Here is a 57,671-nt window from a genome sequence, read left to right on the forward strand (position 1 = left end):
CATTTCGATATTTTTAAAACTTTATTTTCAAACCCACAACCCAACCACTCAAGCCAAGTTACTGTTTTTCAACAAGTTTCTATCTGCATCACCGCCGATGGATGTGCATTCTACACTATTTCTCACCCCTTGCAAGCTTGTTTTTATAAAAAAATAAACAAATGTTTACTTATTAACCCATTTGCTTCAATATTTTAAATGAGCAGCTATTTTTTATTCGAATTTTTCGATAAAATAGACAAAATTCACATTTTTAAAGATAATCATGAAATGTATCACAAAGTGATATCAAGGTTCTTTTTACTTACACTTCTATGCTTATCAATGGAAGTGTCTTTTGCTTCGCCTGTTCAAAATTTCTATACATTAACTTTATCAATTATGAGTTATAGCAAACTCTCCACAGGAAGCAATACCACACTGTGCGTAATTGATAACCCAGCAGCAGCGGGAATTTTCCAGACACAGATTAAACAATCTACTTATGGATACAAAGTTCAATCTATTCCTGCAGCTAGTTTTGTTAAGACCCAATGTCAGGCCGTTTATTTTTCAAGTCAAACACCTGCGCAGCAAGAAGCATTAATCAATAGCTATCCATCTCACTCATTACTGTCTTTTAGTGCCAATAATATTGATTGTGAAATTGGAAGTATTTTTTGTTTATATCAGCAAAAAGGGAAATCTACTTTTAAAGTTAATTTAGATACGCTCAGTCGCTCTCAAATTCGTATAGATCCCCGCGTTTTACTTTTAGCCAAAAATGCGGAGTAAGTTATGATTTCTCGGCTGTATAAGTCCAATTCATTGCATAGCGTATTCCGCAGATCTCAAGCAACGATTTTTGCGATTACCTTAATTATCTGTTGTTTTACCTTTGTATCAATTTCTACCTTTACAATGGAAACATATACCAAACAGAATTTAAATATTTTGAGTCTAGCTGTCAGTGAGCGTATACAACCTGCGGTGGTTTTTCGGGATCAACAAACAATTTCGCAAATTTTAAATGAATATACCTCACAGCACTCTATCCGAAGCATTGAGGTTTTCGACAATCAAAATATTCAATTAGCCAATAGCACCAAGAGCAAAGCTTACTATTCCAGATTACAAGTTTTACTTGATCATGTTTTTCTAAAAGACCCAGTAAAACTTAAAATTTTTCATAATAACCAGCAAGTCGGACAACTGATCATCTACGGAAGTTCAGAGCGTATTTTACAATTTATTGTTACTATTTTAATTGGATTGGCAGTGGTCATGTTATTTATGATTATTGCATTGTGGTGGTCAACCAACTCCACCTATCGCTATATCATGCAATCAATGCAACCACTGACTCAAACCGCACAAATTGTTAGCGATCAAAAGGCATACAACCTTCGCTTTCCAAAAAATAATATTAAAGAATTTCAAGATCTAAATGATGTGTTTAATCAACTTTTACATGAGATTCAAACTTGGCACACACATCTTCAAGATGAAAATCATCAATTGTCTTTTGAAGCCAAGCATGATCATCTTACCGCATTGCCGAATCGCAGTTATTTTTATAGTCAACTGTTACATTTGTTTGAGCAACCGAGCTTACGCTCAAATTCGGCTTTAATTTTTATCGATAATAATCAGTTTAAGCGAATTAACGATCAATACGGTCATCCGGCAGGCGATGCAGTTTTAATCGAAATGGCCCAGCGTTTAAAATCACGTATTCGTCAGCATGATTTTATTGCGCGTTTGGGTGGTGATGAATTCGCCATACTTTTAGAATCTGTGCATCAACGTGATCATCTGATTACGATTGCCGAACACTTATTAGAAAGCTGCAAAAAACCGCTCAGTTTTAATGAGCATCAGATTTATTTCAGTTTCAGTATTGGTATTGCTTTTTCCCAGTTTGCCTCGACTCCTGAGGAACTGATCACACAAGCCGATCAGGCCATGTATAAAGCAAAACATCTCCATCATCATTGGTGTATCCACACCCCCTAACCGATAGGCCCCTTATTATGTTTAGTCATCCGTTTAAGATATCGATTTTAGCTGCCATTTGTCTTGTACTTTCCGGTTGTCTAAGCTTCGGGCCGCTAAAGTACAAGCAAGTTCAACTTTTGAAAAAGGAAGGTTTTGTACAAACTGAGGAAGGCTGGACACTTGGCCTACCTGAACGTTTACTCTTTGATTTTGACAAGTCTGAAGTCAATCCGAACCATCGAAATGAATTGGTGCGATTGAGCAATCAACTCAATAAGTATGGGTTACACAAACTTAAAGTGGTGGGATACACAGATAATATTGGCAATCCAGACTATAACATCAAGCTCTCGCAAGCACGTGCTCAGAGCGTAGCCACTATTTTTGTTGAGCAAGGTTTTGTGCGTAGCAATATTCAAACTATTGGTCGTGGTGCTTCTCAACCGTTATTACCTAACACCACCGAAGCAAATCGTGCAGCCAATCGACGCGTAGCGATTATTATTGTGCCGTAATCGAATTGTTCATAAGTTAATACAAAGTTAAATACCGCTTTGTATTAACTTTATAAAATGATAAAAACAACAGACGTAAAAAAACCGCAATAAAGCGGATTTTTTATTTACATCTTTAATTTTTTAAAGATGGTCGGAGCAGTAGGATTCGAACCTACGACCCCCTGGTCCCAAACCAGGTGCACTACCAGGCTGTGCTATGCTCCGAAATTGGGGTGAATGACGGGATTCGAACCCGCGACAACTGGAATCACAATCCAGGGCTCTACCAACTGAGCTACATCCACCACTACTGTGGGTTCTACATTACCAAGCTAATCTACCAAATGGCGCGCCTGACAGGATTCGAACCTGTGACCATCCGCTTAGAAGGCGGATGCTCTATCCAACTGAGCTACAGGCGCATGACCGATGATAAAAAATATCATGCGATACTTCCGCCGATTAATTGGTCGGAGCAGTAGGATTCGAACCTACGACCCCCTGGTCCCAAACCAGGTGCACTACCAGGCTGTGCTATGCTCCGTCTTCTCAGCTTTTACTGTATCGCACATCGTGCGGTACGGTGTGCATTCTAGGCGGGACGCTCAACCACGTCAACACCTAGAATTAAAAAAAGTTAAAAAACGTTATCAAATGTATATTTAACAAGCATTTTAGCGTTTTAGTGATGCACTAAAGCTCAACATTCGATCTAAAGGAAGTTTGGCACGTTCGGCAAGTTGTGAATCGACGTGAATTTCTTGATCAGCATGTTGTAAAACATGCAAAATCCCATCTAGCTCGTTCATTGCCATCCATGGGCAATGTGCACATGAACGACAGGTTGCTCCCTCACCCGCAGTCGGTGCTTCCACCAGAATTTTATCTGGTACAGCTTGCTGCATCTTGTAAAAAATTCCGCGATCCGTCGCCACAATCAAACGTTGATTAGGTAAAGTCTGCGCCGCCTTAATCAATTGAGATGTACTGCCTACTGCATCGGCAATATCAACCACTGACTCGGGTGATTCAGGATGTACAAGCACCGCAGCATCTGGATAGAGCGCTTTCATATTGGCGATGCCACGGGCACGAAATTCTTCATGCACAATGCAAGCGCCATCCCAAAGCAACATATCGGCACCCGTTTTTTTCTGGATATAACGACCAAGATGCTGATCGGGTGCCCAAATAATTTTTTCACCTAGACTGTCGAGATGCTCAATGATTTCAACAGCACAACTCGATGTTACCACCCAGTCTGCACGAGCTTTCACCGCGGCTGACGTATTGGCATAGACCACTACGGTATGATCTGGATGCTGGTCACAAAACGCAGTAAATTCATCGACAGGACAGCCTAGATCCAACGAACAGGTGGCTTCAAGCGTCGGCATCAGAATAGTTTTTTCAGGCGACAGAATCTTGGCGGTTTCTCCCATAAACTTGACACCTGCCACGACCAAAGTTGTGGCTTCGTGGTCACGGCCAAAACGCGCCATTTCAAGTGAATCTGACACGCACCCGCCTGTAGCCTCTGCCAATTCCTGAACATCTGGATCGCAATAATAGTGTGCCACCAGAACAGCATTGCGTTTTTTGAGTTCTTCCTTGATTTGAGCGAACTTAGCCTGTTTAACTTCTGGACTTAAGTGGTGATCCTTTGGCTCACCTAAACGATCTAAATGCGCTTGCACGATTACTTTTGCATCATTTGCAATTAAAGTCGCATCATTCATAAAACGTCTTCTCTATTCTCTGGCTAGCATTTTGCGAGCGCTAAACGTTAAGGTAACTCAGTATTGAGGCAGATGAGCTACTCAAAAAATTGATGTAAAAAAACCTCACGAATGAGGTTCTTTTATCGATCTGAATTAAGATCGATAATCCGCATTAATCTTGACGTAATCATACGATAGATCGCAGGTATATACAGTATCTTTTGCAGTGCCACGACCCAAATCTACGCGAATGGTCATTTCAGCTTGCGCCATGACGCGCGCGCCCTGCTCCTCGGTATAATCTGCCGCAGCACCTCCGTCACGACAAATCTGAACATCATCCAGCCAGACTTGTACTTTGCTAGAATCGAGTGCCGGAACACCCGCCTTACCAATGGCCATTACTATTCGTCCCCAGTTTGGATCGGATGCAAACATGGCCGTTTTGATTAATGGTGAATGCGCAATACTGTAGGCGACATCGCAGCATTCCTGAGTATTTTGTCCACCCTCAACGGCAACAGTAATGAATTTGGTTGCCCCTTCGCCATCACGCACAATTAATTGTGCCAAACGGTTCATAACGCGCTGCAATACCTCAAGAAGCGTAGCATAACGAGGATCATGTTCGTTGCTAATTGTTTCACCCCCGGCTTGTGCAGTTGCTACAAAGATACATGAATCGTTAGTTGATGTGTCACCATCGATGGTAATTCGGTTAAATGACTGCTCGACCGTGGTTTTGAGCAACTGTTCCGTCATGGCTTGACTGATTGGCGCATCTGTTGCAACAAAGCCCAACATGGTCGCCATATTCGGACGAATCATTCCCGCCCCTTTGCTGATACCAGTCATGGTGTATAACACGCCATCTAGTTCGAATTGCTCGGAGGCACCTTTTGGCGTGGTGTCTGTGGTCATGATCCCGTAAGCAGCATCAGTCCATGCATGATCGTTTAAGTCAGTCAGTGCCGGTTGAATACCTGCGAGCAAACGCTCGATTGGGAGTTGCTCACCAATCACGCCAGTTGAAAAGGGTAAAATCTGATTCGGTTGTACGTGTGCAAGCTCTGCCAGTTTTTCACAGGTTTTTTGTGCGTTTAACAAACCTATGTCACCCGTAGCGGCATTGGCATTGCCCGTATTGATAATTAAGTAACGTGTCGCATTTTCTGTTAAATGTTGTTTTGATACTTGTACGGGCGCTGCGGCAAATGCACTTTGGGTAAATACGCCTGCAACACTTGAACCCTCTACAAATTCAAAAATGACCAAGTCTCGTCGATTTGGATAACGCACATATGCCTCAGTTGAACCAATTTTCACCCCTTTCACCACATGCATGTGCGGCATTGTTACGTCACCAACAGCCATTTTGAAATCCCACTGTGTTTGTTATCGGAAAAAGAAAAGCTTAGAGCAATTAATCAGAAAAATCGAGCATTGTGCGATTTGATTTTTTAGATGACTGGATATTAAAAAAGCCAGCATGCAGGCTGGCTTTTTTTCATAAAATACTTAGTTGGTTGCTGGCTGTGTATTGGTTGCCAACAACGCTTGTTTGGCTTTTTCTTGACTGGTAACAGACAATGCAGGGTTTGATGCCACAATACGGTTTGCATTGGCAGAATTGACTGCTGCAATGGCCGCAGTTTTAAGCACAATCGGACGATTCCCGGTGTTGCCTAAAGTATAACGAATACCCGTACGCGGACTGATCACTGTGGTGCTGTCATTTTGCACCATCACTTGTGCAGTTGTTGGGCCTTGTGCAGCCTGTACTTTATCGACTGTTGTTGTTTGTGTATTCGATTGAGCAATCGCAAAGCCTGGAACTGCCAATGCGACAAGTGCAATTTTTTGTATTAGCTTTTTCATTGTCTAACCAAGTTTTAAGTCAAGATGTGCAAGTAAATACCATTTAATCTCTGAAACTGCAAATGATATTCACACCTTGCAACAACTCGTAAAAAAAGCAGAACATTTCTGTTCTGCTTTTAATTTAATAAGCATTCATCACAATTTAAAGACGACCGTGGCACTGCTTATACTTCAAGCCAGAACCGCATGGACACGGTGCATTTCGACTGGCTGGCGGCACAACATTTTGCTCAGCAGGAGCTTGCTCTTCAATTTCATGCGGTGTAACAGTTCCTGTCAGACCATCGACTTCGTCGTGTTCAAACGACAAACGCATTGCATCGGCCTGTTGCTGTTGCTGCGCTTCAAGCTCTGCCAACTCTTCAGGTGTCGGAATATGAACACGAGATAGATCAGTCACTACATCCGACTTGATTATACCAAGCATGTTTACAAACAGATTAAACGCTTCTTTTTTGTATTCCTGCTCAGGATTTTTCTGGGCATAGCCACGCAAGTGAATACCTTGACGTAGATAATCCATTGCTGCCAGATGATCTTTCCAGTGACGATCAAGTGAATTCAGCATAAAGTGACGCTCAAGCATTGCTGCGGATTCATCACCCATTTGCTCGCGACGTGCTCTGTAACGCGCCAGTACTTCGTCGGTAATACGCTGCACCAGTGCCTCTTCATCGAGTCGGCGATCTTCGTCTAACCACTGTTGAACAGGAAGCTCGATCCCCAGATCGACGCGCAAGGCATTTTCCAGACCTTCAATATCCCATTGATCATGGATCGACTCTGGTGGAATGAAGTTTCCAATCAGACCCGCCATCACATCATGATGCATGAGTTCAATCGCATCCTGAAGTGTATGCTCTGCCAAAACGTCATCACGTTGCGAGTAAATGATTTTACGTTGCTCGTTATTGACATCATCGTATTTCAGCAAGTTTTTACGAATATCGAAGTTACGTGCTTCTACTTTACGCTGTGCATTTTCGATAGAACGGCTCACCATTTTATGTTCAATGGCTTCGTCTTCTTTCAGACCCATCGCACGCATCATGCCAACCACGCGATCGCCTGCGAAAATCCGCATCAAGTCATCTTCAAGTGAAAGATAGAAGCGCGATACACCTGGGTCACCCTGACGACCAGCACGGCCACGCAACTGGTTATCAATACGACGTGATTCATGTCGCTCTGAACCCACAATGTGTAAGCCGCCGGCATTAAGTACGATTTCGTGGTCACGTTCCCATTCTGCTTTCAAACGAGCTTCGTCTTCTGCAGTCGGATTTTCGATTTTAGCCAGTTTTGCTTTCCAGTTACCGCCCAAGATAATATCGGTACCACGGCCTGCCATGTTGGTAGCAATCGTAACAGAGTCAGGACTTCCGGCCTGTGCAATAATATCGGCTTCACGTTCGTGCTGTTTCGCGTTCAAAACCTCGTGACGAATACCTGCTTGAGTAAGCTTGTGCGACAGCACTTCACTGGCCTCAATGGTTGCAGTACCCACCAGAATAGGTGCACGCGTTTCCTGAATGGCTCTGATTTCATTCACAATCGCATCGTATTTACCGTTACGATTCAAATAAATCAGGTCATTCATGTCTTTACGAACCATCGGACGATGCGTTGGAATAATCACGACATCTAATCCGTAAATTTCTTTCATTTCGGCGGCTTCGGTATCCGCTGTACCGGTCATACCTGAAAGCTTTTTGTATAAACGGAAGTAGTTCTGGAAAGTTGTGGTGGCAAGCGTTTGGTTTTCTGGTTGAATTTCCAAACCTTCTTTGGCTTCAACCGCCTGATGTAAACCTTCAGACCAGCGACGACCCGGCATGGTACGTCCGGTATGCTCATCGACAATAATCACTTCACCATTATGAATGATGTAATGTACATCGCGGTGATAAAGAAAATGCGCACGAATTGCAGCGGTTACATGATGAACCAGATTAAGATTGGTCGCAGAATACAAACTTTCGCCTTCGGCGAGTAGCCCCATCTGAATCAATTCTTGCTCAACAGTTTCAAAACCCACTTCGGTCATTTCAACCGAACGTTGCTTTTCATCAATCCAGAAGTGTCCACCATCGGCCACTTTCTCTTCTTTTTGTGGCTGTAATTTAGGTGGAATATGATTGATTGCCGCATACAACTGTGAAGAATCTTCACTTTGACCTGAAATAATCAACGGTGTTCGTGCTTCGTCAATCAAGATCGAGTCGACTTCATCGATAATGGCATAGTTCAAACCGCGCTGCTTTTTCTCTTGCAGCGAGAACACCATATTGTCTCGTAAGTAGTCGAAGCCGAACTCGTTGTTGGTCCCGTAAGTGATATCGGCGTGATACGCTTCTGCTTTCTCGGTTGGAGACTGCATTGAGTAAATGGTGCCAATACTGAGGCCTAAAAACTCAAATAATGGACGGTTCAACTCAGCGTCACGCTGCGCCAAATAATCATTGACGGTAATGACATGTACGCCCTGACCACTTAACGCGTTTAAATAACACGCCAAGGTGCCCATGAGCGTTTTACCTTCACCGGTACGCATTTCGGCGATTTTACCTTCATGTAAGGTAATCCCCCCGATGAGCTGAACATCGTAGTGGCGCATTCCCATCACGCGTTTTGCAGCTTCGCGACATACGGCAAAGGCTTCGGGTAAAAGTTTATCTAAACTCTCACCGTTTTGATAACGTTGTTTGAATTCTGGAGTTTTTGCAGATAAGTCTGCATCGCTTAAAGCGGATATCGTCGGCTCGAGCGCATTGATTTGATCGACAATTTTACGCATGCGTTTGAGTTCGCGCTCATTTTTTGTACCGAAGATACCTCCGATCAGACTTACCAACATGAATGAAACTCTCTAAAAACTTGCTTATCAGATGAATAAATTTTTTCTCACTCGTTATTATGGAGCCAGAAATTTGAAGTACAAGGGGTTTAAACAAATCCTCTTAAAAAAAACTCCAGCACAACAGGACGTTGAAAAATCAGACAGTTGCATCAACCCCCAAAATTTGAATTTTTAGCTGGCCAAGAATTTTTAGATATTTTATTTATTTCAAATACTTAATTTTTAATATATACAAAATATTTATAAGAACATACAAAAACCTTCTTTTTATTTGCAAAAGATTTAGCGCATATTAAAAACCTGCAACGCAATAACAACATATAAACGAGGTTGACTAAAATGACGTTACGTCTAGGCGATACAGCCCCTAATTTTGAACAGGAATCGAGCGAAGGTCAGATTAACTTTTATGACTACTTGGGTGATCACTGGGGTATTTTATTTTCGCATCCGGCCGATTACACCCCTGTTTGTACCACCGAACTGGGATACACCGCCAAACTCAAAGATGAATTTGAAAAACGCAACGTAAAAGCGATTGCCTTGTCGGTCGATGATGTTGAGTCACATCATGGTTGGATTAAAGACATCAATGAAACCCAAAACACAACGGTTAACTTTCCGATTATTGCAGATAAAGACCGCCAGGTATCGGAGTTGTATGGTTTTATTCATCCAAATGCCAGCGAAACTGCAACTGTACGTTCATTGGTGATTATTGATCCAAATAAAAAAGTTCGACTGATCATTACCTATCCGGCATCGACCGGACGCAACTTTCATGAAGTGTTGCGTGTCATCGATTCCTTGCAACTGACCGACAACTATAAAGTGGCCACGCCTGCAAACTGGCAACAAGGCGAAGATGTGGTGATTGTGCCGTCAATCAAAGATGAAGCTGAACTCAAAGAGCGCTTTCCGAAAGGTTATAAAGCCGTTAAACCGTACCTGCGCCTCACTCCACAGCCCGACAAAGACTAATCTTTCGCGTTAAAATGCCCGTTGAAATCACGGGCATTTTTTATTTTGATTCAAGATATTCTCTCTTGGATTGCCTCATATTTTGCGGTATAAAAGTTCAAGGTTCTCTTGATTTATTTCGCCATGATCTATCAGATTCATCACTTGCACTGTGGCACGATGTGTCCGGTTTGCGCACCTCTTGTCGGTCAATCGGGATGGCGAGCACATATCATTTGTCATTGCTTGTTGCTCGAAACAGATCAGGGATTAGTACTTATCGATACCGGTTTAGGCATTCAGGATTATCTTCATCCCAAGCAGCGGATTGGGTCTTTCTTGTTAGATATTGGTCAAATCGAACTCAATTTTGAATACAGTGCCATTCAGCAAATCCAAAAATTGGGATTTAGTGCAAAAGACGTCCGACATATTTTTGTTACGCATTTAGATTTTGATCATGCGGGAGGAATATCAGATTTTCCTGAAGCAACTGTGCATGTACTGGCGTCTGAATTTAACGCCACACAGTCATTTAATTTAAAAAACCGTCTACGATACAAAACCGCTCAGTTTAAAAAGCATCGTTACTGGAACTTTGTAGAACATACGCAGGGTGAACCTTGGTTTAATTTTGAGAAGGTTCAGGCTGCCCCACAGTTTAACGACGAGATTTTAATGATTCCTCTTCTGGGACACTCCGCTGGTCATTGTGGGATTGCCATTAAACACTATCAGCGCGGCTGGACACTTTTTTGTGGTGATGCCTATTTTTCTCATCAACAGCTTAAACCAGACTATAAACAAAAAGGACTGGCGCTTTTTGAGCGTGTACTGGCATATGACAACAAGAATCGATTACATAATTTGGCGCGTTTACAGCATATGGCACAGCATGAGCCTGAGATCGAGCTCATTTGTGCACATGATGTGGTGGAGTTTGAACGTTACAGAGCCTTAGATAAATAAATATCTAATCATACACACCCAGCTTCAATATTATTTTTAGAGCATTAACGTTGATCTAAAGGAACCCAGTCGATCACCCAAGCAGATTTCATGTTCAAACTTGGATCTGTCACAATTTTCTTGCGCGCTGCATCGGCCGCATCACGATCTTTCGATGGTCCGACCATAATCCGAATCCCTTTAGATGTTGGGCTCGTCGTGACTTTATAACCTTTTGCACGCAGCTTTGACACCACTGCATCTGCATTGGCCTGATTGGCTGCAAGTGCTACCTGCACCATCCAGTTTTTATCTCCATGCTCCAGCAATTCACGTGCTTTCTCTGCTTCGGCTTTTTTCTTGGCATCTTCTTTCTTGGCGTCGTCTTCTTTACGCTTTTTATCTTCCTGTGCTTTTTTCTCAGCTTCGGCTTTGCGTTTAGCCTCTGATACTTTTTTCTCAGCATCAAGCTGACGCTGTTTTTCGTCCGCGGCTTTTTTATCGGCATCGGCTTTACGCTTGGCTTCTTGCTCTTTCTTGAGCTGATCGGCTTTTTTTTGCGCGTCAGCTGCTAAACGTTGCTGCTCAAGTGTTTTTTTTTCTGCCTCACGCTTTTGCGTGTCTACACTGGCTGTAGATTTAGTGCTTTGAGCGGTATTTTTCTTTTCTTCGACTACTTCAGGCGGAATATTGTCAGAACTTTGCTGAGCAGCTTGGCGACGTGCATTGATGGCAGCATATTCCTCTGCGGCCTTACGCGCGGCATCTGCCTCGGCCTGTTGCTGCATGGCTAAAAATTCAGCTGCACGTGCTTCTTGCTCGGCAACTGATTTCTCCCGCGCACGACGTTGCTGTTCAAGTAATTTCTTCTCTGTTTCAACATCAACTGTCATGGACTGCAATTGTACGGGCGCAGTTGAATTGGCATCTTTTGTGGTTTGTTCCACTTTTTGCTGTTGTTCTTCAACGTGTGTCTGATGTATTTCTTCTTTGCCTTTGAGTAGCAACGCAGCCAACAATACCCCACCACCCAATAAAACAACGCCACCCATCCAACGCTGTTTGCTGTTCATTGACATTCTTCCAAATACTCCCAAACCGCTTCTAATGTATGAAACGATCCACAAACCAAAATCAACTGATGCGGTTTAACCTTCGCAATTGCAGTGCTAAATGCGTCTTGAATGCTGTCAAATGTTTGAGTTGTTTGATCTTTCAATGCATGCATGAGGTGTTCGAGCGATGCAGCACGCGGGTTATTCAGCGGCGCTACATGCCAACTCGTAATGGCAGGTTTAAGCAAATCAACCACGGTTGAGATGTCTTTATCTGCCAGCATCGAAAAGACAGCAATCACTTCTGTGTATTGTTTATTGTATTCTAAGAAATTTCGCAATTGCTTTAACAAAAAATCAACACCATGCCCATTATGGCCAGCATCAAAAATAACGGTCTTTTGCTCAATATTTCGTAGTTCAAAGCGGCCTGAGAGTTTAGCGTTTTGAATACCTTGGCAAATTGCATCCTGCGAGACTGTAACGTCACTCATCAAGATTGCTGCAACTGCGGTGGCTATATTTTCAACTGCCAACGAACCTGTAGGAAGTTGTAGCGTCACTCCCGCACTGGCAAATTGCCAAGTGTTGGGTGTCTCTGCAAGCTGATAGAAATAATCACGCTGTGCAACTTGCAAGTTGGCACGGCATTCTGCGGCTTTGCTTGCAATTGCATCGGGAAGCGTTTGTAGCCCGCCAAACACAACCGGAATGTCAGGACGGATAATTCCTGCTTTTTCAAAGGCAATTTTTTCGATGGTTTCGCCGAGCCAATCGGTATGATCGAGTCCGATATTGGTAATGACCGCGACATCAGGGTCAATCACATTGACCACATCAAGACGTCCACCCAAGCCAACTTCAAGCACCCAAATATCGCAGGCTTGTTTCTGAAAGATCAAAAATGCCGCCAATGTGGTGGCTTCAAAAAATGACAGGCTTAAACCACATTCACGGCGCGCCTGATCCACTTGAACAAATGCTTCAATAAGTTCCTGATCGGTTGCTTCTTGACCTGCCAGCTTAACGCGCTCGTTAAAGCGGTAAATATGCGGAGATTGATATAACCCCACCTTGTAGCCTTGTGCCTGTAGTATAGACGCCAAAACAGTGGTGGTTGAGCCTTTGCCATTGGTACCGGCAACGGTAAATATCTTGGCTGAGGGCTGTGTTACCCCCAGTTTTTGGGCCACAGGGAGGACGCGCTCTAGGCCCAAATCAATCCCTGTAACATGAACATGGCCCCAGTACGTGAGCCATGTCATTAAATCATCATTTATACGTGGAGCGTCAAGTTTCAAGGCAAGTTCATCAGCTTAGATACAATGCGAGATACAGTATCACGTAATGCATGACGATGAACAATTTGATCGACCACACCATGATCAAGCAAGTATTCAGCGCGCTGGAACGGCTCTTCTAATGTTTCACGTACGGTTTGCTCAATCACTCGCTTACCAGCAAAGCCGATCATGGCTTTAGGCTCGGCAATGTGCACATCGCCCAGCATCGCCAAAGATGCAGTTACACCGCCGTAAACTGGATGAGTCAATACCACGATATACGGCAATCCTGCATCTTTCATACGCTGAATTGCAGCAGATGTACGCGCCATTTGCATGAGCGACAACATACCTTCTTGCATACGTGCGCCGCCTGATGCAGCAAAACAGATCAAGGCTTGTTTTTGCTCAATTGCACGTTCGGCTGCTTGAACAAAACGATCCCCTACAACCGTACCCATTGAGCCACCCATAAAGTCAAACTCAAATGCACAGGCAATCATTGGAACATTATTAAGTGTACCCTGCATCACCACCAAAGCTTCAGTTTCACCTGTTTTGGTTTGCGCTTCACGCATACGCTCTGGATAAGGTTTGCTGTCGATGAATTTAAGAGGATCTTTGGCTGCAAATTCCTGACCCAACTCGGTGGTCACCTGATCAAAGAACCATGTCAAACGATCACGAGCTTTCATGCGCAAGTGTTCATCGCATGACGGACACACATAGGCATTGAATGCAATGGCAGTACGAGTAACCAGTGCATGACATTCAGGACATTCAATTGTCGGTTCAGTCGAAGTGGCTTTAAGGGCTTGCTGCTCATTGGCAACCTTGATTCCCGGCACTTGACGTTGTGTCCATGGCGTCGATGGGTTTAGGATTTTACCTGGTTTCACTTCTTGATTCATACTAACTCATCGAGCGCAGCTCGAAGCTCCTTGACTTTATTGACCGTTTGTTCAACCGCTTGGTCGATTGCTAACGTAGCAAAAGGTTTAACAAAAGCACTTCCCACAATCACGGCGTCTGCAACTTCACCCATTGCTTTGGCTGAGGCTGCATCACTAATTCCAAATCCGACACCCACCGGAATCGAGGTTTTGGTTTTAATTTTTGCAATGCGCGCTGCAGCTTCTGCAACATCGAGCGTCGCCGCACCCGTCACACCTTTGAGCGATACGTAGTAGATAAAACCACTGGCCTGATTGACCACATGCTGAATACGCTCATCGGTCGAGGTTGGCGCCAGCAAGAAAATCTGATCCATATCGTGCTGTTTCAGCACAACATCAAACTCTTTGGCTTCTTCTGGGGGTAAATCCACAAGCAATACACCATCGACACCGCATTCTTTAGCGTATGCAGCAAACTTTTCGTAACCGATGACTTCAACTGGATTGAGATAGCCCATCAAGACCACAGGCGTTTCCTGATCTTTCTCACGAAACGCTTTGATCATATTCAAGGCATCCATCGTACTGGTTCCACCTGCCAATGCACGTTCGGCAGCCAATGCAATCACTGGACCATCCGCCATTGGATCGGAAAAAGGTAAACCAAGCTCGATGACATCAACACCAGCTTCGACCATCTGATGCAACAATGGCACAGTAACCTGTGGCTGTGGATCACCTGCCATCACATATGAAACCAGTGCTTTACGTTGTTTGGATTTAAGCTGTTCAAAACGGGTGGCGAGACGTGACATAGGGTTGTGCTTTCCTTGATTATTTAAAACTGAGGAGTTGTTTGTAGAAATACAAGACACCGCATTTTAACGCTATTTTTTGTTCATTGAACAGTATCGACATTGTGCGATGCATTTATCTTTAGTATTTCATACAACCCATGGCGTACATTTATCAATATTTTGACTTATTTCTCAATGATCAAAGCTTCCTATTTTTTAAAATACTATTGTGTACATTCGATGCAGCTTTGTTCAGAAATAATTAAAAAAACAAACTAAAATATAGAGTTATATGATTAGGTAAAATTTTAAAGTCACCATTTTGATTGTTCAAAATAGCTTTTTTGATTTTCTTGATGATTATGGACAGTTGAATGACAAGAAAAACTGTCTGAGAACTGGTCTATTTTGAAGTATGAGTTGCTGAATTAACACGGTGACGATCGCGAAATTGTTTCGGTGTTTCCCCCGTCCAGCGTTTAAAGGCACGGCCAAAGGCGCTCTGGTCGGCATAGCCTAATAATTCAGCAATTTCTGAAAGCCGGCGCGATTGTTTCAAATATAATTGGCTTTGCTGTAACCGAAATTCATCGACGATTTCCTGAAAATTGAGTGCATGCTGCTTGAGATGGCGCTGTAAGGTTCGTTCGGAGATATGCATTTGCTGTGCAACGTAAGCTTGCAAAATCTCGTTTTTCTCTCGAAAAGCCTGTGCGATGAGGCCCCAGATGCGCTGCTTGAGCTGTTGCTGACGATATTCTAGAGAATCTGATGCACGCAAACTTTGCTGTGCCTGATTGGACAAGATTTGATTGAGTTGCTGATCTGCACCAAAACTGCGTGCTTTTAAGACGCGTTCTGAAAAATAAATACGATAGTCACCAGAGACGACTGCTGCGGCGCAGTGATAGAAACGTGAATAATGCATGAGCGGCAAAGTAGGTAAAAAGCCGAGCTGAACCTGTGTTGGAGGAACCAGAGGCTCCTGTACAATGATTTGTGCAATTTTAAAAATAAGTGCCTGATTCAGTTCGTACACCTCCCGATAGTCAATCCAGAGTGCTCCCCAACTGACCTGTATTTCTTGATCATGTTCGATAATTTTAAGCTGCTCAACATTGGTTTGCTTAAAAATGAGGGAATAATATTGTTCAAGCAGTAACAGCGCCTGCTGAAGATTTAAGCTGGTTGATGCGAGATAACCCATCAGCCCCACATCTTGAAGTGTGGCATGTTCGGCTAAAATTAAACTGACGGGTCTTGCAAGCACGGTTTGCATTTGCCTGAGCAGACGCACATAGGTGTCTATGTCAAATCCTTGCTCATCATTTCCATCGAGTGCTTTAGAGAAGCTCTGCCAGTCCACTGCGCGTTCTGTACACTCAGCCAGATGCTCAAGCTGATAATGCCGTCGAACCCGTTCGAGTAAACGAAGATAACCAATAATGATTTTTAATGACATGATGCGCGCTCTGATGTCCCTGTCGCTATTTGTATAAAAATTGGCAATAACTGTCAAAACAAACCAGACGATTGTCGCCATACTGAACTGAATCAGTCGATGAGAATTAAAACAATGAACGCACATGTCCAGTATCAGGTCGATCCGGTGGTTCGTATGCATTTGGATTTTAAACTCGAAGATGTTCCGCGCTTCTGGTTTGCTGGCGATCCTTTTCGAACCAGGATCTTCGATGCCTTGAGTCTGACTTTTCCAGAAGGCGAACGCTATTTCATTGAATGTGTTCGTATGTTTCGAGACAAGCTTCAAGATGAAGACTTACAAGCTCGCGTTGCCGATTTTATTAAACAAGAAGCTCAGCATGGCATTGCGCACGATAAAATGAATCAACTGATGAAGTTACAGGGAATGCCTGTCGATCAGTTTACAGCAACCCTTAAAAAGATCTTCCGTTTCGAGCTCACGCGACGCTCCAAGCAATACAATATCGCCATGACGGCGGCCGCCGAACATTTAACAGCGTTAATGGCCGACACTTTTTATCGTAAAAAAGCGACTCTGGAGAATGTTCATCCATATGTACGTGCGTTGTTGGCTTGGCATGCCATTGAAGAGATGGAACACCGTGATGTGGCGTTTGATGTGATGAAACAGGTGGGTGAAGTCCCTGAAGCAACACGTAAACTGGCGTTGGTGATCACAACACTGCTGATGTCTGGTTTTACCATGTACCGCGCCAATGTGATGCTGCGCTGTGATGGTTTTACTGCGCGTGAACGCTTGCAGTTATTTCGACGTGGCTTGCCTTGGTTTATTGGCCCAAATGGCATTTTAACTGCCATGAAACAACCTTATAAAGATTGGTTTAAAGCCGATTTTCATCCGAGTCAGCATGCGGTGATTCATCAATATGAGGTCTGGGTAAAAACCTTTGAAGCAACCCGCGATCCAATTGTAGCCGGTCAGGCATTTTGGGAAGCAGGCCACTAGGCCTGCCTCGTTTTCGCTTTTACCATTTGGCATAATGCTGTTCGAGCAAACCAAACTCCTGCTCGAACTCAAGACGGTCTTGACCTTCTATGTCGATAGTGCCACTGATTCTGGCTTGCCACTGACTAAAACGGCTGCCTACCATTCGTAGATTCAGATTTTCATAGCGTCGCCAGCCTGTGGTGACCTTCAAGTTGAGTTTGCGATCAAGAGAATGTATCTGCCAGTGATGTGCATCCAGTTGTTCAAATAAAACATCTGCTACAGGATAAAGTACACCGTTGACCCAGATACAGTTTTCGTTACCAAAACTTTCATTTACGCCCGATGCCAGATTAATTCCAATTTTTTGATCTTGTGAATGCCAGAAATTACAAGATAACCAGAACCATGCTGTCTCTGGACGCAAGAATCCGCAGGTATCATCAAGTGATGCCATGCTCTTCTGATCAAATTCAATTAATTGTCCCTGTTTATTGGTAAAACATCCTTCAACCGTCAGTGCAGTTTTTTTATGCGTATAGGTCCAGCCGTTGATCCCATTGGGAGAACACAAACTCAAAGCTTGGGTGCCTGCACAAAAAATACGTGCACTGAGAAGAATTTCACCATAGCGGGTGACACGGATATAACGAACGCCATTTGCATGCTGCATATCTAGCTCAAATGCTGATGCATAAAAAAAGCTATGGTTAAACAGCGGTTGCTCATCGACTTGTGTTTTACGGGCAAAGGGTTGTAGCGCGTTCCATTCAAGCACTTCTTGGGTGGCATGATTATACAAATAAAAAAAACCGTGTCCGGCCCAACCAATGTCTGCAATCGCGACACCTAAGGTATAGTGCTGATGCTGAATACTACAAAACTTAAACTTTTTATATTTTATTTTTTTACGCCATCCCCGCTCTACCTTGCCATAAGGTGATTTATAGATGTAGCGTTCGGTACTAATAGCAGACGGTTGCTGGGAAAAACGTCCAAATCGCGGCTGACCGTTGTCCTGAATTAAATCCATGTATTCGGCTCCATGACGAAGCACACTCCTTTCAAATCGCTGATTTATTCTTGGGCTTATCAATATATGATTTATTATTACAACTTTAGTCTAAGAGAACTCACTCTAAAATTAAATAAGTATTTTCCCAAACGGTCGAAATAAACGTGCCCTCACTCAAATGCAGATATCGCCCAGCCACGTGGTCGACTGGAATACAATCATCGATATCCAAAATACGATCGGTGTGGCCTTTTTGCCAAAATGTCGGCAGTAAAGTCTTGGCTTGCTGTTTGGCTTCTGAAGCGCTCTGTGCCACCACAAATTTATAACGATGAAGCTCACCAAATTCATCTGGACAATAACCGCCTAAATTGATTAAAAAAAGTTTGAGATCGTCGTGACGCGGCTGATGCTGTGCAAATTCAATTTTGTAACTATGCGCATGTTGTTTCACGCCATTTAATTTTGCCCACGCGTCGATATGCAGGCCTTTTTGCTCACCAAACCATGCAGCCTTTAACTGCGGATAAATATCTTTAAGATCATCGCCGATTGCAAATACGACATCATGCACTTCGGTATTTGCACGCGCATGGCGTCCGCCGAGCATCACCATATATAAACTGGGCATCATTTTTCCTCTCAAAAAAAATGGGCCACCTCAGTCGCCCATTTTGATTTTATAACCGGGGGATCATTACATTTCGACCATCTCGACCCCATCAATGCGCGCAACCGTCATCAGGTCTTTGTCACCACGACCTGAAAGATTGGCGATAATGATCTGGTCTTTATCCATAGTTGGTGCCAGCTTGGTGACGTATGCCATTGCATGTGCACTTTCAATTGCCGGAATAATCCCTTCAATACGGGTCAGATCACGGAAGCCTTGTAAGGCTTCATCATCATCGATTGGAACATATTGCACACGCTGCATGTCTTTTAAGAAGCTATGCTCAGGACCAACGCCCGGATAATCCAAGCCTGCCGAGATACTGTGTGTCTCGATGATTTGACCCTGTGAGTCACTCATCAAATAGGTACGGTTACCATGCAATACACCGACATGCCCTGCATTGAGTGGTGCAGAATGCTTACCGGTCTCAATGCCATGCCCTGCTGCTTCAACGCCATACATTTTCACATCTGGATCGTTCAGGAACGGATGGAACAAACCAATCGCGTTAGAACCACCGCCTACACAGGCCACCAGTGCATCCGGTAGGCGTCCGGCTTGCTCTTGAATCTGGCGACGTGCTTCACGTCCAATCACAGACTGGAAATCACGTACTAATTGTGGGTAAGGATGAGGCCCTGCAACTGTACCAATCACGTAATAAGTATCATCTACATTGGTTACCCAGTCACGCATGGCTTCATTCATGGCATCTTTTAGTGTTTTTGAACCGCTTTGCACCGGAACAACAGTTGCTCCCAGCAAACGCATACGGTACACGTTCATGGCTTGACGCTTCACGTCTTCTGCACCCATGAATACCACACACTCAAGACCAAGACGCGCCGCGATGGTTGCCGTTGCAACCCCATGCTGACCCGCACCTGTTTCTGCAATAATTCGCTTCTTACCCGACAATTTGGCCAGTAATGCCTGACCAATCGTGTTGTTCACTTTATGTGAACCTGTATGGTTAAGATCTTCACGTTTTAAATAGATTTGCGCACCACCAAGCTTCTTCGACCATCGCTCAGCATAATAAAGTGGACTCGGGCGGCCTACATAATAGGCAAGATCGCGGTCAAATTCTGCCAGAAACTGTTCATCATTTTTCATACGGCTATAAAGATTTTCTAAATCTTGCAGTGCCGCCATGAGTGTTTCTGATACAAAACGTCCGCCATGAATACCAAAATGCCCACGGGCATCTGGATATTGCGTGTAGTCAATCACGTTATTTTGCTGATCCACATTGGACTCCTTGCATAAATCGTTCGATGAGTTGTTGGTCTTTAATACCTTTTGCGGATTCTACGCCCCCGCTGACATCAACAGCATAAGGCTGTGTGGTGTGGATTGCGTCCGCAATATTGTCGGGCGTTAAACCGCCTGCCAATATCAGTGGAATGTCCAATTTTGGAAATTTTGACCAATCAAATTGATGGCCGGTTCCGCCTTTCAGTTCGGGATGCCATGCATCGAGAAGCATTGCACTTGCACCAGCGGCTTGATAGCGCTGAATTTCCTGAACAATATCAAGTTCAGGTTTGACTTGAATAGCCTTATACCATCGACGCTTGCACTGCTCACCAATGAACTGGCACTGAGCAGGTGTTTCATCACCATGTAGTTGTAATACATCCAAGGCAACAGAATCAAGTACTGATTTAATTTCATTGGCGGTTGCATTGACAAATAGCCCAACCACTTGCACGTAAGCCGGAATCTTTTTGACCAATTCTGCCGCTTGTTCGGCTGTGACATTACGTGGGCTAGGCGGATAAAACACCAATCCGATTGCATCTGCACCTGAATCGACAACTGCTTGGATGTCTTGAGAACGGGTGATACCGCAAATTTTTGCGCGCGTTCGCATATACAAAGGCTCATTAAATTGCCTGACCATAGCCGATCTATCGGTCAGTAAACCACTATTGTAATGCAAATTTTAGACTTTGCATCAAAGTTGAACACGATTGAAGGTATTCAGATTGTTTAATCTTCGCACAAACCTTATACTTTGCTCAATTCGCAATAAGTTAAAGCATTCGCTTTAGGGAAACTGGTGTAAATCCAGTACTGCCCCCGCAACGGTAAAAATGTAAACCATATTTAATAAGCCTTTTGGGCTTACACCACTGCACTTGAGGTGTGGGAAGGTGAATATGCTTGTATCCAAAAGATACACCATTTGAGTCCGGAGACCTGCTTATTGCTTCTATCCACTCAATCATTCACGTGGGGTGAATGTATGGAGCATAAAACATGTCTATTTCATTTCAGCCTACCCGTTTGGTGGGGGCAATCGCAATTGCGATGGGGTTTTCTTCAACAACTGTTTTTGCTGATGATTCAACAGATGCAACTCAACTTGATCCAATTGTAGTGACTGCATCAAAATCTGAAGAAAAAGCCAGTGCAGTGCCTGCGCGAATTACAATTATTCAGCCTCAAATACTTGAACAGTCCCCAATTGCATCACTGCCCGATCTATTGATGACCGAAGCTGCAATTAATATGGTTCAAAGTGGCGGCTATGGACAAAGTGCATCGATTTTTCTGCGTGGTGCAGAATCAGATCAAACTTTGATTTTGAGGGATGGTGTACGTCTAAACTCAAATAGTAGTGGCGCAGCTGCTTTACCATTTATCGATACAACCGACATCAAACAAATTGAAATATTAAAAGGCCCTGCTTCTGTTCTATATGGAACTGATGCTATTGGTGGTGTCGTTCAACTCGTTACAAGAGTACCAACCAAAAGTTCAGTTTTTACCACCAATGAAGTCGGAGAAAACAAAACCTATAAATCATTAGTTGGTGCAGACATAGCAGAAAACGGTTTCTACGCTCAAATCCGTGGCCAACGCCTTGAGACAGATGGTACACCTGTAAAAGAAACAGTAGACGCACCAAATGCTTCATTTGATCAAAAAGGTTTTAGTACTAAATTTGGAGTTGAAAAAGAAAACTTTGCTGCGTCTATTGATTACAGTAAAAATAAAGGAAATAGCGCTTACGACAATTCTGGTAATTTGACAAATCAAGACTTTCAAAATGAGGTAATCAATCTAAAAGGTAAATTTAATTTCACAGATCAAATTGAGTTAAATACACGTCTTTCACAATTTAAAGATGATACTGAACAAAAAGATGCAAACTATCTGGGTACTTACGATTTTGTTCATAGCAAAACTCAAGAAGCAGAAATTTATAATAAATGGAATTTTACCAACAATCAAAATTTAATGATTGGTATTACACATAGAAAAAATGAAGGTGATGTTGTTTCTTTTGGCTCACCTTATAAAGAAGATGTAAATTCAACGGGTTACTTTATCCAGCATCAATACAATCAGTCAGGCTTAAATACTCAAGTAGGTGTTCGTCTTGAAGATAACGAAAAATTTGGCACACATACAGTCGCTCAAGGCGCCATTCGATATCAATTACTACCACTTACAAGTGTTTATGCAAATATTGGCTCTGCCTTTAAAGCGCCAACATTGAATGATTTATATGGTTTTGGGGGTAATCAAGACTTAAAACCAGAAGAGAGCCTTTCCTATGAAATTGGGTTCGATCAACAACTTGCCTATAATATTCGTACAGGATTATCACTTTACACCACAAAAGTAGATAATTTAATTAACTACGGTATTTCTCAGATGGAGAATGTGGATAAGGCGAAGTTTGAAGGTGCTGAAGCATACATAAAATGGCAAGGTGAAAATCTTTATACCAACTTAGGATTCAATTACGTACGTTCGAAAGATGAAAATACTGGCGAAGACTTAAGCAGAAGACCACGTCAAAATATCTCTTTGACCACAGGATGGCAAGATGAAAAGTATGCACTATCGGCAACTGTTGTCGCCAACAGTAAGTATGACAATACAGCATACGACACTGTAAGTGTACCGGGCCATTTACGTATTGATATGCATGGACAATATACAATTAACGAGCACTTGCAGGTGTTTAGTAATATTCAAAATATAGGTGACGTTAAATATCGTACTGCATATAGTAGTGGTAGTTACTATATCAACGGCGGTCGCCTTGCCTCTGTCGGTGTAACACTAAAATACTAATGTAGACTACTATTTAATCAGGATAATGTCTCACGATATTATCCTGATTTTATTTAACCCTCTTACACATCTTTAGGAAATCTTATGGGACATCGTTTAAGTAAAATTTATACCCGCACAGGTGACTCAGGTACAACTGGTCTGGGGGATGGTTCACGTGTCGCAAAAGATGATTTAAGAATTGCTGCACTGGGCGATGTCGATGAACTCAATGCGATTTTGGGCGTTCTGCGTGCACAGATTGAAAGTTCTATGCTTGAAAACAAATCGACATGGAATAAACATTTAAGCTTGATTCAGCACTGGCTCTTTGACTTAGGCGGTGAGGTTTGTATTCCAAACTATAACTTACTGCAACCGCTAAGTATCGAGTTTCTAGAACGTGATATCGATCAAATGAACGAACACTTACCAAACCTTAAAGAGTTTATTTTGCCATCAGGCACTTTAGTTTGCAGTTATGCGCATCAAGCACGTGCGGTATGTCGTCGGGCTGAGCGAAGCCTGATTGCGGTACAGCAACGTGATCAGAATATCCAGAACACTTCCATTCAGTTACTCAACCGTCTTTCAGACTGGCTGTTTGTGGCTTCACGAGCATTGCAACGCGAGGCTGGTGGCAGTGAAGTGCTGTGGCAAAAAAATATTAATGACACCATTTAAGCGCTAAAATAGTTTTTCTGTTCTGAGCGTAGGACATTTATGCGTATTATTGGCCATCGCGGTGCGCGCGGCGAAGCACCGGAAAACACACTGGGTGGATTTGAATATCTCAAACAGCTCGGTGTTCGTGCTGTCGAGTTTGATGTTCGGCAGCTCAAAGATGCTACAACGGTCATCATGCACGATGATTCGTTTTTAAGAACCACTGGTCACGCTATTTCGCTCTACGAGTGTATGCAAAATGATCTGTGTCAATATGATCATCGCCTGAACTGGTCAGTATGGACTCAAGCCGAATATACCCCAACTTTTAGTCAAGCAATGGCCGTTTTAAAAGACTTTGAACACATCGAGGTCGAGATCAAACATGTTGAGGATCTGGCTCAGGCTGAACGATTAACTACTCGGCTGGATATGGAGCTTCAAGACTTTCATGATCAAATTATCATGACCAGTTTTGACGAGAAGGTATTAAAAACGCTCCAAACTCACAAAAGTCGTTTTAAGCGCGGTTTTCTCATCGAAACCGATATAAAAGCTGAAGCTATAGAAAAGGCACTGGCTTTAGGGTGCTGTCATATCGGATGGATGGATCGACTGGCCACACCCGAGATGATTCAACTGTCGCATGATGCTGGGCTTACCATCAGTGTATGGACAGTCAATGATGTTGAACGCGCGAAAGCATTACGGGATTTAGGTATTGAAGGGCTGATTACTGACGTACCTAAATTGATGCTGGCACATCTCGATTAATCTGGGCAGGTGGGCCCTGCCCGTTGGCTTATTTTCGCTGTGCCACAATCAGCACATTTTGTTCTTTATCGAGTAAAAGCAATTCATTGCCCTGACGCTTGAAGCTCACAATGCGCTGTAAAGCATCCATCAAGTTGGCTTCTTGCACCAAAGCTCGGTCACACACCTGATGATCTGCTTTTACATCAAAACTCAGGCGAGATTGACTGAAATTATAAAGATAACGTCCAAAGACCGGATTACAGCCTGTATGTCCATTTACCGTATTCAAGGTTGAATTCAGGCGAATAGCTGGCAATTGGTTAAAGAAGTTGGCACGTTTTTGCTGAATATGCGTAATTTGCCATGTAATATCCTGTACACCATCGGTAGAGCGCGGTGTCTCAGTCGATTTCACCGCATGATTGGCAGTGTGTTTTTTATTGTGTTGTTGTTTTTGTGGAGGGGCTTGTGTGCTCTGACAAGCGCTCAACAGTGAAGCCAAACTTAAAACCGCAGCGATGTGAACGATTTTTATTAACAATTTTTCCTCCTTGTTTTTTGATCGAAATGACCTATGTTTCTTGCGATAAACATACGATAAAATCAATCGATCCTTTGTTGAATTCTGTTACTGTTTCTTTGAATACACTTGTACAATAATGCTAGTGAACATATGTTCGCTCATGCTAATATGCGTAGTACATCGCCAGTAATCAAAAAAATTTCTGGGCCAAGCTGTTTTGTTTTTTAACCTTTGTTACACAAAGGCTTCTAGGAGCGCTGTCGGAGATGAATCCTCCCCTACCTCAAGCCCCAATTAACTGGATTGCCGTTTTTGCCTTAATTTTTTTACCACTCGTTGCAGTCATTGCAATTCCCCTGTATGCCTATCACCATGACTTTAGTGCTGCTGCATGGGTGAGCATGTTTGTATTACTGGGAATCAGCAGTCTGGGCATTACAGCCGGTTACCATCGTCTTTGGGCGCATCGTGCCTATGAAGCCACGTTGCCTTTAAAAATCATTTTGATGATTATGGGCACTTTTGCGGTTCAAAACAGCGTGCTTTATTGGGCGTCGGGCCATCGTACTCATCATCGCCATGTCGATGATGTAGAAAAAGATCCGTACTCGATTAAAAACGGATTCTGGTATGCACACTTGGGCTGGATGTTAAAAAATTATCCTGCAGCTGAACCAAACTTTAAAAATGCACCAGACCTACTCAATGACAAACTGGTGATGTTCCAGCATAAATATTATGTTCCGCTGGTGATTGTGGTTCATGTGGCAATTTTGACACTGGTGGGCTGGGCAGTTGGCGATATGTGGGGCGTGGTTTTACTGGGTGGTTTGGTTCGACTGATCTTGAGCCATCATGTGACTTTCTTCATTAACTCACTGTGTCATATGTGGGGCAAGCGTCCGTATACTGACGAAAACACCGCACGTGATAACTTCTGGTTGGCGATTGCGACTTGGGGTGAAGGCTACCATAACTATCATCACATCTTTCAGTACGACTACCGAAATGGTGTGAAATGGTGGCAGTATGATCCAACAAAATGGCTCATTTGGACCTGCTCAAAACTTGGTTTGGCTAAAAATTTACGTCGTATTCCAAGCTTTAATATTAAAAAAGCTGAACTCGCGATGAAGTTTAAGTACGCCGAGCAGGATTTGGCAATTTATGGCCATGATGTCAATTCCGACTTGGTGCAAATGAAGCAACGTATTGCTCAAGAATACGATGCCTTTACACATACGCTCAATGACTGGGCCAAGTTAAAAGAGCAAGAATTGCATGCCAAAAAGGCAGCGGTGGCAGAAAAAATTCATCAGATGGATCATAAACTCAAAGTTGATTTTCAATTGCTTGAACATCGTTTGAGTCATCATCGTGAATGTCTGGAAACCCTGATGCGTAATGTCAAAAAGCGCAATGCGGTTTCAGAATAAACCAGAATCTTAAAAGCCCCACCGGGGCTTTTTTTAGGTCTGTTGCTCGCGAATTTGGTTCAATCTAAATTTTTGCTATAGTGACCGTTCAACCGATGAGTTCTCACCATTATGCTTTTCAATTCACGCTACCCGACTTTAAACGCTAAATTGTTTCACCAACAATCACCTGTTCCGCTTAAAGGAGCAAAAGCAGGCCATTTCAATGCTGCTCTGGCAGATGAGTTACAGTGGAACGAACAAGATAAAGCAGCATGGGTTGAGATTTGTAGTGGTCAAACTGTATTTGAGCAATGCCCTCCACTTGCGATGGTGTATGCGGGCCATCAATTTGGTCAATGGGCCGGACAATTAGGCGATGGCCGCGGTGTGTTGATTGCTCAAGTGCTAGATCGATCTGGACGTACTATAGACCTACACCTTAAAGGTGCCGGGCTAACGCCTTACTCTCGTATGGGCGACGGACGTGCAGTGCTGCGCTCGGTAATTCGTGAATATTTGGCTGGCCATGCACTCAATGCACTTGGCATTGCATCTAGTAATGCAGTTGGTTTTACAACGTCAACCCAAGGTGTACAACGAGAAACTCTTGAATTGGGTGCCATGTTACTACGCACCTCGGATTGTCATATTCGACTTGGGCATTTTGAATGGATTAATCAATATGCTCCTGAGCTTTTGACAGAATTCACCCAAAAGTGTATTGAATGGCATTATCCTGAAGCACTTGAAGCAGAACATCCTGTTTTGACATTTGCCGAGGGCGTGATTCAAAAAACCGCTAAAATGATCGCGGATTGGCAGTTGGTCGGCTTTGCCCATGGTGTCATGAACACTGATAATTTGAATATTACGGGATCGACTCTGGATTTTGGGCCATTTGGATTTATGGAACGTTTTCGCCCTAATTGGATCAACAACCACTCCGATCATCAAGGCCGTTATGTTTATCAAAATCAGCCGAGTATCGGACACTGGAATTTATGGGTATGGCTTAATAATCTGATTCCATTGGCCAAAGAACAAGATAAAGAAGAATTTAAGCAACAACTGGTCAGCTGCCTTGAGGCTTTTGAACCAGCATTCTTGGCCTACTATACCGAAGGCCTATGTAAGAAAATGGGCTTACCGCAGTTTCATCATGACAGTTTCGATTGTGGCATGGCATTTTTACGCATTTTACAAAGCGAACAACTGGATTACACCCAAAGTTTTCTCAGCCTACAACAGCATGATTACACTGCACTTCGAGATGACTGCCTAGACATCCGGCAGTTTGATGCTTTTCTGCAGCAGTACCATCAGATTCGAGAACATCAAGATATTGCATCGCTTGATCAGACGATGTCTGAAGTGAACCCCGTTTATATTTTACGTAATCACATGGCGCAGCACGCAATTGAACAAGCTGAACGCGGTGACTTTTCAGAAGTAGAGCGTTTATTTACCCTACTTGCCTCACCTTTTACACGCCAACCTGCACTTGAACGAGAGCAGGATCTAGCACCTTTGGCAAGTGATGTTCCTGAAGTGATGGTGAGTTGTTCATCCTAAAATTCACCATTGATATCTGGCGTACAGATAGGCTCCCATACGATGCGCACGATTGGTATTTAAATTATCTGTTAGATATTTAAATCCAATATTTTCATGTTCAAAAGAGAGTCCATAGGCGCGAGACTGTGGCTCATAATGAATCCCTAGTTCACCGAGTGTGAATTGATGAAATACATTGAGTTGATAGAGCGTCAGGTATTCATTCGATAGCGTAGAAATCCCCGCTTTCCATAATGAAGAGGCTGGCGCGTAATTGATTGATGATGTGATTTTATAAGGTAAACGCTGGTTATAGCGTTTATGCACACCGAGTTTACCTTGAATATCAAATCTTGGTCGTTGATCTTGATCGTACTTGAGTTCGTATTGAGTGTAGGGTGCATTTTTCCAGTACAGGTAACTGAAGATATCTTCTGCATGCAGGCGGATATCAACTCGATCGAATAATCGTCCTGCTAATCCAACATCCAAAGCATAACCATAACCACGATTTGCTCGGGCATCCCAGCCCATATTCTCCTCTTTCAGCGCTGGCTTGTCATAACTATAGTTTAGTGAAGCATTCAGCCAGTCTACTCGCTCTAGAAGCTCTTGCATCTGAGTGGTTTGACCTGCTCCCTGAAAATTTCCATCTACATAATGACGACCAATCAAGGCCGTTAATCCTGTTGTAAGAGTCAAATTGTCCTGTAAAGACCAGTCGTAGGCAAATCTTGCCCCTACTGCATCCACATGTGCTGCATTTAGTTTTAAGTAATAGCGCTGGTCTGCATCAATCGGTTGATCATTTTCAATCTGATAGTAGAGTTTGGCCAAATCATGACTAAAGTTTAAAACATAATCGTAGCGCCATACCCAGGCATAGTTCCAGTTGCCTTGTTGTAGGCCCAATTGCATTTTGCCATGAGCAAATGCATTGTTTCCAGATCTCAATTTTGGATCTTGCCAATCATCTAAAAAGGATTGAATTGCAATTGGTTGGCTATAGAGATCGGCATTTACACGATATTCAATTTGCTCTGCTTGAGCAAAAATAGAACTTGATACAAACACAAAGCTTAAAAAATAAATTTTCATGATAAACCAAACAAAAGAGCAGCTTCATAAGCTGCCCTTGTTGTAAATGTTAAGGTGCAATCGTGATAATGGTGTTATCGGTAAATCTCGCGTTATACAATGATCCCGATACTTTGGATAAATCGCCATAACTCGTGCTACCGACCATGATCTTTGTTGAAACAAAGTTATCCAAATCTGGAATTGAAACATAAGCGCCATTTTTATGTTTCACTGTTGCAGCAACTGTTGGTTTGTCTTGATCAAGATTTGAAGAAACGAATTGAATATTGAGCGCATTGCCATCTACATCAATATCCGCTGTTGCATTGCCCACTTTAAATTCATTTCTTAAGCCATTTACCTTTAAGCTAAATGGTGTCTGCTTGTTTTTGGCTTTTAAATTTCCTGTCAAAACGATATTTAGAGAAATATTTAAGAAATTATTGATTGATTCCTTGTTGCCTGTAATATCAATCGGTTTGTTCAAGTCATTGTTTAACTTAGCGCTGGCTTGAATACTAATGTTATCCTGATCTTTGACAGTTGCCACGCCATCTAGTTTGAGTTCATACGGGATCAATCGAACAAAACTGTTTCCGTTATCGACCATGGTCACGGCTTTTGCCTGTCCTGACAGCTCTTTAAATGTGCCTACAAAGCTTTCGTCGGTAGTGAGCTCAATATTTTTAAGCGTTGTCGTTACCGAAGTCGCCATTTCATTTTCGGTACGCTCATCGAAGATTTTGGCATCGGCGTAAAGAATCGAAACTGAAGAATTATCTTTAAATTTAACTGTCGCTTTCTTTTTATTGGCATTGACGGTTTCAAGTTCACTGTTTGCAAAAATACTATACACGTGCGTTGATTCTGCCGTTACTACTGATGGCTGTGATAGGTTTAACTGCTTAACCTGTAAGGTGGTTTTATCTGCATACAATGAGATTGGGTTTTGACCAGACACAAACTTGAAACCCGCCCATCGTTCGAAATCGGTTGATCCAGATACTTTTGCGGTCAATCCATTTACTTCAATTTTGAGTGCATTATTGGTCAATTTGAAATCTGGCGCATACAATTCGGATGCTGCATAAAGCCGATCTATATCTTGTGCTGAGTACGTTTTGGTTGAACCTTTTGCATCTTGAAGCGCCAACTCAGACAGTGTCAGCAACAAATTGGTACTATCTTCAATGTCCGGACTAATTTCGGCGACTGCATCGATAGACGGTTGATAGGTCTTTTGAATCTCATCAAAACTATCGTAATACGACACAATTGTATTTGTGGTCTGAATGAGTTGTTTTGCTTTGTCTAAGTCACTCATCGTATTAGAAGAACCACTTCCAGTATTGGATGAGCCAGAGTTACTTGATGAGTCTCCCCCACCACCACCGCAAGCAACAAGTAAAGAAGCGAGTGCGATCACCAAGACTGTTTTCTTGAATATCATTTTTTATCCTTTTTTATAATTACACAAAAAAACAAAATCTACATAAAGACCTCAATTTTTACAACACCCCAAACAGACTATTCTGTATATTAAAAATTAAGCTTCTAATTTTTATGAAATTTATTATTTTCATATCATTCACTTTTAAAGATAACAAAGTATATGTGCTTCGTTTAAGTGATTGCACTTATCCCCATTTTCTGTGGATAACACTGTGATTATCCACAGGATAAGTAACTTTACATGCAAGTTGATAGAGCTTAATTTTTTACTAATTAATTTTTTTCTTATCCAACAATTTTCAGGATGAAAAATGAACACTGAAGAAATGAAAAGCTATGCGCTCAGTGTGGCGCTTAGCCTTCCACAGACGAATTTAAGTCAGCCATTTTCAGCCGATTCAGATGTGGTCAAAGTTTTTGATAAAATTTTTATGATTGCAGGGCATGCACACGGCCAAGGTTGTATTACTTTAAAAGTAGATCCCGTTCAAGGCGAAATGCTCAAAGATACCTATAGCTGTATTCAAGGTGGCTATTACATGAATAAACGCCACTGGATTTCGATTTATGCAGGCTCTGAAATAAGTGCAGATCTCATTTATGATTTAATTCAAGATTCTTACTTATTGGTAGCAAAAACGCTAAATCGAGTTCAAAAAAATCAGTTAAATTGGACTGACAACTAAAGTAACTCCGTATCGACATGCGAGATGATCTTAAAAATAAAAAACGCACCGTTTAAACAATGCGTTAGTCTCAAATTAGATGTATTTATCCATTAGTCTTCAGGATATTCAAAACGATACCCAACCCCATATACCGCTTGCACCCATTCATGGCGATTACCTGTGTCTGCGGCTTCACTGATCTTACGGCGTAAATTTTTAATATGGCTATCGATCACACGGTCTGCCACATCAAAACTATCTGGATTGATATGATCTAGCAGTTGCGCCCGTGAATACACCTGCCCCAAATGCTCCAAAAATAGCTCGAGTAAGCGAAACTCGGTTGGAGTCAGGTTTAAGGCTTTTTGCTTGTACCAGATTCGTTGCTGTGCCTTATCAATACGAAACATATCGTTTTGTTCAGGTTCGGCTTTACGGTCCAGACGACGTAAGACTGCCTGAACACGTGCTACCAGTTCTTTGGGGCTAAATGGTTTGCAGACATAGTCATCCGCGCCCATATTAAGGCCCAATACTCGATCAATTTCCTCTGTACGCGCGGTCACCATAATAATCGGTAAATCTGACTGTTCACGCACTTTACGGCAAATGGTCAAACCGTCCATACGCGGCACCATCAAATCCAGAATCATCAGATTGGGTTTACGCTGCACAAAGCTCTCATACGCCTCTTGGCCATCATGAAACATACTGACTTCAAACCCAGACGCCTCTAAATAATCACGAACCAGATGAGCTAATTCCACTTCATCTTCAACTAACATCACATGTTTCATGGATCAAATTTCCTTAATCTTTGATTGTGTTTTTGGAAAAGTCAGAATGCAACGCAGACCACCCAAAGGCGAATGATCAAAACGTAATTGGCCACCCAGCGCTTGTGCCAGCTTCGACGACAACGCCAAGCCGAGTCCAGTACCACCCGTACTACGTGTACGCGAATCATCAACACGATAAAAACGTTCACCCAAGCGCGCCAGCTGTTCGTCGCTCAGCCCAAGCGGACTGTCATCGACAATTAAAGTCCACTCCGATTCATTTTGTTCAGTATGAATCTTGATCTGCCCGCCAGCTTGCGTATAACGCACACTGTTACTCAATAAGTTCACCACAATTTGTTTGAAGCGATCTATATCTAATTGTAACGTAGTGCCTTCTCCTGCAATCGAAATTTGAAGTTCGGCCTGCTCAAACTTTGGCTTGAAGTGCTCAACTTCCTGTACCAAGACCTCCCACGGATTGACCTCGGCCATATAACATTTCAATTGCTGGGCATCGGCTTGCGCCAAATCGGCCAGATCTTGGGTCAGTTTTTTCAAGCTACTGACCTGACTCATCATGGCGGTCAAATGCTGCGGTGTGGCTTTACGGATGCCGTCCTGCATCGCTTCAATTTGTGCCTGTAAAACGCTTAGCGGAGTTTTTAGCTCATGCGACGTATCGGCCACCCATTGACGTCGAGACTCTTCATGCTGATACAGAATTTTAGCCAATTGATTTAATTGGGTTGCCAGATCACCCAACTCATCATTACGTTTAATTTCAACCTGATGCTTATAATTTCCACGGGTTAATTCACGTGTGGCATTGAGCAGACGTTGAATCGGTTTTTTAAAATAAGTCGCCAATAAAAGCGCTGCAATTAAACTGGTCAAGACCGACAAAGCATAAATCAGCAATAAAAAGCGCTTTTGATTGCTAAAGAAATTAATACTTAAGGCATCGTCTTCATCGAGTACCGGTTTCAGGCCCAAATACCCCACAATCTGGTCTTTGACAATAATCGGCCGATAGGAAATCTGCTCATTGGCACTTTCTCCCACCACAAACTGATGCTTGGCATCGTATAACGATAACCGCGAACTCAATCCCAAGCGGTCTGGCATGGCAATAAAACGCTTTTTACCGTCGTGATGCATCATGTTGGCCATTTCGGAACCACGCGGTGGTGCTTTTTTCTTTTTGCCATCATCTGGACGGAAAAAATTCTGATTCGAACTGAGTGGAAATTTCAGACCTTCAAAAGGCTGATACTCAGAAGGCAAATTATCTTTTAAAAACTGCCGTTCTTGCTCGTCCAGTACGGGTCTATTTTTAAGACGGTTTTCGTTGGTCAGATCGGGCGAGAGCATAATCATGTTTTGCTCATTGAAAAAACGCTGCTGCAACGCAATATCGTACTGACGGCGTAACCACCAGCGTGACAGACGATCATAGTCATCTGGCGCGGCCTGTCCTTCAATTTGTAAAATCTGCGCCTGAATGGCATTGCCCCAATCGCCATACGTGGTATACACATTGGCCAAATTGGTGATCAAATGATCCAGCTTTTGCATTTCGACATCGGCCACATATTTGGCAAAATTTTTCTGCATGGTCCAGTGCAAAACACTCAGACTCACTGTGGTAATCAGTAAGGTGGTGAGCAGTACGGTTAGAAACAACCGAAGCGCAATGGGAACGCGGCGTATTTTCAAAAGCGAGCTCTCATGATTCGTTTATCTTTTCTATTGTAATCAACACTCAGGCAAAAAAGTCTCCATTGTTCCTTCATGTTTATTATTTAATCTTTAATTGGTTTTTAGTCAGCATACATCCTAGTGGTGTTCCCACACTAAATCATTCACTTCGGGGATTCAATATGAACAAAATGGCAAAAATTACACTCTGTATGGCTACAGTGATCAGTATGGGGAGTTTGGCAGCCTGTCAATCCACCATGCCACCTCAAGATCCCAATGCACCTAAAATGATGGATGGCCCGGCAGGCAAACACTGGATGAAACATCACAAACTTACCCCAGAACAACGAGCAGACATGCAACAGCGACGCGCTGAGCGCAAGGCTGAATTTGAACAGATTCAAAAAGCATGTACAGGCCAAGCTGTAGGTCAGACCATTCAGGTAAAAATGGGAGACAAAACAATTGATGGAACCTGTGAGTTACGCTTTAAGCCCAGCAAAATGAATGATCGTATGGCCCCTCCTCCAGTGCCAGCCGCATAAATTTAGCACATCATAAAAAAGGCACTTCGGTGCCTTTTTTTCTGGTCACATCTTTTTACGATTTTGACTATTCCTTTCATTTGAAATTCATAAAAAATTTATATGATTTAATTACTTGTATATTTCAAGATAATTTTCTTTGACTTTACAGTCATGGATTAGACTCCCCGAAATGCTTGTACAGGGGTATAAGTTATTGCACGATGTAATTCATAAGAAAGGTACCTTCGGGTATCCAACCGTAATCGACAGGACATTAGAAACGCTGGTTTAACCAGTATTGAGGAAACCGATATGCCACAATACAAAGCGCCTTTACGTGATATGCAATTTGTTTTGCATGAGTTACTAAATGCTGAAGAGCACTATGCAAAACTTCCTGCATTCCAAGAGAACGTAAGCCGTGAACTGGTTGATCAATATTTAGAAGCGGCTGCAGATTTCTGTGAAAACGAGCTTTCTCCACTCAACCAAATTGGCGACCGTGAAGGCTGTACATGGAATGATGGCGTGGTCACAACGCCAACAGGTTTTAAAGAAGCTTACCAAAAATATATCGAGCTGGGCTTTCCGTCTTTAGCCGCAGAAGAAGCTTACGGCGGTCAAGCATTGCCAAATTCACTCGGTATTGTGATTTCAGAAATGGTCGGTTCGGCCAACTGGGCATGGGGTATGTATCCGGGTTTATCGCACGGTGCAGTGCGTACCCTTGAGCACCATGGCTCAGCGCAACAAAAGGACACCTACCTACCAAAACTCGTTTCAGGCGAGTGGACAGGTACGATGTGTTTGACCGAATCACATGCAGGGTCTGACTTAGGTATTATTCGCACCAAAGCAGAACCAAATGCAGACGGTAGCTATGCCATTTCGGGTGAAAAGATTTTCATCTCGGCGGGTGAGCACGACATGGCCGACAATATTGTACATATTGTCTTGGCACGCTTACCCGATGCACCGAAAGGTACCAAAGGCATCTCGCTATTCATTGTGCCAAAATACTTGGTCAATGAAGACGGCTCAATCGGTGAACGCAACGGCGTCCGCTGTGGTTCAATCGAGCACAAAATGGGAATCCATGGTAACGCGACCTGCGTATTGAACTTTGATCGTGCAACAGGTTATTTAATCGGACCTGAAAACCGTGGTCTCAACTGCATGTTTACCTTTATGAATACCGCACGTATTGGTACGGCTGTTCAAGGTTTGGCAGCATCGGAATCATCATTCCAAGGTGCTTTGAGCTATGCCAAAGACCGTTTGGCGATGCGCTCACTCTCTTCACCAAAAGCACCACAGAAAGAAGCCGATCCGATTATTGTGCATCCAGCAGTTCGTAACATGCTGCTTACCCAAAAGGCATTTGCAGAAGGCGGCCGTGCTTTGGTGTACTTGCTGGCACTTTATGCCGATATCGTCGAAAAAGGCGCTGATGAAGAAGAGCGTAAGTTTGCCGACAATATCTTGTCGTTGCTGACACCAATTGGTAAAGCATTCCTGACCGAAACTGGTTATGAAGCAGCCAACAAAGGCGTTCAGGTCTTTGGTGGTCACGGCTTTATTGCTGAACACGGTATGGAGCAAATTGTACGTGATACGCGAATTGCTTGCTTATACGAAGGTACCACTGAAATTCAGGCACTCGACTTGCTTGGCCGTAAAGTACTGCAAACCCAAGGTGCCATGTTGCGTGACTTCACCAAAATGATTCACAAATTTGTTGAAGCCCACAAAGACAACAGCGCCATGAAAGAGTTTATCGAACCGCTTGCGGCTGTAAACAAAGAATGGGGCGACATCACCATGCAAATTGGAATGCGCGCGATGCAAAATCCAGATGAAGTGGGTGCTGCCGCAGTCGATTACCTTTATTACGCAGGTTATGTGACTTTGGCCTACTTATGGGCGCGTATGGCACAGGTCGCGCTTAGCAAACTCGAAGAAGGATCAAGCGATGTAGATTTTTACAACGCAAAAGTGACCACGGCGCGTTTCTACTTCCAGAAAATCTTGCCGCGCGTTCGCTCACATGTCGACGTATTGTCTACGGGTGTTGAGTCATTGATGTCCTTAGAAGCAGAACACTTCGCGTTCTAATCACAGTTCGGGATCGATTACAACGGCCCCCAACCAGAAAAGGACTGATCAGTTTTGACAGTCCTTTTTTTTCAAATTAGATGTTACATTAAAACCACTGACAACGCTGTGACTCAATGCATTTTCTGTGCAATATTAAAGACATAGAACTATGCAAAAATATTCAAGGTGAAGAATTATGCCAATTTATAATGCGCCACTCGCAGACATGCGATTCATCTTAAATGATGTATTTCAAGCTGAACAATTCTGGCAAGCCAACGAACATCTTGCCCATGTGGATGCAGCAACTGCAGAAGCTATTTTGGAAGAAATGGCAAAATTTGCTCAAAATGTCACACTCCCTTTAAACCGTTCAGGTGATGAAGAAGGTGCACGTTATGAAAATGGCCAAGTCTTCACACCAGCAGGCTTTAAAGAGGCCTTTGCACAGTACGCACAAGGTGGCTGGATCGGATTGGGTGCCGACGAAGAATGGGGCGGTCAGGCCATGCCTAAAATGTTGACCGTGCTGGCCGATGAAATGCTGTTTGCGACTAACCCTTCTTTTTTGCTCTACCCGCTCCTATCGGTTGGTGCAGGTATGGCCTTGAGCAGCTATGCATCACAAGCGCAAAAAGAAACGTATTTACCTAAAATCTATTCAGGTGAATGGTCAGGCACCATGTGTTTGACTGAGCCACATGCCGGTACCGATTTAGGGATTATTAAAACCAAAGCCGAACCGAACGCAGATGGATCGTACAACATCACTGGAACCAAAATCTTTATTACCGGTGGTGATCACGACCTAAGTGAAAATATCATTCATTTGGTATTGGCCAAAACGCCTGATGCACCCGCAGGTTCGCGTGGTATTTCTTTATTTATTGTGCCGAAGTTTTTGGTCAATGACGATGGAAGTCTTGGCGAGCGTAACGCAGTCAGCCCAGGTTCGATCGAACATAAAATGGGAATTAAGGCATCGGCCACTTGTGTGATGAATTTTGACGGTGCCAAAGGCTTTTTAGTGGGTAAAGAAAATGAAGGCTTAGCCGCAATGTTTGTCATGATGAACTATGAACGTTTATCGATGGGTATTCAAGGCTTGGGGGCTTCAGAGTTTGCCTACCAGAATGCGGCACAATATGCCACAGACCGCTTACAAGGTCGTAGCGCATCAGGCGTACAATCGCCGAGCAAACCAGCCGACAGCATTTTGGTTCATGGTGATGTACGCCGTATGCTCCTGAATGTACGTGCCAACAATGAAGCATCACGTGCCTTTGCCGTGTATGTTGGGCAGCAACTGGATATCACCAAGTTTTCAACCGATCCAGACGCCGTAAAGAAAGCCAATGACCGCGTGGCTTTGCTGACGCCAATTGCCAAGGCATATCTCACCGACACCGCCTTTCAGGCAACTCTAGATGCCCAGATGTGTTTTGGCGGGCACGGTTTTATTCGTGAGTGGGGTCTGGAGCAATGTGTTCGTGACTTACGTATTTCACAGATTTACGAAGGCACCAATGGTGTTCAGTCTCAAGATTTGATTGGCCGTAAAACCATTAAATGTGGTGGTGCGTATATCGGTGAATACATCAATGAAATTCGTGATTTCGCCAATACGCTTGCCGCAGATTTAAACTTCATTAAGGATGCAACACTTGATGCTGCCACTGAAGTTGAGGCTGTAACGCAGTTTATTATTGAACAAGCCGCTGAAAATCCAGACTTTCCAAACGCAGCAGCAGTCGATTATTTACATGCGGTCGGTTTACTCAGCTTTGCCTACATGTTTGCCAAAATCGCAGCAGCGGCCAAAGACAAATCTGGTGAGTTTTACCAAAATAAATTGTCGTTGGCACGGTACTTTGTTACCCGCATCTTGCCGGAGCTTGAATCACGTATCCGTAAAATCGAAGCGGGTTCTGATTTGGTCATGAGTTTTGATGAAGCCTACTTTACCGCACAGTCTTAATACGCTCGATTAAAAAAAGCCTGCACATGCAGGCTTTTTTACTGTCTTATATTTTGATCTAAATTTCGGCCAAAAGGCTTAAAAACATCCACTTGAGCCTAATGTCTTGTGTCATGCGCATGAAATTTGCTTAGTGTACATCATACCTTTAATTGATTGCCGAGTTCATTTATGTCTTCTTCTAAACGTGCAAACAGGCTTGAAGCGTTACTCGATCGCTTTGGCAACTATGCTGTTGAAGCATTTCACTATATTGCCCTATTTATTATTGGTTGTATGGTGGTGTGGTCAGCCATTCACACCACCATTGACATCTTCACAGTAAAATCTTACGCCACCATTGATGATATTTTGCTGTTGTTTATTTATTTGGAATTGGGCGCAATGGTCGGGATTTATTTTAAAACCAACCATATGCCAGTGCGTTTTTTAATTTATGTGGCCATAACCGCCCTAACGCGATTGCTCATTTCAGATATTCAGCATAACCATAAAGCAGATGTTAGCCAGTTGATCATTACCGGCTCAATTCTAATCTTGGCCTTAGCCATTTTGATTGTACGTTATGCCTCATGGAACTTCCCCTCTGTGATCCGTGAAAAGCATCAGACACGCCCTTTAGAACAAGGCAAAACACCACGTCCTGAAGACGATGAACTGGCATAGAAAAGCCCATCCTGCCTCAAGCAGTATGGGCTTGTTAAGCTGTCAAAATTAACGATGCGCCAGCAAAATCTGCGCGATAATGCCGGTTGCGACAGCCACCAGTACATAGCGACCGTCAATGTACGTCCAACGATGCTGTGGCGGTGGTGGAGGCAATTGATAGTCATACCAGTTGTTTACATAGTAACGGTCGGAGTAATACTGCGGCGGTAAGCGATAACCGGGACGAAAACCTTCATGCACGCGATAATAACGCGGAGCTGGCGAAGCATAGTAATACCGGTTTTCTACAATACGCATGTGTGGGGGTGGCCCATAAGATCGCCAGTCACCACGATGCCAATCATCTCGGCGCCAATCTGGATGATGATATGGCCCATCATGCTCACGGTTCCATTGATGACCGGCCCAATCAGGTGGATCTGCTAAGGATAAAGTGGAAGTTCCAAGTAGGACGACAGCGAGTGAAGCAGCGATAATTTTTTTCATTTCGAAATGTCCACAGCATGTGACGCTTGAATCAGCATAAAACTATGGCAAGGATAAATAATGTATAAATCAGCGTGTAGTGCAAGCAATTGTTATTGTTTTTGCCACGATGTAACTTAGCTTAAAATCATGGAGAAGTAGCGTCAGTCATCCTCTAGATATAAAAAAAACCACCGCATGGCGGTGGCTCTTAAATTGAATCAAATTAGTAAACTTGATAGATCCGATGGTTGTAGTTTGAAACCAGCAAATAACGACCATCTGCTCTCACCCAGTGATAACCACGCGGTGGAGTTTTCAAGCGATAGGCACGCCAGTTGTTCACTTGATAGCGGTCATGACGCCATGCCGCTGGTAAGCGATCACCGCGCTGAAAACGATGCTCACGGTAGTCACGATGACCGTTATCATGACGGCGGTCATGATCCCATTTGGCAGCAGGTGCATGGTGACGATCACGTGGGCCATGATCACGATCCCAGTCGGGGCCTGCAAACGCAGTAGCCGATACCCCTAACATCATTGTAGATACCACCAGGGCTTTGAATACAGTATTCATCTGGATGTCCTTTCTTCATCTCTTTACAGACTCATGATAATGGGCGCCCAAGAAGAAAGGATGGACAAAAACACGGGCTTTACTATCTGATTGTAATCATCATAAAGAAATCATGAAGAGATGTAACACCTAAGATTCAATCTCATTTTTATCTCAAGACCATTTTCAAGAAATAAAGCCAGCACAATCAAAGGCTCGTACATTCAAAAACGATTAGCGAATACCTTCAATTGTAAAATCTGGTGAGGAAATAAGAAGATAATGCTGATCTACCAGAATCCAGCGACGACCTTGCGGTGGCTGATACAAGCGATTGTCGGACCAGTTTTCGATCCGATAGCGGTCATCACGATATTCAGTCGGTAAAATTTGGCCCACTACAAATACGTAGCGAGGTTGTCCAGTATGCCAATGATGGGGTCGATAAGGACGAGGAGATAGCACTTGTTGGTTGCTAAAGCCGACGGAGGGTACAGGAGGCTGATTCGCCGAGCGTGACGGATAAACCGGAGGCACCTTTTGATTGGAAAATCCAACAACAGGCGCAGATGGTGAGTAATATGTATTTGGGCGTATTGACTGCTGTCGCATTCGATCATCGTGTGCCCAAAGACTCGTTGAGCATACTGTAATCATCATCACGCGTCGCAGGTTTCGAACGATATGAATCAACATGCGCCTCTCCCAAACCATACAGTTATCTTCTCTAGTGTAGAGGAAAACCAGTCAGACCCTACATGACAAACTGTATATAAATCGTCTATGCACAAGAATCGGGCTTTATCGATATAAAATAGCGACTATACTAAGCTGCAATGTGGAGCATGGAACAAGATACAGTGGCAGAATTAAATTTTGAACGTCTTTATCAGTTTTTTAGTAAAGTCCCAAGTATTCAGCAACAGCGCATTTCAGCGCACGGCACAAACGGTGAGCATGCATGGTGGATTAAATTTAGCATAGACACCGAACATGCTTTAGCATGGCAAACCGTACAAGAGCTTGGGCATGTACTGAACTATCTCTCGACCAATGAACGTCTGCCCACACAGTTTTTTCCGGTATCACCTCCCCCGTATATGAACGGTGAAGCCAAAGACTTTTTGGCATGGGTCATTGAATGTGATCACCCTGAGTTTAGTCCCGATGTGGTGTGTGACTGGTTAGAGGCGCGCTTGCCGAATCCGGTTGAAGACGAAAGTCAGTGGAAAATCAAAACCAGCCTAGATGAGCTTGATCAAATGAGCCCGCAAGAACTCGATCAACTGATTCCTCCTACGCATTAAAAAGCAAAGAGAGGCGATGCCTCTCTTTAAAACTTAAAATGTCGAAAGACCCGACCACTCCATAAATCGATAGGTCCAATACTTCAGTTGGGATTCATCGGCATATTGAGCATAGTCCACACTCATCTGACGGCCATTCAGATTTGACCACGCTGTATTAAAATATCGAGTAGCATCTTGAAAAACGGCTGCCTGCGTTTGACCTTTGACCATGATATCTGTTTCGAGATTATAATTTTTTAGATTTCTTGCGGTAAAATTTGCCGAACCCAAAATCATTTCAGCTTGAGTCGCACTGGATTTGATGATCATTTTGCTGTGGCACTGCTCGCCATGCGTATCACACCACCGTACCGGAATACCTGCGGCATGCAACTCGGAGGCCACAGGCCGATTCGGAATTCCATTTTTTTGTCGACCAAAGGCATCTTTATTCGGGTCTAGTAACACCCGAACCTTTACCCCACGCTCGTGTGCTGCCTTTAAAGCCGAAATAATCTGGCGCTCAGACAAATAAAACATTGCCAAATCCAGTTGATCTTTGGCTTTGGCACGCTGAATTAAATCTAAAACAGCGTGATAAATTGCCGCTTCGGTCAAAAGCTGCACCTGAGGCTCAGTCGTGGGTGCATTGATTTCACCCATAATCACAACAGGTGATGTACCACCCGACATTTGAGCCACACTTTGTTCAGATTGCAACACATCCATTGCCGTCGGGCCAGAGACCACCACAGCAACGTTAGAATGACGCGAACTGCCATCGTGCGGATTGGCAGACGTAATCAGACTTTTCCAACCTTGATCGGTATCGACCACCATGGTTTTTCGATGATTGGCTTTTAAATTGGCCAGTGCCAGATAACTACGAAGGGTGATTTTCTGTTGGCCAAAGGGATTGGACAACCAGCCTTTTTCGGCGTTGTTCCCAATGCCTTGACAGCATAAATACCACAGGCTAGACCAAGTCGGATTTGAAGCACGCAGCGGAGTCAGATTGGTTTCAATCACATCGACGCCTGCCTGACGAAGCCGACGATATTGCTCAGGAAAAATACCACCGTAAACGGAATTGATCGGATCGGTAATAAACACAATTTGTATATTCGGATGCTCACGGCGCTTTTGAATTAATGCCTGTGTCAGCTCTTGCATCAGAGGACGCTGTGGAATTTTGCTGTCACCTACCTCTGAATTAAACAGAAACATATCCAGCACAATGGTACTCTTGGCTTGCTGAATCAGCGCCAACATTTGATCAAAGATCTGATGATCGTATTGTTGACGCCCCTGTGCATCGAGAAACGTTTGATCTGCTAAAAACTTGAGTTCGGCATGTCGTAGCTTACCGCTATAATTGAGGCCTTGCGGCAAGGGCTTATAGATATGATAAATTGCCGATGCAACATAGCCTAAAACCAACATCCCGACAATTAAAGAAAAATAACGGCGCCCAGACCAATTCAGTTTGGTATGAATTCGTTGAAAAATACGCATAACAAGTTATCCCAATCACTGGGTTCAGACTAGAGAGTCTCGTGAGATGTTTCAAGACTGATTTGGTTAATTCTGCGCGTCAATCTGCTTAAAAACAAAAGGAAAGCCGAGGCTTTCCTTTATGTGTGTAGCGATAAACACATTAAAAATTAAAGTTGATGCCCATGGTAAAATTACGCCCGATTTGTGGAACATCCGATAAAAATGACTCGTGTAGATATACTTTGCTGTCAAGCAGATTATTGGCTTTGGCATAAAGCTGATAACCCGTTTTCGTATTGATTTGCCCATCATACGCCAATCCGAGATTCAGCATGTTGTAACTCTTGCCTTCAGTTTCGTAATTGGCCAGATCATCCTGACCAAAGACATGGTAATACTCGGCTGTTCCTGAGTAACCCTGTCCAAAATCTGCCTTGATCCGCGTGCCTAAGCGTCCACCCGGAATACGTGGGGCATTTCCAGCATCATCTAGCTTGCCGCGTACATAATCCCCAAATACCCCCACATTGTAGCGTGGACTAAGTTGATAGCTCACATCTCCATCTACTCCGTAAAAGCGGGCATCGGTTTGATCGTATTGAATCAGACGAAAGTCCTGAAAACGATCTAAGGTATTGGCATAGATAAAGTTGTTGTACCAGCTTTGAAAAGCACTCAAGTTATATTTAAGGCCTTGGTCATTGTCAAAATGTAAACCGAGTTCAAGATTATTCGATTTTTCTTTTTGCAAATCGTCATTGCCTAACTCATAGGTATTGGTGGCCATATGTGCGCCATTCGAATATAACTCTTGCGCCAGCGGCAGGCGCTCTTGATGTGAGCCTGTCAAAGACAGCTTGTAATTTGGCTTAAATGCCCAGTCGGTTGAACCCGCCAAGGAGTACGCCGTGCCGGTATAATTTTTGGCACCCACATCTACATCATTGCCATCGATATCGATGGTTTGATGATCGATACGCGATGACACCTGAAAATGCAGTTGATCAACTTGTTTTTCCTGCATTCCAAACACGCTGTAGCGTTTGGTGACAGTTGGGTCCATGAGTGCTTCATCACCGTTAATGGTGAGTTTTTGCTGAGTGTATTGTGTGCCAAACTGCCCAGTCCAGCCTGCCCAAGCCATGTTGTCTAAGGTAATGCGGGCATCGGTGCCTTTGCTGATAAAGGTAGTATCTGGTTCGTCTCCGTCCATTTCCTGATGCTGGTAATCTGTATAAGTGGCCTGTGCAGCCAGCTTGGAAAACCCTGCAAATGGATCATTCAGCTCAGTTTTGAAATCGTATCGCTTTTCTTTAAGATTAATCCATGCTGCCGCGCCATCTTGCTCCTGCAAAGCGGCCTGTTGATCAGTTAAAGTGCCGCAATCGAGCTTGCCTGCACTGGGTTTACATAAACCATATAACGGATTATCTCCCGGAATCCCGTAGCGATCGTGTCGTTCGCTATAGGCAACTCCGGTATAGCCCCGATCATAAATCCATGACAGTCCGGCATGGTAATCATTGGATTTGGCATAGGTATTGTCTTCACGGCGCGATGTTTCCTGCAAATCATGCGGCAAAATATAATCGTTGGCATCACGCTTTAAACCGCCCACATTCAATGCAAACTGACTGCCCAGTGCGACAGTCGAATCACCTGAATAAACCAAGCCATCATCACCCGTGTTGTAGCGAACACCCAACTGCCCTTCATACCCGTTGTCTGGCATTTTAGATGGAATTTTATGATCGATGACATTGACCAATCCACCCACAGAGCCTGCACCATAGAGCAGCGCTTCAGGGCCTTTTAAAATCTGGATCTGATCGGCTGCATTAGGATCGACCGTCACGGCATGGTCGGGAGAAACCGAGGAAACATCGAGCGTATCACCGCCATTTTGGGTAATTTTGACGCGTGCACCATCTAAGCCACGAATCACAGGCCGGCTCACCCCACCTGTATATTGCGCCGAGTAAACTCCCGATTGACCATTCAAGGCGTTACCGATGGTGGTTCCGCCTTGAATCAGTTGATCGCGTCCCACACTTACATCTCCAGCCGTCTCATTGAATGGCTGTTTGGGCGTGGCTTGAGCTTGAAGTTCAATGGTTGGCAAATCGTTGACAGCAGCATCACTGGGTGAGGTTTGTGCAAAAGCATGCTGAATCGATAGTGAGAGAATAGAAAGTGCAAAGACATGAGAACGAGTAAGCATCGTGATGCTCCAAAAGCCAATCACTCGTTACGTTATAATATATCTATTTTTTTACAAGCAAATTTAACTGGGTATTTATATTTCCATTCAAAGCTTGAGTTTTATGGCTTTGATTGAAAATTAAGGTGATTTTAATGCAAATATGAAGGCCAAAAAGGTATAGCGGTTAACTTAAATCATGCAGAGCGCCCTTAGGGCACTCCACGTGAAACATTATTAATTTCATCAATCACTTAGAAGCTAAAATCTACACCTACAGTAAAGTTACGCCCCACCTGCGGAAGATTCGACAAGAATGACGCATGGTTATACACCGTTTCATCAAGTAAATTATTGGCTTTCACATAGACACGGTAATCAGTGCGATTGCTGGCACGTGCCGCATACGCCAAGCCTAAATTCACCATGTTGTAGCCCGCGGTTTCATTCTCAAAAGCCGCAAATTTATCTTGTTTAAACACATGGAAATATTCGGCTAAGCCAGAAAAACCATCTCCAAAGTCTGCACTGACCCGCGTACCTAAACGGCCACCCGGAATACGTGGGGCATTGCCTTCGGTTTCAATTTTGGCACGTACATAGTCACCAAATACTGTGGCTGTATAGCGTGGAGAAAGTTGATAAGACAACTCTCCCTCCACACCATAAAAACGTGCTTGATCTTGCGTGTATTCAACCAGACGGAAGTTTTCAAAACGATCCAACGTGCGGGCATAAATGTAGTCGTCAAACCAGTTATGAAACACATGCACATGATAATTTAGCTTATCTGCATCGTAGTGAAAGCCAAGCTCAAGGTTGTTGGATTTTTCAGTACTTAAGTTTTGATTGCCCAGTTCATAGGTATTGGTGGCCAAATGTTTACCATTGGCATATAGCTCTTGCGCCAGTGGCATCCGTTCTTGATGTGATGCGACAAAGGATAATTTATAATTTGGTGCAAATGCCCAGTTGGCAGCGCCTGAATACGAAAAGGCATGATCATCATAGTTTTTTTGCGGAGAATCGATATCGATTTTTTGCTGATCAAAACGCGCAGCCACTTCAAAATGCACATCGTTCCACTGGGTATGTTCAAGTGCAAATAGACTCCATTTGTCGGTGGTACTCGGGCCAGCAAAGAGCGACTCTTCGCCAGTAATATCGAGTTTCTGGCGACCAAACTGTGCACCTACCACGCCTTCCCACTTGGCTAAAGGCTGATGTACCAATTCTAGACGTGCATCATAACCTTGGCTTTTGAAAGTGGTTGCGGCCTCTCCTTCTTCGATTTCATCATGTTTGTAATCGGTATAACTGGCTTGTGCACGTAGTTTGCTAAAACCAGAAAAGGGATCATTCAGTTCGGTTCTAAAATCGTAGCGCTCAGATTTTAAATTGACCCATGGCCCTGCATGATCGTGTGCATGTTCGTGATCGTGGTCATGACCCTCTTCTGCGGCATGATTTCCATGGTCATGATCGTCATGGCTACCACAAAATAATTCGCGGTCGTGTGGATGACAGCTTTCGTATTCATGGCTATGACCGGGTAAGCCATATTTATCCTGACGGTTGGTATAAGAAATGCCGGTAAAGCCGCGATCATGAATCCAAGACAAACCTACTGTCGCCTCTTCAGATTTGGCAAAGGTATTGTCAACGCGACGCTCTTTTTCACCTTCATGCAGATAATTCGGTGCAATGTAATTATTGGCATCTCGCTTCAGGCCTTCAAGTCTTAATGCTACTTGCTCGCCTAAACCTACCGTTAAGCCTGCACTCCCTAACTTCTCGTCGCTGCCCGTGTTGTAACGCAGTCCGACCTGCCCTTCATATCCTTGTTCAGGCATTTGGGTGGGAATCTTGTTGTCTGTCACGTTGACGAGTCCACCGACTGTACCTGCACCATACAGCAACGTTGAAGGCCCACGTACAATTTCAACCTGTTTGGCTAAAATCGGGTTGACCATCACGGCATGATCTGGAGACAAGGTTGAAACATCAATCGTTTCCGAGGCGTTTTGTAATACCTTCACGCGTGCGCTGTCTTGACCACGAATGACAGGACGGCTTGCGCCAGGACCAAACTGGTTCGAATACACACCCACCTGATCACTTAACGCCTCACCAATGGTAGCGCCGCCCTGTACCAATTGCTGATTTTGAATAATATTGTCTGCCGCAGCATAATCGACCGCAGTTTGAACCAATGGATGTGCGGTTGCTTCGATAGTTTTGAGTTTTGATACGGTGTTTGTTTCATTGGCCGCATGTACCACACTCGACAATGCAGCAAAAATTGAAAGTGTGAGCACACTTCTGGTGAACAACATTGGATTCCCCTCGAATTCTTAAAATCTTAAAATCTGCTTAATTTTTGTAATATTATAACATTGCACTATTTTTGCAATAAAAAACATTCTCAAACTGCATTGTCGACTACACTAGGCGCGACCTAAAAGACAAAATAATTTTGCTTTCAATATGCCGTTTACGCTTTCACATGCCATTTTGGCACCTCCCATTGCCAAACTGAGCGGCCAGCGCTTACCTGTTGCTGCTCTGGCAATCGGCTGTATGACTCCCGATCTGTTTCGATTATTTACCAATGCCAGCTTGACCATCAGTCATGAGTGGTCTGGGATGATTGTGCCTAATCTGTTGGTTGGGCTGTTGTTTTGTGCAGTGTGGTATGTGCTGTATCGTCCATTTATCTATCGCTGGCTGTCTCTACACGATCCACTCAATCTGAATACTCTAGACCGTACCTGTGGCTTTCTGATTGGCTGTGTGGTTTCAGTTTTAATTGGCGCAGCCACACATATTATTTGGGATGGTTTTACCCATGCCGATTTTCGAACCTTTGTCTTTCAAGATGCACTGAGCAGAGAAATTTCGATTTTGGGCTATCACACCCATGTACATATGCTCATGCAGATTGGTACTTCGGTGGTAACTCTGCCGATTTTGATCTGGATGTGTTTACACTATTTTAAGCAGCATCAGCAGACTAGACTGGTATCACGACTGATTCAGCGTTTTTGCTGGACTGCGTTTATTTTTTCTATGTTAAGCGGCCTATATTGGGTGATGGGCTATGCCGAACCACTCAGCCTCGATTCGTGGAAAGCAGAAACCTACGATCATGTAGGTAAATCGATCAATTACTTTTTCCGCGGGTTTCTTGGCAGTATGGCGCTATGGTCAATTGTATTCTTGGCATGGTTTGGTTTTTCCACACAACCAGATTCACAAAGTTGATTAAATCCGTTCAAAAATAGCGCATTTTTTGCAGTTTTTGGCGCTAGTTCTTGTGACCCGCCACTCAAAAAGGCATAATCGCTGATTCACTGGCGGTACGCTGTTTACGTATACGCCCCAACAGCCAATATAGTTTGGATTTTTACGACATGATGCGAACTCATTACTGTGGCTCTTTAACAGAAGCCCAAATTGACCAAACCGTAACCCTATGTGGATGGGTACACCGTCGCCGAGATCATGGTGGTGTGATTTTCCTTGATATGCGTGACCGCGATGGTTTGGTTCAAGTGGTTATTGACCCAGATACGCCAGAGGCATTTGCGACCGCAGATAAAGTACGCTCTGAGTTTGTACTGAAAATTACGGGTCGTGTACGTCGCCGCTATGAGGGCACTGAAAATTCAAATATGGTCAGTGGTCAAATTGAAGTGTTGGGCAAAGAGATCGAAGTTCTCGCACAATCTGAAACTCCGCCATTTCCATTAAATGATGACAATATTAATATTTCTGAAGAGCATCGTTTAAAATACCGTTTCTTGGACATTCGTCGTCCAGAAATGCTAGATCGTTTGCGTTTTCGCTCTAAAGTGACCAACCTGATTCGTAACTACCTAGACGATCATGGTTTCTTAGATGTTGAAACCCCAATCTTAACGCGTGCAACACCTGAAGGCGCACGTGACTATTTGGTTCCAAGCCGCGTACAAAATGGAAGCTTCTATGCTCTTCCACAATCACCACAGTTGTTTAAACAATTGTTGATGGTGGGCGGTATTGATCGTTACTACCAAATTGCAAAGTGTTTCCGTGACGAAGACTTGCGTGCAGACCGTCAGCCTGAATTTACCCAGATCGACATCGAAACATCATTCTTAAATGATGATGACATTATGGATCTAATGGAAGGCATGACCGTTAAGCTGTTTGGCGAATTGCTTGGTATCAAATTCGACAAGTTCCAGCGTATGCCTTACAGCGAAGCGATGCGTGACTATGCATCGGACAAGCCAGACTTGCGTATTCCGCTTAAACTTGTTGATGTTGCAGATCTGATGCAAGACGTCGAGTTTAAAGTATTTGCGGGTCCAGCCAAAGATCCTAAAGGCCGTATTGCAGCACTTCGCGTGCCGGGCGCAGGCGCTTTGCCACGTAGTGCGATTGATGAATACACCAAATTTGTAGGCATTTATGGCGCTAAAGGCCTCGCTTACATCAAGGTCAATGAAATTGAAAAAGGCGTAGAAGGCTTACAGTCTCCAATCGTGAAATTCATTGAACCGATCGTGATGCAATTGCTCGAGCGTGTAGGCGCAGAAAATGGCGATATCGTCTTCTTTGGTGCAGATAAAGCCAAGGTTGTAAATGATGCCATGGGTGCACTTCGTGTGAAAATCGGTCACGACCTAAAACTTGCAACCTGTGAATGGGCGCCGCTTTGGGTGGTCGATTTCCCAATGTTTGAAGAAACAGATGATGGTAAATGGACTTCAGTTCACCACCCATTTACGCTGCCAAAATCAAGCGTTGAAGATGTGAAAGCAAATCCGGGTGAAGCACTTTCCGTTGCTTATGACATGGTATTGAATGGTACCGAAGTCGGTGGTGGTTCATTGCGTATTTATACGCTTGAAATGCAAAAAGCCATCTTTGAAGCATTGGGTATTTCAGACGAAGAAGCCGAAGAGAAGTTTAGCTTCTTGCTGAATGCCCTGCGCTATGGCGCGCCTCCACATGGTGGTTTGGCATTTGGTCTAGATCGTTTAATCATGCTCATGACTGGTGCGTCTTCAATTCGTGATGTGATTGCATTCCCGAAAACCAAGACTGCTGAATGTCCATTGACTCAGGCACCAGCACCAGTTGAAGCGAATCAACTACGTGATTTGGGTATTCGTTTACGCGAGCAGCCAAAGAAAGAGGCTTGATTTTAGTTTAATGAATTAAGCTATCTGCTTTAAGTCTTACACCCTGACAGTTGAAAACTTTAATTCAACTCTCAGGGTGTTTTTATATCTTTAGCGCTCGAAACTAGATGGTAAATTAAATTGATCAGAAAAAATTTCAATAATTTCAGCTTTTAACTGTTCAAAATTTTGTACATGCTCATGATCATTTAAACAAACTTGAGCCAGTTTTTGCATTTTGACCGCCTCTTTTATTTCGGTTAAAGATTCAAACTTAAGATCATAATTTTGACCTCGATCAAGTATATCAACCGGATAAAATTTTCCAGAGCATAATTGCCACATCCGAAATAAATACTGATTTACATCTAATGGCTCTCTAAAACGATGCGTACATACGTGTTGTAAATAATCCTGCTCTTTTTCCCATACTTCATTAAATATCGATTTTAAAAAAGGTTGTGGTAAGTGCGTATTATAAAAATTTGAAAATTTTCGATTATAAAGCTCTAAAAAATTAGTCCAGTTATGTTTAAACCGATAATGAAGATTAAAGAATGCACGAGGCATTTGTTTGAAAAGCTGACGTTTATTGAAATATTTATTAATAATCGCGACATCTGTGAGGGTGACTGCACCCAAAAAGTTTTCTTCACCCACCACCATCAAAGGTTGTAAAACAAGCCCATCACAAGGCAGTCCTTTTCGAAAGAAAAACTCAGGCAGAAGCGGCTGAGTGATAAACATATCATCATTGAAATAGACGAAATGTTCAGCCAAACCTTCAATTTTATGAAGATTAATTTCGATAACATGAGAGCTAAATGTAGGTAAACAGGATGCATCGATAATTTGATCATGTGTAACGAAGTTGAGTTTTGGATGCTCTTTTATTAGAAATTCTGGAAAGTGTCCGCATGTTACGATATGAATTTTTCTGACCCATGGGCAGTATTTTTCTACAGATCTAAACCAATATTGTAAATTTTCCCAGTCACGATATCGGCACTGTTCATCTTTATCCCCAAGCTCAATGGCACAATCTCAAAAACGAACAGCATTTAAAGCCAAAGCGTAAGAAATAAAATGAATTTATGGTGAGATCACGTTAAATAACCTTCATAATTAGCACATAGTGATAATTTGTTACTTTTATTACCGATAACATTCTCAAATTAGACGATTGTGTTGAGCTGTCTACCGTCGAATGGCATAATATAGTTTTCTCCCCCTTCGGATAACTCATTATGGCTATGCGTTCTGATGTGCGCCGTCACGCGCTTGTGGTTATTGGTTTTTCATTAGCTCAATGGTTATTTATGCGGTATATCTTGGCCAACGAACTGTTCAATTTAGATACGAATCAACGCATTCTATTTTTCTGTGTGAGTAGCTTGGCTGGTGCATTACTGATTTTTGTTGCACTCATTTATATGGTGTTAAAGGGAAATGCGGATAATAAATAATATTCGCATAATCATGACTTCATATTCATGAAACCTTCAGATAATGTTCATATCCTTTCAAAATTTCAGGATGCCGATCATGTTGATGAACTATAGGAATAATCTGATTATCTACATCTACGATTAGTCCAGTTGAGTTCATCAATATTTGGCTAAACGGGTATAATCCTAAAGTGACAATACGCGATTTAAACGGCTGACAATAATGTACAGTTTCTAACTGTTTACAAAGCAGTAGCTTATTGTGCATCGCTTGATCATAAATCCGCTCAGACATTTTTTTATAGGGCTGTTTGCAGAATTCTTCAATCATTTTATCAACATAAGTATCAATTGATTGGTAATCTCCAATTGTAACTCCCGAACATGATACTTGATTAGTTTTTACTTCATTATAAAAATCAATACCATATGCATCTATTATCCATTTTTTGTTATATTCTTCAGTTTCAATACTGAACGCTGGATTTTCCATGCCTACAAATAAGCCTTTTTCAATATTTTCGAAAGGATTACTTTGAAAAAAAACATCGCGTACATCAGTGAGCAAGACATTCTGAATTGTGGTATCACTTTTTAATATTTCTTGATATTCGAAAAAACGACTAACATGAGGATAGCCGACTATTTTTAAACCTCTAATTTTACTTGCTGTATTATTTTCACTTACTGTTAAATTAAGAATCTGTTTTACTATATTTCTTATATTTTTAAATCTATATAGACCTGAATATTTTGATTTTGATTTAAATTTTCCAATATTGGAAACTTTAAAATTTACCTTAAATCTTTCAATATGAGAAAAAGCTTGTTCATATTCTTTAAGCTGTTCAGCATAAATGATAAGAAATAATATACCTTTAAAATCAGTTTTATTTAAAGAATTAATAAAGTCCGAAATTAATTCAGGTTTGTATCCTGTTGCAGATCCAATGATGATATTTTTTTGATTACTATCCATGAAAACTCCAGATCTATTCATTGGTATATTTTTTTAAGTGCAATGTTTTAAATTTAACTCGCAAATAATCCAACATATCATTTTTAATTTCAGTATTTGCAGCAACTAATGTCCTCTCGGCCTCAAGATAACTCAAATTAGAATTATTTTGAATCACAGGATGATCAAAAATAAAACTGACATATACATTAAAATCTTGTTGTAGAACGATCAGATCTTGCCAGTGATCATAAATTTTTGGAGTCTGATGATAACTTAGTAACATCGCTGCCATTTTACGATCCACCAAATAGGCGTAGGCATAAGCTAAACGATCAAGGAAATCATGATCAACTTTAAGTACTTTTTGTTCATATAATCTTTGATTTAGCTCGTAACCACGAACGCGATTACAAATTTTCATTTGAATACCGCCCAGGCTGAACAGAAAATTTTCACCCAGATGTAGTTCTTCTAACTTTGCTTCTAAATCGTCAAAATCGATTTCAAAACGTTCAATGACATCGTCTTCAAAAATAATCGCATACTTTTCATCGGAACTAAGAAAATCTTTGAGTGCTTCTAAGTGAGAAAGTGTACAACCCAGCTCACCAGGCGTCATGGGCTTGCTTTTACCTGCAACACCCATTTCAAAATATTGGCTAACACTTAAGTTTTTTCCAATAATTCCAAATTGTTTAAATTCATCTTTATAGTTATGAAAAGTCCGTTGTTCGTAAAATCCTTGTAACCTTGTACTGTCTTGCAATTCAATACTAATTAAATATTTTTTCATTTCAATCAAATGCTAAAATAAACGCCAACATTTTACTTAATTTTTCTTTTTTCGAGTGTAAAATTTGATGATAAAGCGTGAAATTCTAAAAAAATGGTATAAATACCAACAAAAAAAACAAGATAAAACTTTTGATTCTCACTGGTATATGCGTTTTGGCTGGTTAACGCAGCCCTTTTCAGGTTTAGATCAACTTAATGATCTGTTTGAGATCCACTCCCCTCGCCGCTTTACTTTTGCAGACAGTTTCTATGCCGAAGAAGATGGCCGTCATTTTATTTTTTTTGAAGAAGTCGACGATCAGCATCCAGTAGGATTCTTGTCTGTCTTAGAGGTATTTAAAGATGGCACATATACCGAACCGACCACCATATTAAAACTGGATTATCATCTTTCTTATCCCTGTGTTTTTAAAATAGATCATGACTGGTACATGATTCCAGAGACGTCAGCCAATAAGACCATAGAGCTTTGGAAGTGTGTGCAGTTTCCACTTAGATGGGAAAAACACTCAAATATTCTGCAAGATATTGAAGCCGTTGATAGCACGCCTTTTTATCATGACGGTATGTGGTACTTGTTTACCTCTACTCGACGTCACTGTAAGAAGTTTGGCGATCGTTTAGATATATTTTTCACACAAGATATCCTTAAGCCTGAATGGAAAGAACATCCAAGTAATCCAGTATGTAAAGGTAGTCAACAGTTTCGCATGGCAGGCAAACCCTTTTATTATCAAGGTCAATTGGTTCGACCAAGTCAAGATTCACTTAAGCGTTATGGTGGAAATATCGAGTTAAAAGCGATTACTCAATTGAGCCCAACCAGTTATCAGGAACAATGCTTAGCAGTCATTTTGCCAGACTGGAACACAATGGATGACGGTTGTCATACAATTAATTATGAAAATGGATTTGTGGTCTTAGATTCAATCCGCCTCTCCGCTAAAACCTATTAATTTACCAGCAGATTCTCATAAATACTGAGCGTCTGCTTTGCCATTGCTGCAACTGTCAATTCTGCCTTGGCTTTTGCATACAAAGGGCTAAAGTCGTTTTGAGCCTCAGGTTGAAGCGCACATTTAATCGCTTTTTCCAAACCTTGGGCATCTCCAATTTCTGCCAAATATTGCTCTGGTAACCACTCAACCACACCATTCACTTTGGTTGAAGCCATGACCTTATCTGCTTGTAAGGCTTCAACCATCACCAGTGGAAAACCTTCACGATCTGATGACAAGACCACAACATCTGCCAGTTGAATCAGTTCTCTAGCATCAGTTCTAAAACCTAAAAAAGCCACTTTACTTTGCAGCCCTAAAGTCTCAATCTGCTTTTCTAAGTCATCTCTAAGTGACCCATCCCCCACAATCCATAAATTCGCATCAATGTTTTGCATAGATTGAATCAATAGGCTGATATTCTTAACAGGTTCCAATCGACCAATACACATCACTATTTTTTTTGTAGTATCAAGATCAGGAAAGGTTGATTGAATGCTCTGCATTAAAGCCTGTTTTTTGTCTGTTTTTAATAGCGACTGAGGATAAACTCCATTATAAACCACATGAACTTTATTATTTGGAATATCCTGAGCTAAAGCCTGACTGACGGCAATCACCGCATCTCCAACCAAGTAAGCAGATTTATTTTTTTTAGTTCCATGAATCGTAGTGACTACTTTTATATTTATCAAAAAAGATCGAATTCGTGAAATCAGTTCCCCCGCTTTACCTGCTTGTGCATGAACAATATCAGGTTGAATCTGTTGAATCAGTGATTTCAGTTGCCAAAGTAGAAAAATGTTCCAGCGACTACGTGCAAAGTCCACAGCATGGAATTTGACATTTGAATTAAACTTTTCTGCATAGCAAGGATGTGCAATAACATGCACCTCCTGACTCAACGCCAACTCATTGGACAGATTAAACGTATGCTGCTCTAAGCCCCCCAATCCGCCACTCGTTGCCAATATCTGAACAATTTTCATTATCAACCTACTTATTTATTGTCTTTATTCATGCTTTGCTCAAATAATTTGGCTTCTTTTAAAAAAGCATAAAAGGCATTGACCATGCTGTTAACAAAACCGCGCCAGCCATTCAGAAAGCTACGACGGATAAAATACGACTTAATAAACGTCATCGGCATCACCAATACCAGTTTTGCCAAACTAGGGGATTTACCTTTTTGGAATTTTTCGGCGGCTTTTAAGTTGGAGTATTGATTATTTTTCTCTACTTTGACGAAAATACTCGACTCACCAAAATGATAAATATCATGCACGGCACGGCGAGATTCACCCTCTACAATCACATTTTCATGGACTTTATTGGCCAGATCATAATACCCTTTGGCCTTGCGAAAGAAACGCACCTTGGCATGTTTCTTGGTATGTTTACTATTCGGTACACCCAAAAACACATCGTTAATCGGCGTTATTAAGGCATCAAGCTGGTTATGCTGAATCACCTCAGCAATTTCCTGCTTTAACCCTTCAGAAAGTACTTCGTCGCCGTCTAAATTCAATACCCAATCATTGCGACATTTGGCTAAAGCCAAACTTTTTTGACCCGCATAGCCCTGCCAGTCCTGATGCTCAATGTGCACATTATCAAACTGCTGTGCAATGGCATAGGTAGCATCGGTACTGCCCGAATCTAAAATAATGACTTCATCAAAATCTTGCACACTTTGCAAGGTCTTGAATAACCACGCCTCACAATTGAGGGTCACGATATACACACTACACGCAATTTTAGGGATCATAATTTATAGCGTCCTTTGGCAAGCGCAATGCGCATTTGCAGGGCATTCATTGCGCCGTGGGTACTCACGCGGGGAATATTAAATGGATGCGCTGGATCATACGGCTCGATCTTTTTACGTGTAGACACGGCATTTTTAAAGCCAATCTTACGGGCCATCTGTTGATGCTTTTCATTAAAACGGCCAAATGGATAGGCAAAACTCGGACATGCTCCTACTAGCGTCTCTACATCCTGTTTGGAATGCAGCATTTCCTGATAGGCCGTTTCATCATCGAGTTTTAATAAATTCACATGATGCTGCGTGTGTGCCCCAAACTCGATAAAACCTGATCGAGCCATCTCCTGCACCTGATCGACGGTCAATGCCTCAATGCCTTCAATCTGGGTTGCCAGATAGATCGTCGCTTTGGCTTGATATTTTTTTAAGAGTGGATAGGCATAAACGTAATTATCCATAAAGCCATCATCGAAGCTCAGGGCCACTACATTTTTTTGCTCACGATATTGCTCAAGTTCAGATACAAAGCAAAATACCGCATTTTTTTTCACCAGCAGTTGCAGCAGTTGCTCAAACTTTTCGGGTGGCATATTCATTCCCGAGGCTTGGGCATGTGGTGTGACCTGATGTAGCATCACGATGCGGGGTAACTTATTGGAGCGAAATGGCAACCAAAATGTGTAGTTACCTAGTACGTAAAGCAAGGCGGCCAAAATGACCAAACCGATGATGATATACAACAACCACATCATATATAAACCTCATGTGACCATTCATACGCTTCGGTCAGGGGCTGGCGGAACGTCACTTCCAGCATGTACTGCGTAATTCGTTTACTACTAAAGCTTTGGCGTGTTCGCTGCCAGCCGGCACGTGCAATCTGTGCGGCTTGATCTGGATGCTGATCATAAAACTGAATTTTTTTAGCCAGATCAAACTGATCATCAAAATACACCACATGCTGGTCGGTATATAAATGCTCAAAACCCGGAATACGCGGACTAAAGGTCAATAAGCCATTGCCGGTCAGTTGCACAATGCGGTCGGAGCTGTACAAGGTGACATCATTTCGGCGCGAATAGTTCAGCCCCATTTTCGACTCTGACAACACTTGATAATAGGCTTTACCATAGACTCCCGGCTGATCAAAGCAGCCATAGTACTGATAATTGACTTGGGCCTGCGTCAGTGCATTGGCCAGATCTTTCAAGAATTTTTCGCGCTCAGGTTCTTTGTACACCACACCACAAAAAATAAAGGTCTTGTCAGTATTTTGATTTTCAAATTGTACTAATGTTTCAACATTATGATGCCCAATATTAGGCATATACCCCACATTTAAATGCGGCTGTTTCAGTTTTTGTAGGTATGTGCCACCCGTGGTACAAAATATCGCATCAAGATACGGCGAAAAAGCACGAATAAAATCAAGCTTATGTTCTAGATACAATGGATCGACATACCAAAAGGCAATTTTGGTCTCTGGATATTGCTGTTTGATCTGCTTAAGCACTTCAGGGCTCATCAGGTCGCTGTGCCCGATCAATACCAAATCAGGCTCCAGATTATTCACGA

General features: G+C 42.8%; 51 protein-coding genes, 4 tRNA genes, 2 pseudogenes and 1 riboswitch (1 of these 58 running past the window's edge). Of the genes and pseudogenes, 22 read left to right on the forward strand and 35 right to left on the reverse strand.

Annotated features, from left to right (window positions below):
• From Aso01_RS15945 to yfiB, 4 genes and pseudogenes are all read left to right on the forward strand, one after another.
• Positions 1-198, forward strand: a pseudogene (locus tag Aso01_RS15945) (hypothetical protein); the annotation flags it as partial.
• Between the two features lie 72 nt (positions 199-270).
• Positions 271-774 carry a regulatory sequestration protein YfiR gene (gene yfiR, locus Aso01_RS07315; RefSeq protein WP_025095461.1) on the forward strand — a complete coding sequence of 168 codons (504 nt, stop codon included), beginning with the start codon at positions 271-273 and terminating at the stop codon, positions 772-774.
• Positions 775-777: 3 nt separating this feature from the next.
• On the forward strand, positions 778-1,995 hold the full coding sequence (gene dgcN, locus Aso01_RS07320; protein WP_004933164.1) for a diguanylate cyclase DgcN/YfiN: 1,218 nt from the start codon (positions 778-780) through the stop codon (positions 1,993-1,995).
• A gap of 17 nt (positions 1,996-2,012) precedes the next feature.
• A complete protein-coding gene (gene yfiB / locus Aso01_RS07325; RefSeq protein WP_004933160.1) occupies positions 2,013-2,492 on the forward strand; it encodes an outer membrane lipoprotein YfiB in 480 nt (159 codons plus the stop codon).
• A gap of 130 nt (positions 2,493-2,622) precedes the next feature.
• Here yfiB and Aso01_RS07330 read toward each other — a convergent pair.
• The 8 genes from Aso01_RS07330 to secA form a co-directional block, all read right to left on the reverse strand.
• Positions 2,623-2,699, reverse strand: a tRNA-Pro gene (locus tag Aso01_RS07330).
• 4 nt (positions 2,700-2,703) lie between these two features.
• Positions 2,704-2,779 (reverse strand) — tRNA-His (locus tag Aso01_RS07335).
• A 40-nt stretch (positions 2,780-2,819) separates the two neighbouring features.
• A tRNA-Arg gene (locus tag Aso01_RS07340) sits at positions 2,820-2,896 on the reverse strand.
• 45 nt (positions 2,897-2,941) lie between these two features.
• Positions 2,942-3,018 (reverse strand) — tRNA-Pro (locus Aso01_RS07345).
• A 130-nt stretch (positions 3,019-3,148) separates the two neighbouring features.
• The gene (gene nadA, locus Aso01_RS07350; RefSeq protein WP_004933159.1) at positions 3,149-4,213 is read right to left on the reverse strand and encodes a quinolinate synthase NadA; all 1,065 of its coding nucleotides are present in this window, start codon (positions 4,211-4,213) and stop codon (positions 3,149-3,151) included.
• Between the two features lie 135 nt (positions 4,214-4,348).
• The gene (gene argJ / locus Aso01_RS07355) at positions 4,349-5,569 is read right to left on the reverse strand and encodes a bifunctional glutamate N-acetyltransferase/amino-acid acetyltransferase ArgJ (RefSeq protein ID WP_004933154.1); all 1,221 of its coding nucleotides are present in this window, start codon (positions 5,567-5,569) and stop codon (positions 4,349-4,351) included.
• A gap of 144 nt (positions 5,570-5,713) precedes the next feature.
• Positions 5,714-6,073, reverse strand: coding sequence for a hypothetical protein (locus Aso01_RS07360; RefSeq protein WP_004933151.1), 360 nt, complete (start codon positions 6,071-6,073; stop codon positions 5,714-5,716).
• Between the two features lie 145 nt (positions 6,074-6,218).
• Positions 6,219-8,933 (reverse strand): preprotein translocase subunit SecA, encoded by a 2,715-nt coding sequence (gene secA / locus Aso01_RS07365; RefSeq protein ID WP_004933148.1) that lies wholly within the window; start codon positions 8,931-8,933, stop codon positions 6,219-6,221.
• A gap of 342 nt (positions 8,934-9,275) precedes the next feature.
• Between secA and Aso01_RS07370 the strand changes: the two genes are divergently transcribed.
• Positions 9,276-9,917 carry a peroxiredoxin gene (locus Aso01_RS07370; RefSeq protein ID WP_004933144.1) on the forward strand — a complete coding sequence of 214 codons (642 nt, stop codon included), beginning with the start codon at positions 9,276-9,278 and terminating at the stop codon, positions 9,915-9,917.
• 123 nt (positions 9,918-10,040) lie between these two features.
• The gene (locus tag Aso01_RS07375; RefSeq protein ID WP_004933140.1) at positions 10,041-10,865 is read left to right on the forward strand and encodes an MBL fold metallo-hydrolase; all 825 of its coding nucleotides are present in this window, start codon (positions 10,041-10,043) and stop codon (positions 10,863-10,865) included.
• A 44-nt stretch (positions 10,866-10,909) separates the two neighbouring features.
• On the opposite strand, the gene Aso01_RS07380 is transcribed toward Aso01_RS07375, so the two are convergent.
• From Aso01_RS07380 to Aso01_RS07400, 5 genes are all read right to left on the reverse strand, one after another.
• Entirely contained in the window at positions 10,910-11,923 is a 1,014-nt protein-coding gene (locus Aso01_RS07380; RefSeq protein WP_228127962.1) for an SPOR domain-containing protein, read from the reverse strand.
• A complete protein-coding gene (gene folC, locus Aso01_RS07385; RefSeq protein WP_081401046.1) occupies positions 11,914-13,200 on the reverse strand; it encodes a bifunctional tetrahydrofolate synthase/dihydrofolate synthase in 1,287 nt (428 codons plus the stop codon). Before folC ends, Aso01_RS07380 begins: the two co-directional genes overlap by 10 nt.
• The gene (accD, locus tag Aso01_RS07390) at positions 13,197-14,093 is read right to left on the reverse strand and encodes an acetyl-CoA carboxylase, carboxyltransferase subunit beta (RefSeq protein ID WP_004933131.1); all 897 of its coding nucleotides are present in this window, start codon (positions 14,091-14,093) and stop codon (positions 13,197-13,199) included. The genes folC and accD overlap by 4 nt, the downstream gene beginning before the upstream one ends.
• Positions 14,090-14,893 carry a tryptophan synthase subunit alpha gene (gene trpA / locus Aso01_RS07395; protein WP_004933129.1) on the reverse strand — a complete coding sequence of 268 codons (804 nt, stop codon included), beginning with the start codon at positions 14,891-14,893 and terminating at the stop codon, positions 14,090-14,092. The genes accD and trpA overlap by 4 nt, the downstream gene beginning before the upstream one ends.
• 385 nt (positions 14,894-15,278) lie before the next feature.
• Positions 15,279-16,337, reverse strand: a complete 1,059-nt coding sequence (locus tag Aso01_RS07400; RefSeq protein ID WP_004933125.1) for a helix-turn-helix domain-containing protein — start codon at positions 16,335-16,337, stop codon at positions 15,279-15,281.
• 114 nt (positions 16,338-16,451) lie between these two features.
• Here Aso01_RS07400 and Aso01_RS07405 point away from each other — a divergent pair, with 114 nt between their 5' ends.
• Positions 16,452-17,327, forward strand: coding sequence for a metal-dependent hydrolase (locus Aso01_RS07405; RefSeq protein ID WP_004933122.1), 876 nt, complete (start codon positions 16,452-16,454; stop codon positions 17,325-17,327).
• A gap of 19 nt (positions 17,328-17,346) precedes the next feature.
• Here the strand turns inward: Aso01_RS07405 and Aso01_RS07410 are convergent, their stop codons facing one another.
• The 4 genes from Aso01_RS07410 to Aso01_RS07425 form a co-directional block, all read right to left on the reverse strand.
• On the reverse strand, positions 17,347-18,342 hold the full coding sequence (locus Aso01_RS07410) for a DUF2804 domain-containing protein (protein ID WP_004933119.1): 996 nt from the start codon (positions 18,340-18,342) through the stop codon (positions 17,347-17,349).
• 100 nt (positions 18,343-18,442) lie between these two features.
• Positions 18,443-18,955, reverse strand: coding sequence for a DUF1543 domain-containing protein (locus Aso01_RS07415; RefSeq protein WP_004933116.1), 513 nt, complete (start codon positions 18,953-18,955; stop codon positions 18,443-18,445).
• Between the two features lie 66 nt (positions 18,956-19,021).
• Positions 19,022-20,251 carry a tryptophan synthase subunit beta gene (gene trpB / locus Aso01_RS07420; RefSeq protein WP_004933113.1) on the reverse strand — a complete coding sequence of 410 codons (1,230 nt, stop codon included), beginning with the start codon at positions 20,249-20,251 and terminating at the stop codon, positions 19,022-19,024.
• Positions 20,235-20,876 (reverse strand): phosphoribosylanthranilate isomerase, encoded by a 642-nt coding sequence (locus Aso01_RS07425; RefSeq protein ID WP_004933111.1) that lies wholly within the window; start codon positions 20,874-20,876, stop codon positions 20,235-20,237. Before Aso01_RS07425 ends, trpB begins: the two co-directional genes overlap by 17 nt.
• Positions 20,877-21,019: 143 nt before the next feature.
• Positions 21,020-21,227: riboswitch (cobalamin riboswitch) on the forward strand.
• 38 nt (positions 21,228-21,265) lie between these two features.
• Here Aso01_RS07425 and Aso01_RS07430 point away from each other — a divergent pair.
• The 3 genes from Aso01_RS07430 to Aso01_RS07440 all read left to right on the forward strand — a co-directional run bounded on the left by Aso01_RS07430 (position 21,266) and on the right by Aso01_RS07440 (position 24,514).
• Positions 21,266-23,095, forward strand: a complete 1,830-nt coding sequence (locus tag Aso01_RS07430; RefSeq protein WP_004933108.1) for a TonB-dependent receptor plug domain-containing protein — start codon at positions 21,266-21,268, stop codon at positions 23,093-23,095.
• 84 nt (positions 23,096-23,179) lie between these two features.
• Complete coding sequence (locus Aso01_RS07435) at positions 23,180-23,758, forward strand: cob(I)yrinic acid a,c-diamide adenosyltransferase (protein ID WP_004933105.1); 579 nt, start codon at positions 23,180-23,182, stop codon at positions 23,756-23,758.
• A gap of 39 nt (positions 23,759-23,797) precedes the next feature.
• Positions 23,798-24,514, forward strand: a complete 717-nt coding sequence (locus Aso01_RS07440) for a glycerophosphodiester phosphodiesterase (protein ID WP_004933102.1) — start codon at positions 23,798-23,800, stop codon at positions 24,512-24,514.
• Positions 24,515-24,542: 28 nt separating this feature from the next.
• Here the strand turns inward: Aso01_RS07440 and Aso01_RS07445 are convergent, their stop codons facing one another.
• Complete coding sequence (locus Aso01_RS07445) at positions 24,543-25,037, reverse strand: META domain-containing protein (protein ID WP_004933099.1); 495 nt, start codon at positions 25,035-25,037, stop codon at positions 24,543-24,545.
• A 248-nt stretch (positions 25,038-25,285) separates the two neighbouring features.
• Between Aso01_RS07445 and Aso01_RS07450 the strand changes: the two genes are divergently transcribed.
• Both Aso01_RS07450 and Aso01_RS07455 read left to right on the forward strand, forming a co-directional pair.
• On the forward strand, positions 25,286-26,455 hold the full coding sequence (locus tag Aso01_RS07450) for an acyl-CoA desaturase (protein WP_004933097.1): 1,170 nt from the start codon (positions 25,286-25,288) through the stop codon (positions 26,453-26,455).
• 111 nt (positions 26,456-26,566) lie between these two features.
• Positions 26,567-28,009, forward strand: coding sequence for a protein adenylyltransferase SelO (locus Aso01_RS07455; RefSeq protein ID WP_004933095.1), 1,443 nt, complete (start codon positions 26,567-26,569; stop codon positions 28,007-28,009).
• A 3-nt stretch (positions 28,010-28,012) separates the two neighbouring features.
• Here the strand turns inward: Aso01_RS07455 and Aso01_RS07460 are convergent, their stop codons facing one another.
• Both Aso01_RS07460 and Aso01_RS07465 read right to left on the reverse strand, forming a co-directional pair.
• Positions 28,013-29,089, reverse strand: a complete 1,077-nt coding sequence (locus tag Aso01_RS07460; RefSeq protein ID WP_004933092.1) for a hypothetical protein — start codon at positions 29,087-29,089, stop codon at positions 28,013-28,015.
• A gap of 49 nt (positions 29,090-29,138) precedes the next feature.
• The gene (locus tag Aso01_RS07465; protein ID WP_004933087.1) at positions 29,139-30,521 is read right to left on the reverse strand and encodes a hypothetical protein; all 1,383 of its coding nucleotides are present in this window, start codon (positions 30,519-30,521) and stop codon (positions 29,139-29,141) included.
• Positions 30,522-30,834: 313 nt separating this feature from the next.
• Between Aso01_RS07465 and Aso01_RS07470 the strand changes: the two genes are divergently transcribed.
• Positions 30,835-31,209 carry an MmcQ/YjbR family DNA-binding protein gene (locus tag Aso01_RS07470; protein ID WP_004933085.1) on the forward strand — a complete coding sequence of 125 codons (375 nt, stop codon included), beginning with the start codon at positions 30,835-30,837 and terminating at the stop codon, positions 31,207-31,209.
• A gap of 92 nt (positions 31,210-31,301) precedes the next feature.
• Here the strand turns inward: Aso01_RS07470 and Aso01_RS07475 are convergent, their stop codons facing one another.
• A complete protein-coding gene (locus tag Aso01_RS07475) occupies positions 31,302-31,988 on the reverse strand; it encodes a response regulator (RefSeq protein ID WP_004933082.1) in 687 nt (228 codons plus the stop codon).
• Between the two features lie 3 nt (positions 31,989-31,991).
• Positions 31,992-33,689 (reverse strand): sensor histidine kinase efflux regulator BaeS, encoded by a 1,698-nt coding sequence (gene baeS, locus Aso01_RS07480; protein WP_004933079.1) that lies wholly within the window; start codon positions 33,687-33,689, stop codon positions 31,992-31,994.
• 164 nt (positions 33,690-33,853) lie between these two features.
• On the opposite strand from baeS, the gene Aso01_RS07485 reads away from it, so the two are divergent.
• From Aso01_RS07485 to Aso01_RS07500, 4 genes are all read left to right on the forward strand, one after another.
• Positions 33,854-34,219 carry a hypothetical protein gene (locus Aso01_RS07485; RefSeq protein WP_004933077.1) on the forward strand — a complete coding sequence of 122 codons (366 nt, stop codon included), beginning with the start codon at positions 33,854-33,856 and terminating at the stop codon, positions 34,217-34,219.
• 294 nt (positions 34,220-34,513) lie between these two features.
• Positions 34,514-36,316, forward strand: coding sequence for an acyl-CoA dehydrogenase C-terminal domain-containing protein (locus tag Aso01_RS07490; RefSeq protein ID WP_004933074.1), 1,803 nt, complete (start codon positions 34,514-34,516; stop codon positions 36,314-36,316).
• Positions 36,317-36,494: 178 nt separating this feature from the next.
• Complete coding sequence (locus Aso01_RS07495; RefSeq protein WP_004933071.1) at positions 36,495-38,276, forward strand: acyl-CoA dehydrogenase C-terminal domain-containing protein; 1,782 nt, start codon at positions 36,495-36,497, stop codon at positions 38,274-38,276.
• A 171-nt stretch (positions 38,277-38,447) separates the two neighbouring features.
• On the forward strand, positions 38,448-38,942 hold the full coding sequence (locus tag Aso01_RS07500; RefSeq protein WP_004933069.1) for a phosphate-starvation-inducible protein PsiE: 495 nt from the start codon (positions 38,448-38,450) through the stop codon (positions 38,940-38,942).
• Between the two features lie 48 nt (positions 38,943-38,990).
• Here the strand turns inward: Aso01_RS07500 and Aso01_RS07505 are convergent, their stop codons facing one another.
• From Aso01_RS07505 to Aso01_RS07515, 3 genes are all read right to left on the reverse strand, one after another.
• On the reverse strand, positions 38,991-39,431 hold the full coding sequence (locus Aso01_RS07505; protein ID WP_004933067.1) for an RcnB family protein: 441 nt from the start codon (positions 39,429-39,431) through the stop codon (positions 38,991-38,993).
• Between the two features lie 205 nt (positions 39,432-39,636).
• Complete coding sequence (locus Aso01_RS07510) at positions 39,637-39,990, reverse strand: RcnB family protein (protein WP_004933065.1); 354 nt, start codon at positions 39,988-39,990, stop codon at positions 39,637-39,639.
• A 213-nt stretch (positions 39,991-40,203) separates the two neighbouring features.
• Positions 40,204-40,665 carry an RcnB family protein gene (locus tag Aso01_RS07515; RefSeq protein ID WP_004933062.1) on the reverse strand — a complete coding sequence of 154 codons (462 nt, stop codon included), beginning with the start codon at positions 40,663-40,665 and terminating at the stop codon, positions 40,204-40,206.
• A gap of 164 nt (positions 40,666-40,829) precedes the next feature.
• On the opposite strand from Aso01_RS07515, the gene Aso01_RS07520 reads away from it, so the two are divergent.
• Positions 40,830-41,276 carry a hypothetical protein gene (locus Aso01_RS07520; protein ID WP_025095431.1) on the forward strand — a complete coding sequence of 149 codons (447 nt, stop codon included), beginning with the start codon at positions 40,830-40,832 and terminating at the stop codon, positions 41,274-41,276.
• A 33-nt stretch (positions 41,277-41,309) separates the two neighbouring features.
• On the opposite strand, the gene Aso01_RS07525 is transcribed toward Aso01_RS07520, so the two are convergent.
• The 3 genes from Aso01_RS07525 to znuD (Aso01_RS07535) form a co-directional block, all read right to left on the reverse strand.
• Positions 41,310-42,773, reverse strand: a complete 1,464-nt coding sequence (locus Aso01_RS07525) for a phospholipase D family protein (RefSeq protein WP_004933057.1) — start codon at positions 42,771-42,773, stop codon at positions 41,310-41,312.
• 142 nt (positions 42,774-42,915) lie between these two features.
• Entirely contained in the window at positions 42,916-44,976 is a 2,061-nt protein-coding gene (znuD, locus tag Aso01_RS07530) for a zinc piracy TonB-dependent receptor ZnuD (RefSeq protein WP_004933051.1), read from the reverse strand.
• 233 nt (positions 44,977-45,209) lie between these two features.
• On the reverse strand, positions 45,210-47,291 hold the full coding sequence (gene znuD / locus Aso01_RS07535) for a zinc piracy TonB-dependent receptor ZnuD (protein WP_004933049.1): 2,082 nt from the start codon (positions 47,289-47,291) through the stop codon (positions 45,210-45,212).
• A 151-nt stretch (positions 47,292-47,442) separates the two neighbouring features.
• Here znuD (Aso01_RS07535) and Aso01_RS07540 point away from each other — a divergent pair, with 151 nt between their 5' ends.
• Positions 47,443-48,219, forward strand: coding sequence for a DUF4184 family protein (locus Aso01_RS07540; RefSeq protein ID WP_004933047.1), 777 nt, complete (start codon positions 47,443-47,445; stop codon positions 48,217-48,219).
• A gap of 149 nt (positions 48,220-48,368) precedes the next feature.
• Positions 48,369-50,147: an aspartate--tRNA ligase gene (aspS, locus tag Aso01_RS07545; protein ID WP_004933044.1), complete on the forward strand. Its 1,779-nt coding sequence runs from the start codon at positions 48,369-48,371 to the stop codon at positions 50,145-50,147.
• A 90-nt stretch (positions 50,148-50,237) separates the two neighbouring features.
• Here the strand turns inward: aspS and Aso01_RS07550 are convergent.
• Positions 50,238-51,140: pseudogene (locus Aso01_RS07550) on the reverse strand (stealth family protein); the annotation flags it as partial.
• Positions 51,141-51,373: 233 nt separating this feature from the next.
• Here Aso01_RS07550 and Aso01_RS07555 point away from each other — a divergent pair.
• Entirely contained in the window at positions 51,374-51,592 is a 219-nt protein-coding gene (locus Aso01_RS07555; RefSeq protein ID WP_004933038.1) for a hypothetical protein, read from the forward strand.
• A 25-nt stretch (positions 51,593-51,617) separates the two neighbouring features.
• Here the strand turns inward: Aso01_RS07555 and Aso01_RS07560 are convergent, their stop codons facing one another.
• Both Aso01_RS07560 and Aso01_RS07565 read right to left on the reverse strand, forming a co-directional pair.
• Positions 51,618-52,553 (reverse strand): hypothetical protein, encoded by a 936-nt coding sequence (locus Aso01_RS07560; protein WP_004933036.1) that lies wholly within the window; start codon positions 52,551-52,553, stop codon positions 51,618-51,620.
• 13 nt (positions 52,554-52,566) lie between these two features.
• Positions 52,567-53,328, reverse strand: coding sequence for a glycosyltransferase family 25 protein (locus Aso01_RS07565; protein ID WP_004933033.1), 762 nt, complete (start codon positions 53,326-53,328; stop codon positions 52,567-52,569).
• A 67-nt stretch (positions 53,329-53,395) separates the two neighbouring features.
• On the opposite strand from Aso01_RS07565, the gene Aso01_RS07570 reads away from it, so the two are divergent.
• A complete protein-coding gene (locus Aso01_RS07570; RefSeq protein ID WP_004933031.1) occupies positions 53,396-54,286 on the forward strand; it encodes a glucosamine inositolphosphorylceramide transferase family protein in 891 nt (296 codons plus the stop codon).
• Here the strand turns inward: Aso01_RS07570 and Aso01_RS07575 are convergent.
• The 4 genes in view from Aso01_RS07575 to Aso01_RS07590 are tightly spaced (at most 11 nt apart) and all read right to left on the reverse strand, a layout consistent with a single transcriptional unit that may run on beyond the window.
• Positions 54,283-55,317, reverse strand: a complete 1,035-nt coding sequence (locus tag Aso01_RS07575) for a glycosyltransferase (protein WP_004933028.1) — start codon at positions 55,315-55,317, stop codon at positions 54,283-54,285. The genes Aso01_RS07570 and Aso01_RS07575 overlap by 4 nt on opposite strands.
• An 11-nt stretch (positions 55,318-55,328) precedes the next feature.
• Positions 55,329-56,093 carry a glycosyltransferase family 2 protein gene (locus tag Aso01_RS07580; RefSeq protein ID WP_119025204.1) on the reverse strand — a complete coding sequence of 255 codons (765 nt, stop codon included), beginning with the start codon at positions 56,091-56,093 and terminating at the stop codon, positions 55,329-55,331.
• Entirely contained in the window at positions 56,093-56,848 is a 756-nt protein-coding gene (locus Aso01_RS07585) for a polysaccharide deacetylase family protein (RefSeq protein WP_004933022.1), read from the reverse strand. Before Aso01_RS07585 ends, Aso01_RS07580 begins: the two co-directional genes overlap by 1 nt.
• On the reverse strand, positions 56,845-57,671 hold the 3' portion of the coding sequence (locus tag Aso01_RS07590) for a glycosyltransferase family protein (protein WP_004933019.1). It continues 202 nt past the right edge of the window; 827 of the gene's 1,029 nt are visible here — the last part of the coding sequence; its start codon lies off the right edge, out of view — the gene reads right to left on this strand; the stop codon is at positions 56,845-56,847. Before Aso01_RS07590 ends, Aso01_RS07585 begins: the two co-directional genes overlap by 4 nt.

The organism is Acinetobacter soli, from assembly GCF_000760595.1.
Lineage (GTDB): Bacteria > Pseudomonadota > Gammaproteobacteria > Pseudomonadales > Moraxellaceae > Acinetobacter > Acinetobacter soli.

Excerpts from the sequence above, each read along its gene's own strand:
- yfiR (WP_025095461.1), top strand. The coding sequence starts at position 271 with ATGTATCACAAAGTGATATCAAGGTTCTTTTTACTTACACTTCTATGC.
- dgcN (WP_004933164.1), top strand. The coding sequence starts at position 778 with ATGATTTCTCGGCTGTATAAGTCCAATTCATTGCATAGCGTATTCCGC.
- yfiB (WP_004933160.1), top strand. The coding sequence starts at position 2,013 with ATGTTTAGTCATCCGTTTAAGATATCGATTTTAGCTGCCATTTGTCTT.
- nadA (WP_004933159.1), bottom strand. The coding sequence starts at position 4,213 with ATGAATGATGCGACTTTAATTGCAAATGATGCAAAAGTAATCGTGCAA.
- argJ (WP_004933154.1), bottom strand. The coding sequence starts at position 5,569 with ATGGCTGTTGGTGACGTAACAATGCCGCACATGCATGTGGTGAAAGGG.
- Aso01_RS07360 (WP_004933151.1), bottom strand. The coding sequence starts at position 6,073 with ATGAAAAAGCTAATACAAAAAATTGCACTTGTCGCATTGGCAGTTCCA.
- secA (WP_004933148.1), bottom strand. The coding sequence starts at position 8,933 with ATGTTGGTAAGTCTGATCGGAGGTATCTTCGGTACAAAAAATGAGCGC.
- Aso01_RS07370 (WP_004933144.1), top strand. The coding sequence starts at position 9,276 with ATGACGTTACGTCTAGGCGATACAGCCCCTAATTTTGAACAGGAATCG.
- Aso01_RS07375 (WP_004933140.1), top strand. The coding sequence starts at position 10,041 with ATGATCTATCAGATTCATCACTTGCACTGTGGCACGATGTGTCCGGTT.
- Aso01_RS07380 (WP_228127962.1), bottom strand. The coding sequence starts at position 11,923 with ATGTCAATGAACAGCAAACAGCGTTGGATGGGTGGCGTTGTTTTATTG.
- accD (WP_004933131.1), bottom strand. The coding sequence starts at position 14,093 with ATGAATCAAGAAGTGAAACCAGGTAAAATCCTAAACCCATCGACGCCA.
- trpA (WP_004933129.1), bottom strand. The coding sequence starts at position 14,893 with ATGTCACGTCTCGCCACCCGTTTTGAACAGCTTAAATCCAAACAACGT.
- Aso01_RS07400 (WP_004933125.1), bottom strand. The coding sequence starts at position 16,337 with ATGTCATTAAAAATCATTATTGGTTATCTTCGTTTACTCGAACGGGTT.
- Aso01_RS07405 (WP_004933122.1), top strand. The coding sequence starts at position 16,452 with ATGAACGCACATGTCCAGTATCAGGTCGATCCGGTGGTTCGTATGCAT.
- Aso01_RS07410 (WP_004933119.1), bottom strand. The coding sequence starts at position 18,342 with ATGGATTTAATTCAGGACAACGGTCAGCCGCGATTTGGACGTTTTTCC.
- Aso01_RS07415 (WP_004933116.1), bottom strand. The coding sequence starts at position 18,955 with ATGCCCAGTTTATATATGGTGATGCTCGGCGGACGCCATGCGCGTGCA.
- Aso01_RS07425 (WP_004933111.1), bottom strand. The coding sequence starts at position 20,876 with ATGCGAACGCGCGCAAAAATTTGCGGTATCACCCGTTCTCAAGACATC.
- Aso01_RS07430 (WP_004933108.1), top strand. The coding sequence starts at position 21,266 with ATGTCTATTTCATTTCAGCCTACCCGTTTGGTGGGGGCAATCGCAATT.
- Aso01_RS07435 (WP_004933105.1), top strand. The coding sequence starts at position 23,180 with ATGGGACATCGTTTAAGTAAAATTTATACCCGCACAGGTGACTCAGGT.
- Aso01_RS07440 (WP_004933102.1), top strand. The coding sequence starts at position 23,798 with ATGCGTATTATTGGCCATCGCGGTGCGCGCGGCGAAGCACCGGAAAAC.
- Aso01_RS07450 (WP_004933097.1), top strand. The coding sequence starts at position 25,286 with ATGAATCCTCCCCTACCTCAAGCCCCAATTAACTGGATTGCCGTTTTT.
- Aso01_RS07455 (WP_004933095.1), top strand. The coding sequence starts at position 26,567 with ATGCTTTTCAATTCACGCTACCCGACTTTAAACGCTAAATTGTTTCAC.
- Aso01_RS07460 (WP_004933092.1), bottom strand. The coding sequence starts at position 29,089 with ATGAAAATTTATTTTTTAAGCTTTGTGTTTGTATCAAGTTCTATTTTT.
- Aso01_RS07465 (WP_004933087.1), bottom strand. The coding sequence starts at position 30,521 with ATGATATTCAAGAAAACAGTCTTGGTGATCGCACTCGCTTCTTTACTT.
- Aso01_RS07470 (WP_004933085.1), top strand. The coding sequence starts at position 30,835 with ATGAACACTGAAGAAATGAAAAGCTATGCGCTCAGTGTGGCGCTTAGC.
- Aso01_RS07475 (WP_004933082.1), bottom strand. The coding sequence starts at position 31,988 with ATGAAACATGTGATGTTAGTTGAAGATGAAGTGGAATTAGCTCATCTG.
- Aso01_RS07485 (WP_004933077.1), top strand. The coding sequence starts at position 33,854 with ATGAACAAAATGGCAAAAATTACACTCTGTATGGCTACAGTGATCAGT.
- Aso01_RS07490 (WP_004933074.1), top strand. The coding sequence starts at position 34,514 with ATGCCACAATACAAAGCGCCTTTACGTGATATGCAATTTGTTTTGCAT.
- Aso01_RS07495 (WP_004933071.1), top strand. The coding sequence starts at position 36,495 with ATGCCAATTTATAATGCGCCACTCGCAGACATGCGATTCATCTTAAAT.
- Aso01_RS07500 (WP_004933069.1), top strand. The coding sequence starts at position 38,448 with ATGTCTTCTTCTAAACGTGCAAACAGGCTTGAAGCGTTACTCGATCGC.
- Aso01_RS07505 (WP_004933067.1), bottom strand. The coding sequence starts at position 39,431 with ATGAAAAAAATTATCGCTGCTTCACTCGCTGTCGTCCTACTTGGAACT.
- Aso01_RS07510 (WP_004933065.1), bottom strand. The coding sequence starts at position 39,990 with ATGAATACTGTATTCAAAGCCCTGGTGGTATCTACAATGATGTTAGGG.
- Aso01_RS07515 (WP_004933062.1), bottom strand. The coding sequence starts at position 40,665 with ATGTTGATTCATATCGTTCGAAACCTGCGACGCGTGATGATGATTACA.
- Aso01_RS07525 (WP_004933057.1), bottom strand. The coding sequence starts at position 42,773 with ATGCGTATTTTTCAACGAATTCATACCAAACTGAATTGGTCTGGGCGC.
- znuD (WP_004933051.1), bottom strand. The coding sequence starts at position 44,976 with ATGCTTACTCGTTCTCATGTCTTTGCACTTTCTATTCTCTCACTATCG.
- znuD (WP_004933049.1), bottom strand. The coding sequence starts at position 47,291 with ATGTTGTTCACCAGAAGTGTGCTCACACTTTCAATTTTTGCTGCATTG.
- Aso01_RS07540 (WP_004933047.1), top strand. The coding sequence starts at position 47,443 with ATGCCGTTTACGCTTTCACATGCCATTTTGGCACCTCCCATTGCCAAA.
- aspS (WP_004933044.1), top strand. The coding sequence starts at position 48,369 with ATGATGCGAACTCATTACTGTGGCTCTTTAACAGAAGCCCAAATTGAC.
- Aso01_RS07555 (WP_004933038.1), top strand. The coding sequence starts at position 51,374 with ATGGCTATGCGTTCTGATGTGCGCCGTCACGCGCTTGTGGTTATTGGT.
- Aso01_RS07560 (WP_004933036.1), bottom strand. The coding sequence starts at position 52,553 with ATGGATAGTAATCAAAAAAATATCATCATTGGATCTGCAACAGGATAC.
- Aso01_RS07565 (WP_004933033.1), bottom strand. The coding sequence starts at position 53,328 with ATGAAAAAATATTTAATTAGTATTGAATTGCAAGACAGTACAAGGTTA.
- Aso01_RS07570 (WP_004933031.1), top strand. The coding sequence starts at position 53,396 with ATGATAAAGCGTGAAATTCTAAAAAAATGGTATAAATACCAACAAAAA.
- Aso01_RS07575 (WP_004933028.1), bottom strand. The coding sequence starts at position 55,317 with ATGAAAATTGTTCAGATATTGGCAACGAGTGGCGGATTGGGGGGCTTA.
- Aso01_RS07585 (WP_004933022.1), bottom strand. The coding sequence starts at position 56,848 with ATGATGTGGTTGTTGTATATCATCATCGGTTTGGTCATTTTGGCCGCC.